The sequence below is a fragment of the Rhodococcus sp. 06-156-4 genome (assembly GCF_002259345.1).
In the GTDB taxonomy this organism is placed as follows: domain Bacteria; phylum Actinomycetota; class Actinomycetes; order Mycobacteriales; family Mycobacteriaceae; genus Rhodococcoides; species Rhodococcoides fascians_E.
The window spans coordinates 1-57,478 of the sequence record NZ_NPGB01000032.1 but is presented as its reverse complement, the minus strand read 5'-3'; the positions used below and the strand labels follow the sequence as shown (position 1 = coordinate 57,478).

The 57,478-nt window shown below is 65.0% G+C and carries 53 protein-coding genes and 1 pseudogene (1 of these 54 cut by a window edge); 34 read left to right on the top strand and 20 right to left on the bottom strand.

All coding sequences use genetic code 11. The features are described 5' to 3' along the window. Together CH290_RS24785 and CH290_RS24780 are read left to right on the top strand one after the other, a co-directional pair. Positions 1 to 658, top strand: the final stretch of a protein-coding gene (locus tag CH290_RS24785) for an ABC-F family ATP-binding cassette domain-containing protein (protein ID WP_033190300.1). 905 nt of this gene lie to the left of the window's left edge; the window shows 658 of its 1,563 coding nt (coding positions 906–1,563); its start codon lies off the left edge, out of view; it ends in the stop codon at positions 656 to 658. A gap of 9 nt (positions 659 to 667) precedes the next feature. Next, the gene (locus tag CH290_RS24780; RefSeq protein ID WP_033190301.1) at positions 668 to 2,353 is read left to right on the top strand and encodes a SulP family inorganic anion transporter; all 1,686 of its coding nucleotides are present in this window, start codon (positions 668 to 670) and stop codon (positions 2,351 to 2,353) included. 1 nt (position 2,354) lies between these two features. Here CH290_RS24780 and CH290_RS24775 read toward each other — a convergent pair whose 3' ends face one another. Then, positions 2,355 to 2,678, bottom strand: coding sequence for a winged helix-turn-helix transcriptional regulator (locus CH290_RS24775; protein ID WP_230621085.1), 324 nt, complete (start codon positions 2,676 to 2,678; stop codon positions 2,355 to 2,357). Positions 2,679 to 2,756: 78 nt separating this feature from the next. Between CH290_RS24775 and CH290_RS24770 the strand changes: the two genes are divergently transcribed. Next, complete coding sequence (locus tag CH290_RS24770) at positions 2,757 to 3,650, top strand: imine reductase family protein (protein WP_033190302.1); 894 nt, start codon at positions 2,757 to 2,759, stop codon at positions 3,648 to 3,650. Between the two features lie 4 nt (positions 3,651 to 3,654). Next, the gene (locus CH290_RS24765; RefSeq protein ID WP_033190303.1) at positions 3,655 to 4,440 is read left to right on the top strand and encodes an alpha/beta fold hydrolase; all 786 of its coding nucleotides are present in this window, start codon (positions 3,655 to 3,657) and stop codon (positions 4,438 to 4,440) included. Positions 4,441 to 4,568: 128 nt separating this feature from the next. Here the strand turns inward: CH290_RS24765 and CH290_RS24760 are convergent, their stop codons facing one another. Continuing rightward, a complete protein-coding gene (locus CH290_RS24760; protein ID WP_033190304.1) occupies positions 4,569 to 5,885 on the bottom strand; it encodes an MFS transporter in 1,317 nt (438 codons plus the stop codon). A gap of 101 nt (positions 5,886 to 5,986) precedes the next feature. On the opposite strand from CH290_RS24760, the gene CH290_RS24755 reads away from it, so the two are divergent. Further along, positions 5,987 to 7,138 (top strand): LLM class flavin-dependent oxidoreductase, encoded by a 1,152-nt coding sequence (locus CH290_RS24755; protein ID WP_033190328.1) that lies wholly within the window; start codon positions 5,987 to 5,989, stop codon positions 7,136 to 7,138. 14 nt (positions 7,139 to 7,152) lie between these two features. On the opposite strand, the gene CH290_RS24750 is transcribed toward CH290_RS24755, so the two are convergent. The 6 genes from CH290_RS24750 to CH290_RS24725 form a co-directional block, all read right to left on the bottom strand. After that, a complete protein-coding gene (locus CH290_RS24750; protein WP_170947495.1) occupies positions 7,153 to 8,835 on the bottom strand; it encodes an AMP-binding protein in 1,683 nt (560 codons plus the stop codon). A 115-nt stretch (positions 8,836 to 8,950) separates the two neighbouring features. Then, on the bottom strand, positions 8,951 to 10,057 hold the full coding sequence (locus CH290_RS24745; RefSeq protein ID WP_019667815.1) for an ABC transporter ATP-binding protein: 1,107 nt from the start codon (positions 10,055 to 10,057) through the stop codon (positions 8,951 to 8,953). An 18-nt stretch (positions 10,058 to 10,075) separates the two neighbouring features. Next, on the bottom strand, positions 10,076 to 10,957 hold the full coding sequence (locus CH290_RS24740) for a carbohydrate ABC transporter permease (RefSeq protein ID WP_019667814.1): 882 nt from the start codon (positions 10,955 to 10,957) through the stop codon (positions 10,076 to 10,078). Next, positions 10,957 to 11,907, bottom strand: a complete 951-nt coding sequence (locus CH290_RS24735) for a carbohydrate ABC transporter permease (protein WP_019667813.1) — start codon at positions 11,905 to 11,907, stop codon at positions 10,957 to 10,959. The genes CH290_RS24740 and CH290_RS24735 overlap by 1 nt, the downstream gene beginning before the upstream one ends. After that, positions 11,904 to 13,256, bottom strand: coding sequence for an ABC transporter substrate-binding protein (locus CH290_RS24730; protein WP_441347093.1), 1,353 nt, complete (start codon positions 13,254 to 13,256; stop codon positions 11,904 to 11,906). The genes CH290_RS24735 and CH290_RS24730 overlap by 4 nt, the downstream gene beginning before the upstream one ends. Next, positions 13,253 to 14,293, bottom strand: a complete 1,041-nt coding sequence (locus CH290_RS24725) for a sugar-binding transcriptional regulator (RefSeq protein WP_080738078.1) — start codon at positions 14,291 to 14,293, stop codon at positions 13,253 to 13,255. The genes CH290_RS24730 and CH290_RS24725 overlap by 4 nt, the downstream gene beginning before the upstream one ends. A 92-nt stretch (positions 14,294 to 14,385) precedes the next feature. Here CH290_RS24725 and CH290_RS24720 point away from each other — a divergent pair, with 92 nt between their 5' ends. Continuing rightward, complete coding sequence (locus CH290_RS24720) at positions 14,386 to 15,408, top strand: NAD(P)-dependent alcohol dehydrogenase (protein WP_033190329.1); 1,023 nt, start codon at positions 14,386 to 14,388, stop codon at positions 15,406 to 15,408. Next, positions 15,405 to 16,877, top strand: coding sequence for a mannitol dehydrogenase family protein (locus CH290_RS24715; protein WP_033190306.1), 1,473 nt, complete (start codon positions 15,405 to 15,407; stop codon positions 16,875 to 16,877). Before CH290_RS24720 ends, CH290_RS24715 begins: the two co-directional genes overlap by 4 nt. 43 nt (positions 16,878 to 16,920) lie before the next feature. Here CH290_RS24715 and CH290_RS24710 read toward each other — a convergent pair whose 3' ends face one another. Then, positions 16,921 to 18,135 (bottom strand): L-talarate/galactarate dehydratase, encoded by a 1,215-nt coding sequence (locus tag CH290_RS24710; RefSeq protein WP_020112357.1) that lies wholly within the window; start codon positions 18,133 to 18,135, stop codon positions 16,921 to 16,923. 161 nt (positions 18,136 to 18,296) lie between these two features. Continuing rightward, a complete protein-coding gene (locus CH290_RS24705) occupies positions 18,297 to 19,376 on the bottom strand; it encodes an ABC transporter ATP-binding protein (protein WP_019667807.1) in 1,080 nt (359 codons plus the stop codon). A 161-nt stretch (positions 19,377 to 19,537) separates the two neighbouring features. Between CH290_RS24705 and CH290_RS24700 the strand changes: the two genes are divergently transcribed. After that, positions 19,538 to 20,350: an NAD-dependent epimerase/dehydratase family protein gene (locus CH290_RS24700; protein ID WP_033190307.1), complete on the top strand. Its 813-nt coding sequence runs from the start codon at positions 19,538 to 19,540 to the stop codon at positions 20,348 to 20,350. An 83-nt stretch (positions 20,351 to 20,433) separates the two neighbouring features. On the opposite strand, the gene CH290_RS24695 is transcribed toward CH290_RS24700, so the two are convergent. Further along, a complete protein-coding gene (locus tag CH290_RS24695; RefSeq protein WP_033190308.1) occupies positions 20,434 to 21,612 on the bottom strand; it encodes a hypothetical protein in 1,179 nt (392 codons plus the stop codon). A 45-nt stretch (positions 21,613 to 21,657) separates the two neighbouring features. On the opposite strand from CH290_RS24695, the gene CH290_RS24690 reads away from it, so the two are divergent. The 6 genes from CH290_RS24690 (at position 21,658) to CH290_RS24665 (ending at position 28,189) form a co-directional block, all read left to right on the top strand. Further along, on the top strand, positions 21,658 to 22,728 hold the full coding sequence (locus CH290_RS24690; RefSeq protein WP_033190309.1) for a dienelactone hydrolase family protein: 1,071 nt from the start codon (positions 21,658 to 21,660) through the stop codon (positions 22,726 to 22,728). A gap of 283 nt (positions 22,729 to 23,011) precedes the next feature. Then, positions 23,012 to 23,953 (top strand): carbohydrate ABC transporter permease, encoded by a 942-nt coding sequence (locus tag CH290_RS24685; RefSeq protein WP_033190310.1) that lies wholly within the window; start codon positions 23,012 to 23,014, stop codon positions 23,951 to 23,953. 4 nt (positions 23,954 to 23,957) lie between these two features. Further along, the gene (locus CH290_RS24680; protein WP_026348247.1) at positions 23,958 to 24,839 is read left to right on the top strand and encodes a carbohydrate ABC transporter permease; all 882 of its coding nucleotides are present in this window, start codon (positions 23,958 to 23,960) and stop codon (positions 24,837 to 24,839) included. A gap of 3 nt (positions 24,840 to 24,842) precedes the next feature. Next, on the top strand, positions 24,843 to 26,168 hold the full coding sequence (locus CH290_RS24675) for an ABC transporter substrate-binding protein (RefSeq protein ID WP_033190311.1): 1,326 nt from the start codon (positions 24,843 to 24,845) through the stop codon (positions 26,166 to 26,168). 12 nt (positions 26,169 to 26,180) lie between these two features. Continuing rightward, positions 26,181 to 27,341 (top strand): enolase C-terminal domain-like protein, encoded by a 1,161-nt coding sequence (locus CH290_RS24670; RefSeq protein ID WP_033190312.1) that lies wholly within the window; start codon positions 26,181 to 26,183, stop codon positions 27,339 to 27,341. Positions 27,342 to 27,385: 44 nt separating this feature from the next. Continuing rightward, positions 27,386 to 28,189 carry an IclR family transcriptional regulator gene (locus tag CH290_RS24665; RefSeq protein ID WP_170947494.1) on the top strand — a complete coding sequence of 268 codons (804 nt, stop codon included), beginning with the start codon at positions 27,386 to 27,388 and terminating at the stop codon, positions 28,187 to 28,189. A 13-nt stretch (positions 28,190 to 28,202) separates the two neighbouring features. Here CH290_RS24665 and CH290_RS24660 read toward each other — a convergent pair whose 3' ends face one another. Next, the gene (locus CH290_RS24660) at positions 28,203 to 29,138 is read right to left on the bottom strand and encodes a 2-hydroxyacid dehydrogenase (protein ID WP_230621088.1); all 936 of its coding nucleotides are present in this window, start codon (positions 29,136 to 29,138) and stop codon (positions 28,203 to 28,205) included. 11 nt (positions 29,139 to 29,149) lie between these two features. Next, positions 29,150 to 30,499 (bottom strand): enolase C-terminal domain-like protein, encoded by a 1,350-nt coding sequence (locus CH290_RS24655; RefSeq protein ID WP_033190314.1) that lies wholly within the window; start codon positions 30,497 to 30,499, stop codon positions 29,150 to 29,152. Between the two features lie 191 nt (positions 30,500 to 30,690). Here CH290_RS24655 and CH290_RS24650 point away from each other — a divergent pair, with 191 nt between their 5' ends. The 6 genes from CH290_RS24650 to CH290_RS24625 all read left to right on the top strand — a co-directional run bounded on the left by CH290_RS24650 (position 30,691) and on the right by CH290_RS24625 (position 37,533). Next, entirely contained in the window at positions 30,691 to 31,515 is an 825-nt protein-coding gene (locus CH290_RS24650) for a siderophore-interacting protein (protein WP_033190315.1), read from the top strand. A 26-nt stretch (positions 31,516 to 31,541) separates the two neighbouring features. After that, positions 31,542 to 32,558, top strand: coding sequence for an ABC transporter substrate-binding protein (locus tag CH290_RS24645; protein WP_033190316.1), 1,017 nt, complete (start codon positions 31,542 to 31,544; stop codon positions 32,556 to 32,558). A gap of 160 nt (positions 32,559 to 32,718) precedes the next feature. Next, positions 32,719 to 34,317, top strand: a complete 1,599-nt coding sequence (locus CH290_RS24640; RefSeq protein WP_020112367.1) for an aldehyde dehydrogenase (NADP(+)) — start codon at positions 32,719 to 32,721, stop codon at positions 34,315 to 34,317. Between the two features lie 31 nt (positions 34,318 to 34,348). After that, the gene (locus CH290_RS24635; protein WP_020112368.1) at positions 34,349 to 35,275 is read left to right on the top strand and encodes a 5-dehydro-4-deoxyglucarate dehydratase; all 927 of its coding nucleotides are present in this window, start codon (positions 34,349 to 34,351) and stop codon (positions 35,273 to 35,275) included. Continuing rightward, complete coding sequence (locus CH290_RS24630; RefSeq protein WP_033190317.1) at positions 35,275 to 36,555, top strand: glucarate dehydratase family protein; 1,281 nt, start codon at positions 35,275 to 35,277, stop codon at positions 36,553 to 36,555. The genes CH290_RS24635 and CH290_RS24630 overlap by 1 nt, the downstream gene beginning before the upstream one ends. Before the next feature lie 84 nt (positions 36,556 to 36,639). Further along, entirely contained in the window at positions 36,640 to 37,533 is an 894-nt protein-coding gene (locus CH290_RS24625; protein WP_019667790.1) for a LysR family transcriptional regulator, read from the top strand. Between the two features lie 67 nt (positions 37,534 to 37,600). On the opposite strand, the gene CH290_RS24620 is transcribed toward CH290_RS24625, so the two are convergent. The 3 genes from CH290_RS24620 to CH290_RS24610 all read right to left on the bottom strand — a co-directional run bounded on the left by CH290_RS24620 (position 37,601) and on the right by CH290_RS24610 (position 40,138). Beyond that, entirely contained in the window at positions 37,601 to 38,446 is an 846-nt protein-coding gene (locus CH290_RS24620; RefSeq protein WP_080748787.1) for an endonuclease domain-containing protein, read from the bottom strand. A 304-nt stretch (positions 38,447 to 38,750) separates the two neighbouring features. Beyond that, the gene (locus CH290_RS24615) at positions 38,751 to 39,146 is read right to left on the bottom strand and encodes a universal stress protein (RefSeq protein WP_020112372.1); all 396 of its coding nucleotides are present in this window, start codon (positions 39,144 to 39,146) and stop codon (positions 38,751 to 38,753) included. Next, positions 39,143 to 40,138 (bottom strand): 2-hydroxyacid dehydrogenase, encoded by a 996-nt coding sequence (locus tag CH290_RS24610; protein WP_230621086.1) that lies wholly within the window; start codon positions 40,136 to 40,138, stop codon positions 39,143 to 39,145. The genes CH290_RS24615 and CH290_RS24610 overlap by 4 nt, the downstream gene beginning before the upstream one ends. A gap of 343 nt (positions 40,139 to 40,481) precedes the next feature. On the opposite strand from CH290_RS24610, the gene CH290_RS24605 reads away from it, so the two are divergent. From CH290_RS24605 to CH290_RS24575, 7 genes are read left to right on the top strand one after another with little or no spacing between them, the layout of a single operon-like run. Beyond that, positions 40,482 to 42,062: an ABC transporter substrate-binding protein gene (locus CH290_RS24605; RefSeq protein WP_033190331.1), complete on the top strand. Its 1,581-nt coding sequence runs from the start codon at positions 40,482 to 40,484 to the stop codon at positions 42,060 to 42,062. A gap of 9 nt (positions 42,063 to 42,071) precedes the next feature. After that, on the top strand, positions 42,072 to 43,001 hold the full coding sequence (locus tag CH290_RS24600) for an ABC transporter permease (protein ID WP_020112376.1): 930 nt from the start codon (positions 42,072 to 42,074) through the stop codon (positions 42,999 to 43,001). Positions 43,002 to 43,009: 8 nt separating this feature from the next. Next, positions 43,010 to 43,993: an ABC transporter permease gene (locus tag CH290_RS24595; protein WP_019666861.1), complete on the top strand. Its 984-nt coding sequence runs from the start codon at positions 43,010 to 43,012 to the stop codon at positions 43,991 to 43,993. After that, positions 43,990 to 45,015 (top strand): ABC transporter ATP-binding protein, encoded by a 1,026-nt coding sequence (locus tag CH290_RS24590; protein ID WP_020112377.1) that lies wholly within the window; start codon positions 43,990 to 43,992, stop codon positions 45,013 to 45,015. The genes CH290_RS24595 and CH290_RS24590 overlap by 4 nt, the downstream gene beginning before the upstream one ends. Beyond that, positions 45,008 to 46,018 (top strand): ABC transporter ATP-binding protein, encoded by a 1,011-nt coding sequence (locus CH290_RS24585; protein ID WP_020112378.1) that lies wholly within the window; start codon positions 45,008 to 45,010, stop codon positions 46,016 to 46,018. Before CH290_RS24590 ends, CH290_RS24585 begins: the two co-directional genes overlap by 8 nt. A 28-nt stretch (positions 46,019 to 46,046) precedes the next feature. Next, on the top strand, positions 46,047 to 46,763 hold the full coding sequence (locus CH290_RS24580) for a sulfite exporter TauE/SafE family protein (protein ID WP_170947496.1): 717 nt from the start codon (positions 46,047 to 46,049) through the stop codon (positions 46,761 to 46,763). 35 nt (positions 46,764 to 46,798) lie between these two features. Continuing rightward, positions 46,799 to 47,872 carry an SDR family oxidoreductase gene (locus CH290_RS24575; protein ID WP_033190320.1) on the top strand — a complete coding sequence of 358 codons (1,074 nt, stop codon included), beginning with the start codon at positions 46,799 to 46,801 and terminating at the stop codon, positions 47,870 to 47,872. 1 nt (position 47,873) lies between these two features. Here the strand turns inward: CH290_RS24575 and xylB are convergent, their stop codons facing one another. After that, positions 47,874 to 49,262, bottom strand: coding sequence for a xylulokinase (gene xylB, locus CH290_RS24570; RefSeq protein WP_033190321.1), 1,389 nt, complete (start codon positions 49,260 to 49,262; stop codon positions 47,874 to 47,876). A gap of 123 nt (positions 49,263 to 49,385) precedes the next feature. On the opposite strand from xylB, the gene CH290_RS24565 reads away from it, so the two are divergent. The 4 genes from CH290_RS24565 (at position 49,386) to CH290_RS24550 (ending at position 53,299) form a co-directional block, all read left to right on the top strand. Then, positions 49,386 to 50,081 carry a TetR family transcriptional regulator gene (locus CH290_RS24565; RefSeq protein ID WP_020112381.1) on the top strand — a complete coding sequence of 232 codons (696 nt, stop codon included), beginning with the start codon at positions 49,386 to 49,388 and terminating at the stop codon, positions 50,079 to 50,081. A 133-nt stretch (positions 50,082 to 50,214) separates the two neighbouring features. Then, positions 50,215 to 51,372 (top strand): acyl-CoA dehydrogenase, encoded by a 1,158-nt coding sequence (locus CH290_RS24560; protein WP_019666868.1) that lies wholly within the window; start codon positions 50,215 to 50,217, stop codon positions 51,370 to 51,372. 5 nt (positions 51,373 to 51,377) lie between these two features. Continuing rightward, complete coding sequence (locus CH290_RS24555; protein ID WP_026348093.1) at positions 51,378 to 52,223, top strand: 3-hydroxybutyryl-CoA dehydrogenase; 846 nt, start codon at positions 51,378 to 51,380, stop codon at positions 52,221 to 52,223. 164 nt (positions 52,224 to 52,387) lie between these two features. Then, the gene (locus CH290_RS24550; RefSeq protein WP_080748788.1) at positions 52,388 to 53,299 is read left to right on the top strand and encodes an SDR family oxidoreductase; all 912 of its coding nucleotides are present in this window, start codon (positions 52,388 to 52,390) and stop codon (positions 53,297 to 53,299) included. Positions 53,300 to 53,342: 43 nt separating this feature from the next. On the opposite strand, the gene fabG is transcribed toward CH290_RS24550, so the two are convergent. From fabG to CH290_RS24535, 3 genes are all read right to left on the bottom strand, one after another. After that, on the bottom strand, positions 53,343 to 54,101 hold the full coding sequence (gene fabG, locus CH290_RS24545; RefSeq protein ID WP_019666871.1) for a 3-oxoacyl-ACP reductase FabG: 759 nt from the start codon (positions 54,099 to 54,101) through the stop codon (positions 53,343 to 53,345). 68 nt (positions 54,102 to 54,169) lie between these two features. Further along, positions 54,170 to 54,904, bottom strand: coding sequence for a 1-acyl-sn-glycerol-3-phosphate acyltransferase (locus CH290_RS24540; protein ID WP_019666872.1), 735 nt, complete (start codon positions 54,902 to 54,904; stop codon positions 54,170 to 54,172). 14 nt (positions 54,905 to 54,918) lie between these two features. Further along, the gene (locus CH290_RS24535; RefSeq protein ID WP_033190333.1) at positions 54,919 to 55,854 is read right to left on the bottom strand and encodes a lysophospholipid acyltransferase family protein; all 936 of its coding nucleotides are present in this window, start codon (positions 55,852 to 55,854) and stop codon (positions 54,919 to 54,921) included. Positions 55,855 to 55,886: 32 nt separating this feature from the next. Here CH290_RS24535 and budC point away from each other — a divergent pair. The 3 genes and pseudogenes from budC to CH290_RS30815 all read left to right on the top strand — a co-directional run. Then, positions 55,887 to 56,703: pseudogene (gene budC / locus CH290_RS24530) on the top strand (meso-2,3-butanediol dehydrogenase). 90 nt (positions 56,704 to 56,793) lie between these two features. Continuing rightward, on the top strand, positions 56,794 to 57,105 hold the full coding sequence (locus CH290_RS24525; RefSeq protein ID WP_230594019.1) for a hypothetical protein: 312 nt from the start codon (positions 56,794 to 56,796) through the stop codon (positions 57,103 to 57,105). Positions 57,106 to 57,337: 232 nt separating this feature from the next. Beyond that, a partial coding sequence (locus tag CH290_RS30815) for an NAD(P)-binding protein (protein WP_170947493.1) occupies positions 57,338 to 57,478 on the top strand: 141 nt, incomplete at its 3' end.

Below are 57,478 nucleotides of genomic sequence, written 5' to 3'. Positions count from 1 at the left end.
CAACCACATCGAGAAGGTCGACGACGCTCAGGAGGTACTTGCCGCTGCCGAGGAACGGCTCCGTGACGACAAGGAGATTCGCGTCGACCTTCCCGACACGGAAGTGTTTGCCGGACAGCAGATCACGGCGGTCGACGAACTCGCCATCGTCGGTCCGGAGCGGATCGCGTTGATCGGGCCGAACGGCAGCGGGAAGACCACCCTGCTGCGTGCGATCGACAAGGCGGGACCATCGGTACCGTGGCGGTACCTGCCGCAGCGCCTCGATGTGTTCGACGAATCACGAACGGTGGCAGAGAATGTCGCCGATGTGGCCGTTCACGCCACCAACGAGCAGATCCGCGCCCAACTCGCGAGATTCCTGTTCCGCGGCAGCGACGCGGACGCCGTGGTGTCGACGTTGTCGGGCGGGGAGCGCCTGCGGGCGGCGATCGCCCGAATCCTGCTTGCCGACCCTGCACCGAAACTGCTCATGCTCGACGAACCGACGAACAATCTGGACCTCGCCAGCAAGAAGCATCTGACCGAGGCGCTGGCGAGCTACCGGGGCGCACTCGTCGTCGTCAGCCATGATCTGCCGTTCCTACGAGACCTCCAGCCGACGAGATGGGTGGAGTTGGGCCCAGACGAGGAGACCGATTTGCCGGAGTCACTGTAGGTTCGAGCGATGACCGTAGCGGGAATCGTCGGCCGACTGCCCGGAGTAGTCACTACCCGCGGTTACCGCCGCGAGTGGCTGCGCAGCGACATCACGGCAGGCCTGGTACTGACAGCTCTTCTCATTCCAGCCGGAATGGGATACGCGCAGGCAGCAGGGTTGCCCGCGTACGCCGGGTTGTACGCCACGATCGTTCCGCTGCTCGCGTACGCGGTCGTCGGTCCGTCGAAGATTCTGGTCCTGGGGCCGGATTCGTCGCTGGCGCCACTCATCGCCGCCGCCGTCATCCCGTTGGCCGTCACCGACGACCCGGCGAGCGCTCTGGCGTTGGCGGGGATCCTCGGCGTGCTCGTCGGCGTGATTTTGATCGCGGGTGGCTATCTTCGGCTCGGGTTCGTCACCCAGCTGCTGTCGAAACCCATCAGGCTCGGTTATCTGAACGCGATAGCGCTCATCGTCATCGTCGGCCAGCTGCCGAAGGTCCTGGGGTTCTCCGTGGATGCAGACGGTGTGACGGGGCAGTTCACGGAGATCGTCCGTTCCGTTCTGGGCGGCGACATCGACCCGGTCGCCGCTGCTGTCGGACTCGGATGTCTCCTCGTCATTCCCGCTTTCCGACGGTGGATCCCGCGCATTCCCGGCGTTCTCGTTGCGGTCGTCGGCGCGATGGTCGCAGCCGCAGTTCTCGATCTCACCGATCGATTGTCGATGGTCGGCGAGCTACCCCGCGGACTGCCTCTCCCCTCGTTCGGAGGGGTCGACTGGGGTGACGTCGTGTCGCTGATCGGGCCCGCCGCCGCGATAGCCCTGCTGGCGTTCGCCGACACGGGCGTTCTGTCCCGCACTTTCGCGGCCCGACACGGCGAAGAGGTGAACGGCAGCACCGAGATGAAAGCCATCGGCGTGGCCAACGTCGCCGGGGGTTTGTTCGGCGGATTCCCGATCTCGGCGAGTGGATCTCGAACACCGGTCGCCGAACAGAACGGTGCTCGAACTCAACTGACCGGCGTCGTGGGAGCCCTCGCGGTCCTCGCGTTCGTCCTCGCCGCACCCGGGGTCACCGCCTACCTCCCCGACGCGGCGCTCGGTGCCGTCGTGATCGTGGCCGCGACGTCGTTGATCGACGTGTCCGGTCTCGTACGGATGTGGCACATGAGCCGGGTCGAATTCGGGCTGGCGGCAGCCGCTTTCCTCGGCGTCGCCCTCGTCGGGGTGCTGCAGGGAATACTCGTCGCGATCGCCCTGTCGTTCTTCGCCGTCGTCGCGCGCGCCTGGCAGCCGTACCGCACCGAGCTGGTCCGAACGTCGGACCGTCCTGGCTTCCACGACATCGACCGGCATCCCGACGGTGAACGGATCCCGGGTCTGCTTCTCGTCCGATTCGACGCGCCGCTCTTCTTCGCCAACGGCGACATCTTCGACCAGTACATTCGCACTGCCGTCGCAGATGCTCCGGTCCCGGTGGAATGGGTGGTCGTGGCCGCCGAACCCATCACCGGGCTCGACACCACAGCCGTCGACGAACTCGTCGAGCTCGATCAATTCCTGGAGGACAAGGGAATTCGCCTTGCCTTCGCCGAGATGAAAGGCCCGATCAAGGATCGGCTCATCCGTTTCGGCGTGGGCAGCAGATTCGACGGATCCAGATTCCACTACACCGTCGAAGCCGCCGTCGATGCCTTCCATCGCCGCTGAACTACTCCCGCGATCTGCGCGCGAACAGGCGATCACCCCATTCCGACAGGGGATCGAGAAGTGAGTTGAGCTCGCTCCCGTCCGTGCTGAGCCGGTAGTCGACGCGCAACGGAAACCCGTCGGCTGCGGTGCGCACCACGAGACCGTCACGAACGAGCTCGCGCAATTGGTCGGCAAGCACCTTCTCGGAAATCCCACCGATCTGTGTGCGCAGCTCCGCGAAACGACGATCGCCCTCCGCGAGCCGCCACAGAATCGTCGGCTTCCACTTCGACCCGATCAAGCCGAAGACCACGTTCACTCCACATGGATTCAGATCGTTCACGACGCACCCCTCCCGCGGCTGTACTTACTTCATTGTGCGTACTCGACGGCAACGCTGCACCCGGGAATCATTCCGATCATGACCAAGTCGATAGCAATTCTGGGCCTCGGCGCGATGGGTGAAGCAATCACACGCGCAGCGGCGGCCAAAGGACATCCCCTTCGCGCATGGAACCGAACCCCGAGGACGATCGATGGAATCGCCGTCGAGATGTCGGCCACGGTGGAGGACTCCACGCGAAATGCCGACATCGTCGTCGTGTGCGTGCGAAACCACGAGATCAGCCGAACCGTCATCGATCGCATTCCAGCAACGAACACCAGCGGAGTGTTGATCAACTTCTCGACAGGTACTCCCACCGACACCGTCGACTCGGCTGCGCTGGCCGCTGCCCGAGGAGTCCGGTACGTGACCGGCGCGATGATGGTGCCGACTTCGATGGTGGGAACCGAACACTGCTCGGCGCTCTACGCCGGCGCGGAGGAGGACTTGACCGCCGCACAGCCGATCCTCGACGCACTGGGAGGAAGCAGCGACATCGTCGGGAACGATCATTCGACGCCACCGGCGCTCGATCTCGCGATGCTCGACATCTACTTCTCCGGCATGTACGCCTACTTGCACGCAGCTGCATTGGCCGCAGCTCACGGTGTCGAGCCTGCAGCGTTTCTGCCCTATGCCCGGGGGATCGTCGACACTCTCGGCGGTTCCCTGCCCGCGTCGACGACGTCGCTTCGACACCGTCGGTACGACCAGGGCGACGCCCGGCTGGACATGTGCTTGTCGTTCCTGACGCACATCGTCGAATCGAGTCACCAAGCGGGAATCGACCCCGGTCTGGCGGAACACGTCAGAGCAGCGTCCGCACGGGCTTTGGACCATTGGCCCGCTGCCACGGATTGGGATGTGGTGGCAGAGAAGTTCCTGGGCGAATCCCGCTCCCGACCACGTATGGCCGATACAGGACAATGATGCGGTGGACTTCGCTACCAACCCCGCCGACGGAACCCGCATCGCCTTCCAGGTCGTGGGATCAGGACCACCGTTGCTGCTGGTGCACGGCAGCCTGCTGACGCACACGATCTGGCGAACCTTCGGATACGTCAAGGCACTTCGACCCAGCCGGACGTTGATCCTCGTCGACATGCGCGGCCACGGGCGAAGCGACAAGCCGCACGAGATCGAGGCGTACACGATGGACTCCATCGTCGGCGACCTCGTGGCAGTCCTCGACGCGGTAGGCGTCCCCAGCGCTGATTACTGGGGCTACTCCTACGGCGCCCGAGCCGGCCTGACCCTGGCAGCGCGCGCACCCGAGAGGGTGACCAAGCTGATCTCCGGCGGCGGTTCGCACGGACCGCAGAAAGGCGCCTTCGACCGGCTGTTCTTCCCCGGTTGCGCCGACGTCCTCGCCGACCGAGGAATGGACGGATTCATCGAGGAGTGGAACAAGCACCGGCTGTTCCCCGTCGACGCCGCTACACGTGCTGTGTTCTCCGCCAACGACTCCGACGCCATGGCGGCCTACTTCCGGGCATCCGACGCAGAACCCGGACTGTCCGACGCCGACCTGCGCGGCCTGAAGATCCCGTCACTGTTCTACGTCGGATCCCAGGACACCACGCGACTCGACGACACCGCATCCGCAGCCGCACTCGTGAAGAACTCCGAACTGCACACCATCCGCGGATTCGACCACTCGACCACCCCCGCCGCAAGCGCCGAAGTCCTCGCCGTCGTCGAACCGTTCCTGAAGCATTAGCGTCGTACCCGCTTTTCGGACACCCGCTTTCGGGCTCCCGTCTTTCGGGCTCCCGCTTTTCAAGACCGAATGTGCCGTTCGGTCACTTGAAGTGACCGAACGCCACGTTCGGTCCGGAAAAGACACGGTCAGAGGTACAGATCCCGCTTACGGACGAGGACTGTGGCGATGACGCTGATGACGGAGGTTCCGACGAGGAAGGTGCAGGCCAGCCAGGGTGATCCGCTGCCTGCTGCGATGAGGGCGGTCAGGATCAACGGTGTGACGCCCGAGGCGTAGATGCCGGAGAACTGGTAGACGATGGACAGTCCGGTGTAGCGGATTTCCGTCGGGTAGAGGCTTGCGTACAGCGTTCCTTGTGCGCCGTAGAACAGGGCGTGGACGAATCCGAAGACCAGGACGAGGCCGAGGCCGAACAGCCACAGGCTTCCGGTATCGAAGAGGGCGAACACCGGGAACACTGCCGCTCCGTAGAGTGCGATGCCGATGACGTAGATCCTCTTGGCGCCGTATCGGTCGACGAGCAGTCCGGACAGCGGGAGCAGCAGTGCCATGACGACGGCTGCGACGGTGACGACGAGCAGCACCGGAACCTTCTCGAAATCCAGTTGTGTCGTTGCGTAGGTGATGGCGAAGACACCCCACGTGTTGAAGGCAGCGCCTTCACCCCACCGCGAGAGAAGACCGAGCACGGTTCCTCGAATGGACTTGCGCGCGAACACCTCACGGACCGGTGCCGACGAGCGTTGCTTCAGGTCGGTGACTTCCTGGAACGCCGGTGTCTCTTCCACTTTCAGGCGTACCACGAGGCCGACTGCCACGAGCACCAAGCTGAGCAGGAACGCGATGCGCCATCCGTAGGCGAGGAAGGCGGCGTCGTCGAACACCGTTTGCAGAAGCGCGAACACCGCTGTGCCGAGCGCCAAGCCGAGTGCCAGTCCGATCTGCGGGATGCTTCCGAACAGGCCGCGCTTCTTCGCCGGACTGTGCTCGACGGCGAGCAGTACGGCGCCGGCCCATTCGCCACCGAGTGCGAAGCCCTGGAGTATCCGAAGAAGGAGCAGAAGGATCGGTGCGAGTACGCCGATCTGTTCGGTCGTCGGCAACGCGCCCATCAGTGCCGTGGCGATGCCCATGATGAACATCGTCAGAGCGAGCGTCTTCTTCCGGCCGATCCGGTCGCCGAAGTGCCCGAACACGACGCCGCCGATGGGTCTGACGACGAATCCGACGGCGAAGGTCGCGAACGACAGCATCGTGCCGACGAACGAGCTCTGATCGGGAAAGAAGAGTCGGTTGAACACCAGGCTTGCGGCGGTGGCGTAGAGGAAGAAGTCGTACCATTCGACTGTCGTTCCGAGGAGGCTCGCCGCGACGACGGTGCGGAGTCGTTTGCGTCTGGCCGGGTCCGATTCGGCCGGTGCGGCCTCGGCGAATGCAGTCATGTGGAGCCAGAGTAAGCCTGCCTCGACAGCAGGTCATGGATTCGAATCAGCCTGATTGCAACCCTGGACACCGTCTGTGGACGTTGCCAGAATCGGACAACATGTCTCTACGCTTCCATTGGTTCCTGCCCACGTACGGCGACTCCCGCAATCTGATGGCGGGCGGACATGGATCGTCGATGTCCGGAGATCGACCCGCGACGCTGAAGTATCTCAACCAGATCGGCGCCGCAGCGGAGAGCAACGGATTCGAGGCGGTCCTGACGCCGACGGGTGCGTGGTGCGAGGACGCGTGGTTGACGACGGCGATGATGATCGACACCACCGACACCCTCAAGTTCCTTGTCGCCCTACGGCCAGGTCTGCTCAGTCCGACGTTGGCCGCTCAGATGGCCGCGACGTTCCAGTGGCAGTCCGGCGGACGTCTCCTGCTGAACGTCGTCACCGGTGGCGAGGACCACGAGCAGCGACGGTTCGGCGATTTTCTGGACAAGAACCAGCGCTACGAGCGCTGCGGTGAATTCCTCGACGTCACCCGTCGCCTCTGGGCGAACGACGGGCCGGTGTCCTTCGACGGCAAATACATCAAGGTGGAAGAAGCTGCGCTGCAGCGTCATCCGGATCCGGTGCCGCCGATCTTCTTCGGTGGTTCGTCGCCGGCCGCGGGAACGGTGGCGTCGCAGTTCGCGGACACCTACCTGACGTGGGGGGAACCAGCAGCGGCGGTCGCATCGAAGATCGCGTGGATCAGGGACCTTGCGGAGGTGCAGGGCCGCACCCTCGATTACGGCATTCGGCTGCACGTCATCTCACGAGACACGTCCGAGCAGGCGTGGGCAGAGGCGGACCGCCTGCTCGGTGCCCTCGATCCCAAGACCATCGAAGCGGCGCAGGAAAGCCTGTCCCGCTCGGTGTCCGAGGGCCAGCGTCGTATGCGTGAACTGCACGGCGGCGGCAGCGCGTACACGGCAGGCGCCGACGCCCGCTCACTGGAGATCGCGCCCAATCTGTGGACGGGAGTCGGCCTGGTCCGCGGAGGGGCGGGCACAGCCTTGGTGGGCTCACACGAGGAAGTGGCCGATCGCATCGCCGAGTACGCGTCGATCGGGCTCGATCACTTCGTTCTCTCCGGTTACCCGCACCTCGAAGAGGCCTACCACTTCGGTGAAGGCGTGCGGCCGATCCTCGAGAAGCGCGGTCTCACACGGGCCCGTGACTCGAGAAATGTTTCGGTCGGAACACCTTTCATGTGATGCTCCTATGAGCATCACATGCGGATGGTGTCGTCTCGATACTCCCCGGACAGGACTTCACCGGAGTTCTCGCGGGCTCGAAGCTCGACGCGTCGAATCTTGCCGGAGATGGTCTTGGGAAGCTCGAAGAACTCGATTCGACGCACCCGCAGGTACGGCGCCAGATGTTCGCGGGCGTACTTCAGGATCTCGATTGCTGTGTCCTCGTTCGGTTCCCAGCCGGCGGCGAGGGCAACGTAGGCCTTCGGCACGGCCAGGCGCGTCTCGTCGGGAGCAGGGACGACGGCCGCTTCGGCCACGGCTGGGTGCTCGATGAGCACGCTTTCGAGCTCGAAGGGCGAGACCTTGTAGTCCGACGCCTTGAACACGTCGTCGGTGCGTCCGACGTAGGTGATGTAGCCGCGTTCGTCACGGGATGCCACATCGCCGGTGTGGTAGTACCCGCCGGACATGACTTCGGCGTTGCGAGCCGGGTTGTCCAGATAGCCGGTCATGAGATTGAACGGATGCTGCTCGAGGTCCAGGCAGATTTCACCCTCGTCCGCGCGCTCACCGGTCACCGGATCGATGATCACGACGGGCACACCGGGGAGCGGTCGACCCATCGAACCGAACTTCAGCTCCGCGCCCGGCGTGTTCGCCACCAGCGCAGTGGTTTCCGTCTGACCGAAACCGTCACGGATGTTCAGGCCCCACTGCTTCTGCACGTGCGAGATGACTTCCGGGTTCAACGGTTCGCCCGCACCGATGGCCTCACGCAGCGCACCCCGGCCACCGGAAATGTCGGCCTGAATCAGCATGCGCCACACCGTCGGCGGGGCGCAGAACGTCGTCACCTCGGCGCGACGGATCTGCGCGAGCAGAGCCTTGGCGTCGAACCGGGTGTAGTTGTAGACGAAGATCGTCGCCTCGGCGATCCACGGTGCGAAGAAGCAGCTCCACGCGTGTTTGGCCCACCCGGGTGAACTGATGTTGAGGTGGACGTCGCCCGGCCTGACACCGAGAAAGTACATCGTGCTGAGGTGGCCGACGGGGTAGGACACCTGGGTGTGCTCGACCAGTTTCGGCTTACTCGTCGTTCCCGAGGTGAAGTACAGCAGAAGGCGATCGTCGGGGGCTGTCACCGTCTCGAACGGTTGCGCGTCCTGGACGTCGTACGCCGAACGGAAGTCTGTCCAACCGTCGTGCGCACCGACCGACAGCTTCAGATACTCACCCGGCACCTCGTCGAACTTCGGTGCGTCGGCGGGGTTGACGATGACGGCCTTGGCTTTCCCGCGCTGCAGGCGGTCGGTCAGGTCCGCGGAGCCGATCGCCGTGGTCGCCGGCATCAGAACGGCGCCGAGCTTCATGACGGCCAGCATCGACTCCCAGAGCTCGACCTGGTTGCCGAGCATCAGGATCACCGAGTCGCCTCGGCCGATGCCCAGAGATTCCAGCCACCGCGCCACCTGGTCGGAACGCCGCGACATGGCGTCGAACGTGTACTTGCCCTCGGACCCGTCCTCCTCGACGATCCACAGGGCGGTGCCGTCGTTGCCTCGTGCGTACGCGTCGAACCAGTCGATGGCCCAGTTGAACTTCTCACCGAAGGCGGGCCACTGGAAGTTCTCCGTCGCAGCGTCGTAATCGCCGTAGGCATCCAGCAGTACGTCGCGGGCCTGCTTGAACGCGGTGTAGGCCGTTCCGTCCGTCATGATCACTCCCTAGCTGTGGCGCACATCTCACTTACTCTTCACGCTATTGAGTCGAGTGGTGAGCGCGCTACCCCCGAACAGGGGTACGGGGGTAGCCGCTTGGTTCCGGGGGTGCTCAGATCCGCTCACCCGATTCCGGGTGGAACAGGTGAATTGCACCGTCCAGCCGTGTGAGGGCGACGCTTTCGCCGATCTTCGCGGGAGCGCGAACGGCCGAGCGTGCGACGAGGGACACCGGTCCACCGTCGAGTCCCTTGACCTTGGGGTCGTCGAGGTGGGCGTAGACGTACGATTCGCTGCCCAGCTCCTCGATGAGGTCGACCTTGCCCTCGAAACCTTCCCCGCTTCCACGCGTGATCCCGAGCTGCTCGGGCCGAAGCCCGACGGTCACGTTGTCCAGTCCGAGCGAGGCGAGCTTGGTCAGTTCGTCGCGTTCGAGAGGCAACAGGAAGTTGCCGATCTGCACTCCGCCGGACCCGATGGGCACCGTCATGAGGTTCATCGCGGGCGAGCCGATGAAGCCGGCGACGAAGGCGTTGACCGGATTGTCGTAGAGGTCGGTGGGCGACGCGAACTGCTGCAGCTTGCCACCGCGCAGCACGGCAACCCGGTCACCCATCGTCATGGCCTCGACCTGATCGTGGGTGACGTACACGGTCGTCGTGCCGAGACGACGCTGCAGGGCCGCGATCTGCGTACGCGTCTGCACGCGCAGTTTGGCGTCGAGGTTGGACAGAGGCTCGTCCATGCAGAACACCTGGGGCTCACGAACGATGGCGCGGCCCATGGCAACTCGCTGACGCTGACCACCGGAGAGCTTGCCCGGCTTGCGGTCGAGGTACTCCGTCAGGTCGAGGATCTTGGCGGCCTCCGCGACCTTCGCCTTGCGCTCCTCCAGCGGGACGCCGCGCATCTTGAGCGCGAAGCCCATGTTCTCCCCGACGGTCTTGTTGGGGTAGAGCGCGTAGTTCTGGAAGACCATGGCGATGTCGCGGTCCTTGGACGGCACGCCCACCATGTTCTTGCCACCGATCTCGATGGCACCGCCGTCGATCTCCTCGAGCCCGGCGAGCATGCGCAGAGCGGTGGACTTGCCGGAACCGGACGGTCCGACGAGGACGACGAACTCACCGTCCTGGATGTCGAGGTCGAGTGAATCGACGGCGAGCTTGTCGGCACCTTCGTAGACGCAGGATGCCTTCTTGTACGTGATTGCAGCCATTTCAGTGAGCTCCTGTACCTATTTGATGGCGCCGAAGGACAGACCGCGCACGAGCTTGTTCTGCGCGAACCATCCGGCAAGGACGACGGGGAGGGCTGCGAAGGTCGCAGCGGCGGACAGCTGTGCCCAGTACAGGCCCTGTCCGGTGATGAAGCCGACGAGGTAGACCGGAATGGTCTGTGCCTGAACGGCGGTGAGGTTGACGGCGAAGAAGAACTCGTTCCACGAGAAGATGACGCAGATGAGCGACGTCGCGGCGATACCGGGAGACACGAGCGGCAGGATCACCTCACGCACCGAGGTCCACAGCGATGCACCGTCCATGCTGGCGGCCTCGAGCAACTCGCTCGGAACTTCCAGGAAGAACGACCGCATCATCCACACCGCGATGGGGAGATTCATTGCGGTGTAGAGGATCACGAGTGTCCAGATGTTGTCCAGCATGCCGATGTCGCCGACGATGACGTACAACGGAACGATTGCCGCGACCACCGGGAGCATCTTGGTGGAGATGAAGAAGAACAGCACGTCCTTCGTCTTCTTCACCGGCCGCAGCGACAGAGCGAACGCGGCCGGAACACCCAGCAGCAGAACGAGAAGCGTCGAGACCACGGTCGCGAACGCCGAGTTGAGCAGGGTGGTGCCGATACCGCTCTCGAGCACTCCGCGGTACTGATCCAGCGTCGGGGTGAAGAACAGCTTCGGTGGGTCCGAGTAGGCGTCGGCCTCCTGCTTGAAACCGGTCAACACCATCCACAGCACGGGGAAGAAGAACGTGATGCCCGCGACCCAGGCGACGAACGACCAGATGGTGCCCGGGCCCCACTTGCTCTTGCGCTTGATGGCGACACCGTCGGATGTCTGCGGTACTGCTTTCTTGTTCGTGGTAGCGGTACTCATCACGCAGCCTCCTCGTTTCCACTGAAGCTCTTGAAGATCAGTCTCAGCGCCAAGGTGCTGACGATGATGGTGGCCACCACCGTGACCACACCCATGGCCGCGGCCTGCCCGATGTCGAATCCGAGGAAGGCGCGCTGGTAGATGTAGAACGGCAGGTTCGCCGAGGCGACACCCGGGCCGCCCGAGGTCATCATGTACACCGCGTCGAAGGTGTTGACCAGGTAGATCGCACCGAGGACGGCACCGAGTTCGATGAACCGCCGCAGGTGCGGGAGGGTGAGCTCCCGGAACAGCTTGAAGGGCCCTGCGCCGTCGACTCGCGCCGCCTCGGAGATGTCCTTGGGCATCGACTGCAGACCGGCGAGAATCAGCAGCATCATGAACGGCGTCCACTGCCAGATCAGGTTGGCCATGACGGCCGGCAGCGGGTAGCGAGAGACCCAGTCGATCTGGTCCACGCCGAACGGGCTGAGCACGAAGTTGATCAGGCCGAAGACCGGATCGAACATCGTGGTCTTCCAGATCAGCGCACCGGCGACCGGAGTGATCAGGAACGGTGTGATCAAGAGCGTACGGATCAGGCTGCGGCCGATGAACTTTCGATCCAGCAGCAACGCCAGGAACAGACCGAGGATCACCGAGATGATGACGGTGCCGACGATCATGATCACCGTGTTCAGTGCGACTTCACGAAACTGACTGTCGCGGAACACGTCGACGTAGTTGTTGAGCCAGTTGAACTCTCGCGAACCAGGTCGGACGAGGTTCCACGACTGAGTCGAGTAGTACAGCGTGAACAGGAAGGGGATCTGGGTGACGACGATAGCGAACACCATCGCGGGCAGGAGCGGGCCTCGTCGACGCCACCCCTCGGCCTTGGAGATGGTTCTCGGTCTCGGTACGAACTTCTCGGAATCGGCTTCCGCCGATCGCGTTTCGGTGGTGGTCATCCCTGGCCCTCCTGGTACGTCTTACCGACCACTTCGGCGTACTGCTGCGCTTGTTCGAGCGCGTCCTGGACGCTGATTCGTCCTGCTACTGCTGCACTGATCTGCTGGCTGACACGAGTTCCGAGGTCCTGGAACTCGGGAATGGTCAGGAACTGCACGCCCGTGTACGGGACGGGGTCGACCGTCGGATTGTTGGGGTCCGCACCGTTGATCGAGTCCAACGTCACCTGGCCGTACGCCGCAGACGCTTCCTTGTACTCGGGAATCTCGTAGGTGGACAGGCGGCTTCCGGGCGGAACGCGCTCCCACCCCAGCTCGTTTCCGACCTTGTTCAGGTACTCCTTGCTGGTCATCCACGACACGAACTTCCATGCGTCGTCGGGATTCTCCGAGGTGGTGGGGATTCCGAGCGCCCAGGAGTACAACCAGCCATTGTCGCCCTTGGCTTCGCTCGGGGCCTTGGCGTATCCGATCTTGCCGACGACGTTGCTGGACGTCGGATCCTCGAGCACCGACACGGCGGAGGTGGCGTCGTACCACATCGCGGTGTTGCCCTGCGAGAGCTGCGTTCCGCACTCGCTGAATCCGCTGGTTGCGGCGCCGGGCTGGCCGTGCTCGCGGACGGTGTCGACGTAGAACTGAACGGCGGCTTCGGTTTCCGGGCTGGTGAGCTGTGCGTTCCAGTCCTCGTCGTACCAGCGTCCACCGAACGAGTTGATGACGGTGTTCAGCGGGGCGAGAACCTCTCCCCAGCCGGGCTTTCCGCGGAGGCAGATTCCCGAGACGTCAGGGCTGTCGAGTTTCGCGGCGGCGTCGGCGACTTCCTGCCACGTCGGCTCCTCCGGCATCGTGATGCCTGCCGCTTCCATCAGATCCTTGCGGTACATCAGGAACGACGACTCACCGTAGAACGGGACGGAGTACATGCTGCCCTCGTAGGACAGTGACTCCTTCAGCGTCGGAATGAAGTCGTCCTCGTCGTAGCCAGGCGTCGCGTCGGCGTACTCGGACAGGTTGGTGAGCCAGCCGTTCTCGGCCCACTGCGGGGTCTCGAAGTTGCTGATCATCACGACGTCGAACTCACCGCCACCGGTGGCGACGGACGCGGTGATCTTGGCACGAGCCTCGTTCTCCGACAGAGACACGAACTTCAGATTGATACCCGGGTTCTCGGCCTCGAACTCGGGCGCCAACGAGATGGCGTCGGACATCTGCGAGTTCGACACGATGGCGACGGTGATCGTCGTGCCGTCACCGTCACCACCGATCGAACCTGCGCCGGCACAGCCGGACAGCGTCAGGGTCGTCGCGAGCGAGGCCGCGACGACCACCTTGGGTAATAACCTCACTGGGACACACCTTCCGTTGTATGCGCCATCAACCAACGCGCACTTTCGATGTCGGTGACGAGTACGGAGGCGAAGCCACCGCGAAGTGCACCGAGTATTGCCTGGTGTTTCTTCACACCACCGGAGATCAGAATTGCCCGGTCGCACGACCGAATGGCGTCGAGTCCGACGGACACCGTTCGGTCCGGAAGCGAACCGCCCGTCGGGGTCCCGTCGGCATCGAAGAATCGTCCACCGATTTCACCGACGGCGCCGAGACTGCGGAGCTCGTCGATGATCTCCAAGTCGATGAAGCTGCCCTCGAACAGCGTGGTCGACGTGGAAACGGGACCGAGGCCGTACATCATCGCTTCGGCCTCGGTCCCGGCTTGTAGGGCGCGGGATATCACCGAATCCTGCTGCAACGCCGTCACTGTCGCCGGATCGGCGTACAGCGGCGCGTTGAGCCGGACGGGCCGCGCCTGCAGATATTCCGCGCAGCGGCCCAGGGTGTACTCCACACCGGTCTGGTAGTCGGCCGAACTCATCGACCCGTCGAGCTGGACCACCTGGGCGCATTTCGCGCCCCTCGACTTCAGCGAGTGTGCGACGGCCACGGTTTCCGGGCCCCACGTGAATCCGAGTGTGTCGGTCGACGCCAACCGCCTTGACAGCACCGCGGCCGCGGCACGCCCCAGCGATCCGTACCCCCGGTCGGTGCCGTCGATGACGTCGGGAACGACGAGAGCTTCCGTCAGCCCGAAGGTTCGCTCGAGATCGCGCTCGATATCGGCGTGCACGGTGCCCTGCAACTCATCGGGCACGTTGATCTCGATGGTGACCAGCCCGAGCGCTCGCGCTTTGGCGACCAGCCGTCCTGCGGTGGGGCGGGAGACCCCGAGCTTGGCGGCAATCTCCGCCTGCGTCGCCCCCTCGACGTGATACATCGACGCCGCACGGAGGGCGAGCCGCAGGTCGTCGGTGGTTTTCGACGAACGCTGCGGTCCCGGAACCTCGGGGACCGAAATTGTCACAACTCTCCTGCGGACGGTGAGCATATGCTCAGGGTGTGTTCTTCTGCTCATTAAGCTAACATTCAGGTGTGATCTACACAACACCAACCCAAGAGGAGTTTCAGGTGCCACAGTCGATGCAGGTCAGCGTTCTCAGCGGACCCCACGAGATTCGACTGGAGGAGCGACCGGTTCCCACCCCGGCGGCCGACGAGGTTCTGGTCCAGGTCACCGCCGTCGGAGTCTGCGGATCCGACGCGCACTACTACCGGGAAGGCCGAATCGGCGACCATGTCGTGAACGGCCCACTGGTACTCGGACACGAAGCAGCAGGCGTGATCGTCGGAGTCGGTTCCGCAGTGGCCGACACCCGAATCGGCCAGCGCGTCTCGATCGAACCTCAGCGCCCGGATCCGACGAGCGCACAGTCGCGCGCCGGCCGATACAACCTGTGCCCGTCCATGGAGTTCTTCGCGACGCCGCCGATCGACGGCGCCCTCGCCGAGTACGTGTTGATCCAGTCGGTCTTCGCGCACACGATTCCCGACGAGATCTCCGACGAAGCCGCTGCCCTCTTCGAACCGTTGTCGGTCGGCATCGCGTCGGCCCAGAAGGCACGGATCACGGCGGGTTCCAGCGTGTTGATCGCAGGCGCGGGCCCGGTAGGCCTCGTCACCGCACAGGTCGCCCGCGCATTCGGCGCCACGACCGTCATCGTCAGCGACATCGACGCGGCTCGTCGGGTCAACGCATCCACCTTCGGCGCGACGCAGGTCCTCGACCCTGCAACGGACGATGTTCGAGAGCTCGAGGTCGACGCGTTCATCGACGCGTCCGGTGCGGCCAGGGCCGTCGTCGACGGCATTCATGCGGTTCGGCCCGCAGGTACCGTGGTGCTGGTGGGTATGGGTGGATCCGACTACGCGTTGCCGATCTCGTTGATCCAGAACCGCGAACTCGTACTGACCGGAGTGTTCCGATACGCCAACACCTGGCCCATCGCTCGTGAACTGGTTCTCGGCGGACTGGTCGACCTCGACGCAATGGTCACCGCACGGTTCGATCTCGCTCACGCCGAGGACGCGTTGAACGCGGACAAGGTCGCCGGAAGCATCAAAGCTGTTGTCATCCCAGGACTCTCGAAGGAGACCGACGTATGAAGCTGAACTCGCGCACACTCGACGACTTCATCGAGGGCGTCGCAGTGCCCACCTACGATCGGTCCGACGTGACGGCCGGGATCGTGCATTTCGGTGTCGGCGGGTTCCACCGCGCCCACCAGGCGATGTACGTCGACCGACTGCTTCAGCAGGGCGAGGCGTCGGAGTGGGGAATCTGCGGTGTCGGCGTCCTCCCCGGTGACCGGAAGATGAAGGACGTCATGGACGCCCAGGACTGCCTGTACACGCTGGCGCTCAAGCACGCGGACGGCACCTGGGACACCCGAGTCATCGGGTCCATCGTCGAGTACCTCTTCGCACCGGACGATCCCGAGGCCGTGATCGAGAAGATGGCCGCGGAGTCGACGCGTATCGTCTCGCTCACCATCACCGAAGGCGGATACAACTTCTCCGCGACGACGGGCGAGTTCGACGCCGAGAATCCGTCCATCCAGGCCGATCTGAAGGACGGGGCCGTTCCGTCGACGACGTTCGGGTTGGTCGTCGCCGCTCTCGCGCGACGCAAGGACCGCGGACTGAAGCCGTTCACCATCATGTCGTGCGACAACATCGAAGGTAACGGGCACATCGCGCAGTCGACGTTCACTGCGTTCGCGCACCTGAAAGATCCCGAGTTGGCGCAGTGGTTGACCGCCGAGGGTGCTTTCCCCAACTCGATGGTCGATCGCATCACGCCGGTGACCACTCCCGAAGTGGTGCAGAGCCTTTCGGAGCGTTACGCGCTGGACGATCAGTGGCCGGTCGCGGGCGAGCCGTTCACGCAGTGGGTCCTCGAGGACAAGTTCACGCTCGGTCGCCCTCCGTTCGAGGACGTCGGAGTACAGGTGGTCGAGGACGTCACGCCGTACGAGCTGATGAAGCTGCGACTGTTGAACGCGAGCCATCAGGCACTCGCGTACTTCGGCTACCTCAGCGGCTACCGGTTGGTGCACGAGGTAGCCCAGGACTCACTGTTCTCCGAGTTCCTGCTGGCCTACATGAACAACGAAGCGACTCCGACGCTGCAGCCGGTCCCCGGCATCGATCTGGGTGACTACAAGAAGACACTGATCGAACGCTTCTCCAACCCGGAGATCCGCGACACCGTCGCGCGGCTGTGCGCGGAGTCGTCGGACCGAATTCCCAAGTGGCTGTTGCCCGTCATCCGCAAGAATCTCGAAACCGGCGGAGACATCCGGTTGTCCACTGCCGTCGTCGCCAGCTGGGCACGGTACGCCGAAGGTGTCGACGAGCAGGGTCAGCCGATCGAGATCGTCGACCAGCTCGCCGACACCCTGATTCCGATTGCCCGGAAGCAGCACGACGATCCCACGGCCTTCATCGCCAACCGCGCAGTCTTCGGCGACCTGATCGACAACGAACGCTTCGTCACCGAATACCGCACGCAGTTGGACTCTCTGCACTCCGAAGGCGCCCGCGCGACCCTGGAACGCCTCCGCCACACGTGAGTGGAGATGTAGGGCAGGGCCTACATCTCCACTCATACAGGGGTTACTTGCCGAACTCCGCCGTTCCGACGGTCCAGGCCTTGGCCTGATCGCTGAGCGTGAAGCCGAGGCCCGGGCGGTCGGAGAGATGCATCCTGCCGTCGCGGGTTTCGAGGTGCTCGTCGAACAGCGGATCGAGCCAGTCGAAGTGCTCCACCCACGTCTGCAACGGGTACACCGCCGCGAGGTGGAGGTGAATCTCCATCGCGAAGTGCGGTGCGAGCTGCAGGTTGTGGTGCTCGGCCAGCGAGGCCAACTTGAGGAACTGCGTGATTCCGCCGATACGCGGGGCGTCGGGCTGAATGATGTCGACCGAACCTGCCTCGATCAAGCGGACGTGCTCTCCGACGCTGGCCAACATCTCACCGGTCGCGATGGACGTGTCGAAGGTGCGCGCGAGCATCGCGTGACCTTCGGCGTCGTAGGCATCGAGCGGTTCTTCGATCCAGACGAGGTCGAACTGTTCGAGAATGCGGCACATACGGTTCGCCGTCGGACGATCCCATTGCTGATTGGCGTCGACCATGAGCGGGACGTCGTCGCCGAGGTGCTCGCGGACAGCTGTGACGCGGGCGATGTCGGTGCGCCAATCCGGCTGACCCACTTTGAGTTTGATGCCGCCGATTCCGGCCGCGAGGGATGCCGTCGCATTGTCCAGGACTTCTTCGATCGGGGTGTGCAGGAACCCGCCGGAGGTGTTGTACGTCTGCACGGAATCGCGTGTCGCACCGATGAGTTTCGCGAGCGGCAGCTGCGCACGCTTGGCCTTGAGGTCCCAGAGTGCGATGTCCACGGCCGCGATGGCCTGTGTGGCAACGCCGCTGCGCCCGACCGACGCCCCTGCCCACTGCAGCTTGGTCCAGATCTTGGCGATGTCGCTGGGATCCTCGCCGATCAACACCGGTGCGATCTCTTTCGCGTGTGCGAACTGGGCCGGTCCACCGGCACGCTTGGAGTAGCTGAAACCGATTCCTTCGTGGCCCTGCTCGGTTCTGATCTCCGCGAACAGGAACGCGACCTCGGTCATGGCCTTCTGCCTGCCGGTCAGAACCTTGGCATCGCTGATGGGGTTCTTCAGCGGCAGCGTGATCGACTTCAGCGTGACGTGTGCGATCCGGTCGATGGTCGCGTCGCCGGCCGCGAGGGCCTTGATCGCCGCGTCGGGTGCGGTGAGGCCGCTGGTGGGCTTCGAGGTTCTTGTCTCTACGTCGATGGACACTGCGACTGATCTCCCTTGAACGGCTGGTGGTGTACCTCACACGCTAGGGGGTCCATTCATTCAAGTCCAAGACTATTTGTGGATACATCGATACTGGTTCAGCATCGCCGACGCGGGATGGAAATACACCGGACTGCATGCATCTCCATCCCGAAAGCCCGTCAGTCGACGAGGCGTTCGCCGGTCACGGTCGAGAACAGATGCGTCCGCTCCGCCGCATAGGACAAGGTGATCTTCTCGCCCCGACGTGGCGGAATGCGACCGTCGGCGCGCACGACGATGGGCTGCTTGGCTCCGTTCACGTCGGCCTGGCCGTAGACGTAGGCGTCGGCGCCGAGTTCTTCGACGACGTCGATGGTGACCTCCAGGCCCTCTCCCGTCGTGATCTCCAGATCCTCGGGACGTACGCCGAGCGTGACCGAGCTTTCCCCGATGCTCGCAACAGCCGAGCGTGGGACCGGCACGATCTCCCCACCGAAGCTGACGCCGCCGTCGACAAGCGGAAGTTCCAGAAGGTTCATCGCGGGCGACCCGATGAACCCGGCGACGAACACGTTGTTCGGGTGCTCGTACATCCGGCGCGGAGTGTCGCATTGCTGCAGCACGCCGTCCTTGAGCACCGCGACGCGGTCGCCCATCGTCATGGCCTCGACCTGGTCGTGGGTGACGTAGACGGTGGTGGTGGCGAGGCGACGCTGGAGCGCCGAGATCTGCGCGCGCGTCTGCACACGCAGCTTGGCATCGAGGTTGGACAGCGGCTCGTCCATGAGGAACACCTGCGGCTTCCGGACGATCGCGCGGCCCATCGCGACACGTTGACGCTGACCGCCGGACAGCGCCTTGGGCTTGCGGTCGAGGAACTTGGTGAGGTCGAGAATCTTGGCCGCATCCTCGACGCGCCGCTTGATCTCGCCCTTGTCCTCACCCGCGATACGCAGGCCGAAGCCCATGTTCTCGCCGACGGTCATGTGCGGGTAGAGCGCGTAGTTCTGGAACACCATCGCGATGTCGCGGTCCTTCGGCTGGAACTCGGTGACGTCGTTGCCGCCGATGGTGATCGCGCCGCGGTCGACGTCCTCGAGCCCCGCGAGCATGCGGAGCGACGTCGACTTTCCGCAGCCGGACGGGCCGACGAGGACGAGGAACTCGCCGTCCTCGATCGCCAGATCGAGCTGATCGACGGCAGGCTTGTCCCCGCCGGGAAAGAACTTGGTGACGTTCTCGAACGCAACTGTTGCCATGATGGGTGTGCTCCTTCACCGGCAGGAACGTGCCGGACGATCCGAGTGGGAGGTGAACGTAGTGTTCATGTATGTGAACTTGAGTCAAGATGGTGACTTCGTTTCGAACTATGCACTAACGTGATGCGCAGCACAAGACTTTTCGACGGAAACGAGGAAACATGACGACGCTGTTGATCACCGGCGCGGCCGGAAACATGGGCAAGATGCTCCGGCCACTGCTACGTCGCCCGGACCGGACACTGCGGTTGTTCGACATCACCGAGATAACCGATATCGACTACGCCACAGAAGAATTCGTCCAAGGATCGGTCACGGATCGCGACGCCGTATCGCGTGCGGTCGACGGCGTCGACGCCATCCTGCATCTCGGCGGCCTCAGCACCGAGGACTCCTGGGCCAACATCCTCTCGGTCAACGTCGACGGCACCCAGGCGATCTTCGACGCTGCCGTGACCCACGGAGCGACCCGGGTGGTGGCAGCGTCGAGCAATCACGCGGTGGGCTTCTGGACGCACGACGAGGCAGGCGGAAAGCCGTTGCCCGGCGACGTCGGCCCGCGTCCCGACGGCTTCTACGGCTGGTCGAAGGCTGCCGTCGAAGCACTCGGACGGCTGTATCACGATCGTTTCGGAATCGACGTGGTGAATCTGCGCATCGGATCGAGCTTCGAGAAGCCACCGAACTACCGCGGCCTGGCCAGCTGGATGTCGCCGGCCGACACCGCCCGCCTCATCGAAGCGTCACTCTCCGACAGCGCCAAGGGATTCCACACCGTCTGGGGAATCTCGAAGAACTCCCGCGCCTGGTGGTCGGGCGAGCAGGGCGCCGCCATCGGATACGAGCCCCAGGACGACGCCGAGCAGTTCGCCGACGAATTCCTCGCCGACCACGAATGGACCTTCGACGACCCGATCCTCCAGCGCGTCGGTGGTGCCTTCTGCGACCACCCACTGGGCACACGCATGCACTAGTGGGCTGCCCTGTTCGCACCGAACGTGGCGTTCGGTCACTTGAAGTGACCGAACGTCACGTTCGGTGCGGCGGGGGTGAGCGGCTAGGAGTAGTCCGCGATGACGGAGCCGAGGGCGTTCAGCTGTGGCTTGTTGACCAGTCCGAGGTGGTAGAGGTGGAGTTCGTTCGCCCCGGCTGCGACGGTGGCGGCGACGTGGGCGCCGGTGTCGTCGAGTTTCTTCGGCGGCAACACGGAGACGTAGGCGCCGACGGCGGTGTTCTCTCCCACCAGGGCGCGGGTGCGCTGCACGACGGAGACGGTTTCGGCGGTTCCGGGCCAGGCCGAGACGAGGACGGCGTCGACGTCGGAGGCGGCGGTGCTGGTCAGGGCAGGCGATGGGCCGGTCTTCCAGGGATCGGGGTGGCCGTGCAGCGTGACGCGGACGTCGGGCGACTCGGTTCGGACGGCGGCGAGTACTGCTCCGCGCAGCCGGTCGGCGTCGGCGTGGCGCACAGTCAACACGGCGTCGGCTTCCACGCCGTCGAGTACGTCCTCGATCGTCGACGACGGCGCCAACGTTCCCGCGGACAATGCGTCGATTCCGTCGCGCAGTTTCGCGACGATCTTGTCCGAGTCGACGCCGTGTTCGGCCCAGGCGGACAGCTCGCGGGGAGTGCAGCTGATCGACATCAGGGTGTCCCCGATTCCGGGGTAGGCCCCGTCGGTCTTCTCGTGCGGCCCGACGTGCGCGATTCCCAGCTGACCTGCGGCTTCGACCGACACGCCGTACACGTCGACACCGCGGATCGCTTCGCTTGCCAGGGTGCGTGCGTACGCGACGATGTCCGGGTGGCCGGGTGCCAGTGCGTACGGGTACCGGTCGCCGAATGCGTTGACGACGGTTGCGCCCGGGTTGGCCTGGCCGATGATCGTGCTGTGGGACAGCACGATCCACGCGTGCACCTTGATTCCGGCTGCCACGAGAAGCGCGGCGGCGTCGCCGAATGCGTCCTCGGAGCCACCCCATGATGCCGTCGGGGCGGCGATCGCAAGGCCGTCCCACGCGTCGCCGCGCACGGGCCGGTACAGAGCCGCGTGGTGGGCGTCGACCACTTTGTGCTGCGGATGCAGGGGGGTGGCTGCGCGGGTCGAGTGGTAGCTCGCGGCGAGCGCGACCTCTCGAACGCCGAGGTCCAGGGCGCGCTGGACGAAGTGCGGGTCGCCCAGCACGTCCCACGGGTAGGCGTGCGCGACGATGCGGTCGACGGTGTGCTCGGACATTCAAACCCCTCAGGATGGATTCAACAGATGGGACGGAGTTCACACATGGGAACACATGACGAGCGCGGCTGTCCACGATCGGACCGTCGAGCAGCGATCCTCCGCGCCCTGGGGTCCACACCCGACCTGCACGAGGGCACTCCCCACGTCGCCTTCGGCCGCACGTGGCACGTCGACACAGCCGCAGACACGGAGAACTCCGGCGTCGACGGCATCGAGTTGACCTGGACGGTCCCCGGGGAGACGGCTCCGACCGAGGCCTGGCTGCTGACGCCTGCGAACCGCACGGACCGTGACCTACCCGCCGTTCTGCTCCTCCACGCGCACGACGGGATCAAGTTCCACGGCAAGGAGAAGGTGGCCGACGGTCCGGACGGACCGATCGCCGCCCTGTCCGACATGCGACGACGCGGGTACGACGGTAGGTCCGTGGCGGCGGGACTCGTCGCCGCCGGCTTTGCCGTCCTGGTGCACGACGTCTTTCCCTGGGGCAGTCGCCGGGTGGCGTGGGAGGACTTTCCCGAGCGAGCGAAGAAGGCAGCCGGCGCATCGGCGCTGGATTCGAGCGCTCGGTACGAGGTCGCGGCTCGCGAGCACGAGCACGGACTGGCGAAGACAGCTGCCTTGACCGGGTCTTCGCTGGCTCGACAGGTTCTCCGGGAGGACCTGGTGGCGCTGGAGGTGCTGCGGGGGATTCCTGGTGTGGATGCGTCGAGAATCGGTGTCACCGGGTTCTCGGGTGGAGGCGCCAGGGTCGCGCATCTGCTCGCCGCGGCGGAGGTGAAGGCAGCGGTGATCACCGCGATGATGAGCACGTTCGCCGACGTCGCGGACGGTCACGCCGACGACACCACCTGGCTGATGATCACCCCAGGCCTTCCGGCCGTGTGCGATTGGCCGGACGTGGCCGCCTCCGGTCTCCCGACGCCGTTGCTGGTTCAATTCGCCCGGCGTGACAGCCATTTCGGACCGAAGGGCATGTCCGACGCAGAAGCTGCACTTCAGCACGCGTACGGAGGATCCGACGCGCTCACCACCCAGTGGTTCGAGGGCGGCCACGTGTTCACCTCGGACATGCAGGACGCCGCAGCTGCGTGGTTGGACAGAATGGTATGACCCGTCACGCTTGACACGGCTTGTGACTGCGGTCATAGTAAGTCACAGCAATTCACATATAAGACGTGAGTTCATATACGTGAACGGATGAGAGCGATCGAGCGACCCTAGAACGACGCCTGAACGACGCGCCCGTACCGCAGCGTCTGCGGCTCGCTCGCCCAGCCCCGTCACCCGGAACCCCGTCACCCGGAACCCCGTCACCCGGACTTACCTGAACCGTTCCTCTTCACGCCCACCGGAACCCATGCCGCACAGGCCCGTCACCCTCGGAGCGTCACCCATGGTCACCACCACCGAACCCAGATCGGGAGGAACGGCTGCGTCCACCGCAGCTGCCCCGATCCGGAAGAAGCGCCGCATCTCGGCGCCCTACATCCTCATCGCACCCGTCGTCGTACTGCTCGTGGTCTTCATCTTCTACCCCGTGGGCAGTGTCTTCTACTACAGCCTGCAGTACTACAACCCGACGACGCCGTGGGACAACGGTTTTGCCGGCCTCGAGAACTTCAAGCTCATGTTCGCCGACGACGCGTTCTGGAACAGCCTCGTCGTCACCGCCAAATGGGTCGGTGTGCAGGTCGTCTTCCAGCTGATTCTCGGACTCGGACTGGCGCTGCTGGTCAACGAGGTCTTCCGCGGTCGCGGACTCGCCCGCGCGCTCGTGTTCTCGCCGTGGGCCGTGTCCGGAGTTCTGACGACCGGCATCTGGCTGCTCATCTACAACCCGTCGACCGGATTGTTCAAGCTACTCGGCGACATGGGCATCGGCGACGGCACGGCCGCGCCCATCGCCGATCCCGACACCGCGTTCTGGGCCACGTCGGTCGCCGAACTGTGGCGTGGTGTCCCGTTCTTCGCGATCCTGATCCTCGCGGAACTGCAGAGCGCACCGAAGGATCTGTACGAGGCTGCGAACGTCGACGGCGCCAACCGCTGGCAGCGGTTCCGTTTCGTCACCCTCCCGCACCTCAAGGCCGTCATCATTCTCTCGACGCTGCTTCGCGGCGTGTGGGAGTTCAACAACGTCGACCTGCTGTACACACTGACCGCCGGTGGACCGGCAGACGTCACGACGACGTTGCCGCTCTACGTCTCGCAACTCGCCACCACTGCCCAGGACTTCGGATACGGCTCGGCACTGACCACCGTGGCATTCGTGATCCTGCTCTTCTGCTCGATCCTCTACTTGCGCCTGAGCAAGTTCAACAGCGACAAGGCCTGAGAACATGACCACTACCGCCGATCGACCGGTGATTACCACCCCGGCACCCGACTCCCACACCGAACTGCGCGTGCACAAGACCAAACCGCGTTTCTTCAGCGTCGGCTTTCCGCTCGCGCTCTACCTTCTGTTCACGCTCGTTCCGTTCTACTGGATGATCGTGTTCGCGTTCCGTCCCGCGGGATCGAACTCGATGCTTCCCTGGCCCATCACGTTCGATCACTTCGACACCGTGTGGAACACACTGGGTTTCAGTTTCTTCTTCAAGAACTCCCTGATCGTCGCCGGATTGTCCTTGGTCCTGACGACCTTCGTGGCCCTGGCAACCGGATACGCGTTGGCTCGCTTCAAGTTCCGCGCCAAGATCCCCCTCGTCATGGCGTTGCTGTGCAGCCAGTTCGTGCCCGGCGCCATGCTGCTCATCCCACTGTTCCAGGTGTTCCGCGAGATGGGACTGGTGAACAACCTGTTCGGCCTCATCGTCGCCGATACGGTGTTCCAACTGCCTTTGGCCGCGATGCTGATGGCAGGCTTCATCTCCCAGATCCCCGTGGAGCTCGAAGAAGCAGCGATGGTCGACGGATGCTCCCGCATGAAAGCGTTCCGTATCATCATGCTGCCACTGCTGCGGCCCGGCCTCATCGCCGTCGGCTCGTTCGCCTTCATCGGCAGCTGGAACAACTTCCTGTTCGGCCTGATGTTCATCAGCAGCCAGGAGAAGTTCACGCTGCCAGTCGGATTGAGCTACACCATCGGTTCCTACAACGTCGACTTCGGCGTCCTCGCGGCCGGCGGTCTCATCGCTGCAGTGCCCGTCGTCGCCGTTTTCGCCGTCATCCAGAAATACCTCGTCCAGGGCCTCAGCGCCGGAGCGGTGAAGGGCTGAACAATGACGACCACACATTTCGCCAGAAGAACGTTCCTCGTCGGCGCCGTCACCGCACTCGTCCTCGCCGGATGCAGTTCGGAAACATCGTTGCCCGACGGCGCACTGGGCGACCCGAACAGCGGCACCCTCACCTTCTGGGACAACAATGCCGGACCGGATCGAACTCCGCTGTACGAGGAGCTGATTCGCCGTTTCGAAGCTGCGAATCCCGGTATCGACATCGAGTACGTCGGTCTGCCGTCGGACAGTGCGCAGCAGAAGTACCAGACGGCACTGGCCGGCGGCTCGGCCCCGGATCTCGGCATCGTATCGACGGCCTACCTGGCTCCGCTCGTCGCTCAGAACGCCGTCATTCCGTTGGACCAGTTCCTCGACGCCTCGCCTCAGAAGGCGGACTACGACCCCAAGATCATCGAATCCGCGCGTGAGTCCGGCGGCGGAGAGGTGCTCTACGGTCTGCCGTTCACCAGTAACAACGCAACGCTGTGGTACCGCGCCGACTGGTTCGACGAGGCAGGCCTGGAACCACCGGACACCTGGGACGAGTTCTACGAGGCGTCGGACGCACTGACCGACAAGGCCGCCGGCCGGTACGGATTCACCATCCGCGGCGGAGCGGGATCGATCTATCCGCTCCTGCAGCACATGTTCGCGACGACCGGTATCGAGAACTTCTTCGACGGCAGCGAATCGACGGTCAACCGCCCCGAGATGGTCGAGGCCATCGAACGATTCGCCGCTCTGTACGACGTCGACACTCCCACCGCCGACGTCAACAACGGATTTCCGCAGATGGTGGCCAGCTTCGGGGGCGGGTCGGTTGCGATGATGCAGCACAACCTCGGCTCGCTCAGCAACCACAGGAAGGCGCTCGGCGACAAGGTCGGCGCAGTGGCACTTCCGCTCGCGGACAACGGCGTCCGCACGGTGATGACCGACCCGTTCCCGTCGTACACGGTCTTCAAGTCCAGTCAGCACCAGGCTGCAGCGTGGAAGTTCCTCGAGTTCATGACGTCTCCGGAGGCGCAGGCGTACTGGAACGAGAACGTCGGCCAGATTCCGGTCAACACCGTTGCGCGATCGGCGCCGTCGTTCCAGGACATGCCGTCCGTACAGGCCGCTCAGGCCGCACTCGACGACCCGAAGACCGTCCTGGTCACGCCGCCGGACTACCTGCCGGACTTCGGCAAGATCGTCCAGGTGCAGATGCTGGGCCAGTGGCAGAAGGTTCTGATCGGGCAGCTCAGCGCCCAGGACTTCGCCGACGACTTCGCCGAGAAGCTCAATCGTTCCAAGGCCAAATACGATGCCCGTCAGGGCAAATAGGGGATAAGCACCATGTCCAGCGTCATCACGGAAGTTGCCGTGCAGGTGTTCAAGACGGAGGCGCGCACGTCGGTCGACTCCTACGGACACCGTCACCCCGGCCCGTCCAGCCAGTCCACCCAGGCGTTGCTGCGCATCACCGACTCCGACGGAGCCAGCGGCTACGTTCTCGGCAAGCCCAACTACCTGCGTCAGGACCAGGTGGAGCAGTACTTCCAGTCGGTCCTGATCGGCACCGATCCGCTCGCCCGCGAGTCCGTCGAGAAGAAGTTCGCGATCCGTCAACGCACCAAGGCCGTCGAACTGCCCGAGCACACCCTCAGCTACGTCGACCAGGCTCTGTGGGATCTGGCGGGCAACAAGTTCGACACACCGGTGTGGAAGTTGCTGGGCGGAGCCCGCTCCGAGGTGAAGGCGTACGCGAGCACCATGTGCGGTGACGACATCGAGGGCGGCCTGTCCTCACCGGAGGACTTCGCGTCCTTCGCTCGCGATCTGAAGGCACGCGGCTACCAGGGCATCAAGCTGCACACCTGGATGCCGCCGCACCCCGGCGCCCCCGACCTCCACCGCGACATCGACGCCTGTGCCGCGGTGCGCGACGCCGTCGGACCCGGCTTCTCACTGATGCTCGACGGCTACCACTGGTACTCGCGCACCGAAGCCCTCACGTTGGGCCGCGAACTCGACCGGTTGAAGTTCGCCTGGTTCGAGGAACCGATGGACGAGTTCTCGTTGCGTTCGTACAAGTGGCTCGCGGACCAGATCGACACCCCCGTCATCGGTCCCGAGACCACTCCGGGACGGCACAAGTCGAGGTCGGAGTGGATCGCCAACGAAGCCTGCGACATCCTGCGGGTCGGCGCGATGAACGGCGGCGGGATCACGCCGGCGATGAAGACGGTGCACATGGCCGACGGGTTCGGGCTCGAGTGCGAGATCCACGGCAACGGTGCCCCCAACCTCGCGCTCGTCGGCGGGGCGCCCAACGTTCACTGGTACGAGCGGGGGCTGCTGCACCCGCACACCGACTACGACTGGGTTCCCCCGCACCTGAAGTCCATCGTCGATCCCATCGACGAGAACGGAATCGTGCACATGCCGGACCGCCCCGGCCTCGGTGAAGAGATCGACCACGAGTACGTCTCGGAAAACCTCGTCGAAGAATACTGATGTCTGTAGGTGAAACTGCGTTCCAGATGAGGGACACTGTCCTCATGGTGAACGATGTCAAGGCTCCCGCACCCGCTGCTTCCGACTCCCAGCCGGTGAAGTCTGCGGAACGGACCATTCACATCCTCGAGACCTTGGCCGCCTCGCCGACCCGGATGAGTCTCGGCGAGCTGCAGGAGGCGTGCAAGTACCCACGGTCGTCCTTGCACGCCCTCCTGCGCACCCTGAAGGAACTGCGGTGGATCGAGGCCGACGAATCCGGTTCGCGCTACGGCATCGGCACTCACGCACTGCTGACCGGCACGTCCTACCTCGACAAGGATTCCGTCGTGGGGCGTGCCGCCGCAGTACTGGAGGCGCTGCGATCGGACGTCCGGCACACCGTTCACTTCGCCCGACGCGACGAGGACCACGTCATCTACCTCGCCAGCCGGGGCTCGAAGCTGGAAGTCCGGCGCATGCACCGCGTCGGACGCAAGCTGCCGTGCCACGTCACCGCTCTGGGCCAGGCGCTGCTGGCGGAGCTGACCACCGACGAGGTGACTCAGCTCCTGCCCCAGCAGCTCGAGCGGTACACCGACAACACCATCGTCGACCGCGACGCACTGATCGCGGAGCTGGCCGAGGTGCGCAAGCGCGGGTGGTCACTGGAGCAGGAACAGGGAACGGTCGGCGTGGTCTGCATCGCGACGGTGGTGCCCTACCGCATTCCCGCAACCGACGCGCTCAGCGTGTCGATGCCCGCGGAGGTGGCGTCGTACCCGGGTGAGCTGGAACGTATTGCAGGCGTCCTGACCAAGCATGCCGACGCCTGGGCTCGTGAGCTCCGCGCCGAGGGCGTGCGCTGACCCGGCCGAGCGTTCACAGGCGAGAGATGTTGGCGGCGATGTCCGCGACTCTCCCGACGAACGTGTGGTGGGTGACGCCGGAGGAATGCGGGGTCATCAGAATGTTGTCCAGATCCGCGAAGGGCAGCGTGCTCGGCTGTCCGACGCCGTCGGAGCCGGGGTATCGGTACCACACATCGATCGCGGCAGCGGCAATCACATTCCGGGACAATGCATCGAACAGTGCCTGCTCCTGAACGAGTGGACCACGGCCGACATTGACGAGGACGCCGCTACTGCCCAGCCCGGACAACTCGTCCGCGCCGATCATGCCGCGCGTCGCGTCGGTCAGCGGCGCCGACACGACGACGACGTCGGACCATTCCATCAGTTTTCCGAGTTCGGCGGTGCTGCCGAACCATTCGAGGCCGACGTCGGCTGCTGTACCGCTACCGGTCACTGCGGCTCCGTGCGCTCCGTAGGCGTCGAACAGCCTCCATGCCTGGCGGCCGATGTGCCCGAAGCCGACGAAGCCGATCCGGGCACCCACGAGCGACAGTGGTTGCGGAATCGACGGGTCGTAGACGGAGGTGCGGAAAACGCCGGTCCGCAGCGCCCGGTCCTGCGCCAGGAAGTTGCGCCGCAACATCACCGTCGCGGAGACGATGTATTCCGCTATCGACCGTTCGTGGTGAAAGGTGGTGCACACCTCCACGTCCGGGCTCAGTCCGGATCGGTCGACGTTGTCGGTTCCAGCACCGACGACGTGAACCATCGTCAACCGGGACCCGGCCGCACCCATCGCTGCGCTGAACTTTCCGCCCACGTACACGTCGGCGTCGGGCAGTTCCTCGAGCACACGAGATTCGTCGAACGGAACCACCCAGACCACTTCGGCCCCGACGGGTAATGCCTTCTCGAACTCCGCCTTGTGCGGCAGTACGTTCCGATCACCGACGACGATTTTCAGCGCGCGTGCAGTCATCGCAGTAGTGCCGGTCGCTTGCTGTCGAAGGCCCATCCGTCGATCAGATATTGCATCCCGATGGAGTCGTCGCGAGCACCGAGGCCTTCACGCTGATACAGCTCGTGCGCGGCATCGACTTGCGCCCAGTCCAGTTCGACGCCGAGACCGGGCTTGTCCGGCACCGTGAGGTATCCGCCGTCGATCTCGAAGGGCTCCTCGGTCACTCGCTGACCGTCCTGCCAGATCCAGTGCGTGTCGATTGCGGTGATGTGACCCGGTGCAGCGGCGGCAACGTGGGTGAACATGGCGAGCGATACGTCGAAGTGGTTGTTGGAGTGCGATCCCCACGTCAGCCCCCAGGCGTCGCACAGCTGCGCGACGCGCACCGAACCGCTCATCGTCCAGAAGTGCGGGTCCGCCAGCGGAATGTCGACGGCGCCGGAGCGGATGGTGTGGCCCATCTCCCGCCAGTCGGTGGCGATCATGTTGGTCGCGGTCGGCAACCCGGTCGCCCGCTTGAACTCCGCCATGACCTCTCGGCCGGAGAATCCGCCCTCGGGGCCGACCGGATCCTCCGCGTAGGCGAGGACGTCGCGCAATCCGCGGCAGGTCTCGATCGCGTCCTTCAGCAACCATCCACCGTTGGGATCCAGCGTGATTCGAGCGTCGGGGAAGCGTCGGTGCAGCGCCGTCACGGCAGCCGCCTCCTCGGCGGCGGGAAGTACGCCACCTTTGAGCTTGAAGTCCTGAAATCCGTAGCGCGCCTGAGCGGCCTCGGCGAGTCGAACGACGGCATCGGGGGTGAGCGCCTCCGAGTGACGGATGCGAGCCCACTCGTCGGCACCTGCCGGCTCGTCGGATGCCGTCCGGTACGCCAGATCCGTTTTGGCGGAGTCGCCGACGAAGAACAGGTAGCCGAGGGCCTGGACCTTCTCTCGCTGTTGTCCCTCGCCGAGCAGCGCGGCGACGGTGACTCCGAGATGCTGTCCGAGCAGGTCCAGCAAGGCCGATTCGACCGCGGTGACTGCGTGGACAGCGATCCTCAGGTCGAACGTCTGCGCGCCTCGACCGCCGGAGTCCCGGTCCGAGAACGCTGTTCGCATCGACTGCAGGATCGCGTTGTACGCACCGATCGACCGGCCTTCGACCAGAGACCGGGCATCCTCGAGGCACCGCCGGATGGGCTCTCCACCAGGGACCTCGCCGACGCCGGTGCGGCCGTCCGAATCGGTGAGCACCACCAGATTCCTCGTGAAATACGGTGCGTGCGCACCGCTGAGGTTGAGCAACATGCCGTCGTGGCCGGCAATGGGGATCACTCGCATCTCGGTGACGACGGGGGTGGCGGTGGTGCGCGCGTTCATCGGTGGAACCTTCCGTGGTCGTGACTCGGCTCACACGAACCCTATGGTTCCGAACCTATGCGTGTCCAAGACGAGATAGGCATGGATCGATACCCCGCGGGTATCGATGCAGGGGCTATGGAAGCGCAAAGTATGGCTACCCTAATATCGAACGGTCAGAGTTGAACAGGTCTCGACAGGAAGCTGCCCGGATGCCCCCGTCCGTTCCCACTGAACGCAGCCCGTCGGAACCGAGGACGTTCGACGCCGTGACCCTGTCGTCGTGGTACGTGACGCCCTCCATGCTCCGCGTACGGCTGGGCGGTGCCGATCTGTCCGGCTTCGCGACCACCGGCGTTCCCGACGAGCGTCTTCGCTTGATCTTCGAGGACGGCACCCTGCGCAGCTACACCGTCCGCCGGTTCGATCCGGCCGGCCCTCACCTCGACATCGACTTCGTGGTGCACGACGGCGGTGTTGCCGCGCAGTGGGCAGTACGGGCGCAGCCGGGCGATCGCATCCGCGTCTCGGAGCCGCACGGATGGTATCGGCCGCCCATCGACACCGAATGGCAGCTGCTGGTTGCCGACATGACCGGATTACCTGCTCTCACCCGTGCCGTCGAACAGCTTCCCCGGGGCGCCACAGCGCACGTCATCGCGTCGGTGCCGAGCCGGGAGGACGAACAGCAGGTGCCGAGCGCAGCCACCGTCACGTACGAGTGGACGACCGACCAGGAGTTGCTCGCGGAAGTTCGATCCTTCGACAGACCCAGCGGCACCGGTTATCTGTGGGCGGCGACCGAAGCGTCCGACGCCCGGGCGATCCGGAAGCTCTTCCACCGCGAACTGGGGTGGACTCCGGACCGATTCGAGATCAAGGGCTACTGGCGACGCGACAAGGAGACCTGGCAGCAACGGTTCACGGAGGTCCGCGAGCACATCGATTCCGTTCGTGACCGCGCACTCGCCGAGGGCCTCAGCGGACACGAACTGACCCAGGTCGTCGACGCCGCCCTCGAAGAATCCGGACTCTGACCACCACACCACCACCAGGAGAAGAAATGACCACCCTCACCGCCCACGCACCCGTCACCGACGATCTCTCGCGTAGACACTTCGGAGCCGCGGCCGGCCTCGCGCTCGCGTCGCTGCTCGCGGCCTGCGCACCCGACAGCGACACCACACCCGCTGCAGACGACGGGACACGGACCCTCTCGACGCCCATGGGTGACGTCGTCGTCCCGGCCGGCCCGACGCGAATCGTCAGCCTCGACGCCTATGTGGGCCTGCAGACGCTCGACGAACTCGACGTTCCCGTCGTCGCCACGGGCACGCTGGGTGGAGGTGTCCGCACGCTGGTCGGCGAGGCATCGCAGCAACTGCCGTCCATCGGCGTCACCGCTCTCGGCGATGTCCAACTCGAGGCCATCGCGGCAGCGAACCCCGATCTGATCGTCGGACGTCAGCCCATCGGCGAGCCGTTCTACTCCGAACTGTCGACCATCGCCCCCACCGTGTTGATTCCGTTCACCTACTGGCGTGACCAGTACATCGACGTCGCCGACGCGGTCGGCCGCAAGGACGACGCCGTCGGTGCATTCGTCGGGCTCGACGATCGCATCGCCGATCTCCGAGCCGATATCGCACAGGCGTGGCCCGACGGACTCAGGTTGTCCGTGGTGCGCGTCTCGGACACGTCGGGCGACGTCCGGTCGTACAACACGCTCGCGGCGTCGTCGACGTTCCTGTACGCGGACATCCTGTCCGGCGCAGGGATCGCTCCGACGGCCGACACCGCGCCCGGTGCAGATCCGACCAAGGTCAACGTCGCCGTCAGCTCGGAGAACCTACCGATGATCGACGCGGACGTGATCCTCTACTACGTCGGCGCGGGGGGTCAGGCCGACGCGGGCGACGAGGTGGAGCAGTCACTGGTGTCCAGTCCACTCTGGTCGACGTTGTCCGCAGTGCAGGCCGGACGCGCCTACAAGGTCGACTCCGCGCCGTGGTTCGACGGGTACAACCTCACGGCCGCAGCTGCGGTCATCGACGATCTTCGACGCACCCTGCTCTCGTAGCTCACCTCTTCGGTAGCCCTCGTCGATCGATGCCGTTCAGGTATCGAAGGTAAGACTTTTTGACTTGGACACGTATCGATCGGACTCCTAACGTTGATGTCGAGTCCGAGCCACACCCTCACGCGGTGTCGCCGATCGAGTCGAGTACAAGGAGTCACCCATGACAGCATCACTGACGCAGTCCACCGAACTCACCGGCAAGTCGATCATTGCGGGCAAGGCGGTGCAGGGTTCCGGAACCGCCATCTACGGCATCGATCCGAGTACGGGCCAGTCGCTCGAACCGGCTTACCACCACGGCGATCTGGGCGACGTCGACGCTGCCGCTGCTGCCGCCTGGGCAGCGTTCGCGGACTACCGCGCCACCTCCTCCGAGACCCGGGCCCAGTTCCTCGACGCGATAGCCGACAACATCGCCGCACTCGGCGACACCCTGATCGAGCGTGCAGTCGCAGAATCGGGACTGCCTGTCGGACGCATCACCGGCGAAGTCGGCCGCACGACGGGCCAGCTACGACTCTTCGCTTCCGTACTCCGCGAGGGCAGCTGGAACGGTGCACGCATCGACCCCGCTCAGCCGGATCGCGCTCCGCTCCCCCGCGCCGACATCCGTCAGCGGAAGATCCCACTCGGACCGGTAGTCGTGTTCGGCGCCAGCAACTTTCCTCTCGCCTTCTCCGTCGCGGGCGGAGACACCGCATCCGCACTCGCCGCCGGCTGCCCCGTCATCGTCAAGGCGCACGACGCGCACCCAGGAACGTCCGAGTTGGTCGGACGCGCGATCTCCGACGCGGTGGCCTCCACCGGAATGCCGTCGGGCACCTTCTCGCTGCTCTACGGCTCCGGTCGCGGGCTCGGTACGGCGCTGGTGACGGACCCCCGCGTCAAGGCAGTCGGATTCACCGGATCACGTTCGGGTGGAACGGCTCTCGTCGCCGCTGCAGCAGGACGCCGCGAACCGATCCCCGTGTACGCCGAGATGAGCTCGATCAACCCGGTGTTCGTTCTGGACCACGCGCTGCAGACCCGCGGCGCCGACCTCGGCCGCGCGTTCGTCGCATCGCTGACACTCGGATCGGGCCAGTTCTGCACCAACCCGGGCCTGGTCATCGCCGTCGACGGCCCCGGCCTCGACTCGTTCGTCGACGCCGCGCGTGCAGCAGTGTCCGAGACCGCCCCGACGACCATGCTCACACCGAACATCGCCGCCAGTTACGCGAGCGGCGTCGAGGAACTCGCACAGTCGGCCACCGAGGTCGCGCGCGGGACGGAAACCGACGCCCCGAACGCCTGCCGCGCAGCGCTGTTCGTGACCGACGCAGATTCCTTCCTCGCGTCCGAGGTGGAGCAGCAGGAGGTCTTCGGTGCATCGAGCCTCGTCGTCAAGTGCACCGACGCGCAGCAGGTTCGGGACGTCGCGGCCCTTCTCGAAGGCCAGTTGACGGCGACGATCCACGCCGACGACACCGACCATGCCGAAGCCGGCAAGCTCCTGTCCGAGCTCGAGCTCAAAGCCGGTCGGATCCTGTTCGACGGATGGCCCACCGGCGTCGAGGTCGGACACGCCATGGTGCACGGCGGCCCGTTCCCCGCGACGTCCAATTCGGCCACCACGTCCGTCGGCTCGCTCGCGATCGAACGCTTCCTCCGGCCCGTTGCGTACCAGGACGTTCCGAACTCGCTGCTCCCCAGCGCTGTCGCGGACGGCAATCCGGACGGAATCTGGCGCCGCATCGACGGCCGACTCACCCAAGACTGACACCTTTCCCTCACCACACAGGAGATACGAAATGCTCGACGGAGTCCTCTTCTTCCCAGTCACCCCGTTCACCGCATCCGGCGAGGTCGACTACGACCTGCTCGCCGCTCACGTCGCCAAGGGCGTCGACGCCGGCCCGGGTGGCGTCTTCATCGCCTGCGGCACCGGCGAATTCCACGCCCTCGAAGCCGAGGAGTTCGGCAAGATCGTCCGCACCGCAGTCGACGTCGTCGCCGGACGCGTCCCCGTCTACGCCGGTGCAGGCGGATCCGTCGCGCAGGCAAAGGCTTTCGCCCGGAGCGCGAAGATCAACGGCGCCGACGGCATTCTCCTCCTCCCGCCCTACCTCGTGACGATGCCGCAGGCAGGGCTCGTCAGCTACACGAAGGCCGTCGCCGAGACCACGGATCTTCCGCTCATCGTCTACAACCGCGGCAACGCGCGCTTCACCGAAGCCTCCGCAGTCGAGGTCGCACAGTTCCCGACAGTCGTGGGATTCAAGGACGGCACCGGCGATCTCGACCAGGTCGGACGCATCGTTCGTGCAGTTCTGGACTCGCTCGAACCGTCGGGCAAGGCTTTTCAGTTCTTCAACGGCCTGCCCACCGCCGAGGTGTCGCAGCAGGCGTACCGCGCGATCGGCGTGACGCTGTACTCCTCCGCGACCTTCGCCTTCGCGCCCGAACTGGCACTGGCCTTCTACCAGTCCATGGAGAGCGGCAACGACAAGCTCACGGCCGCGCTGCTTCGTGAGTTCTTCCACCCGTTGGTGCGCCTGCGTGATCAGGTTCCCGGATACGCCGTCTCCCTCATCAAGGCAGGCGTCACCATGGAAGGCATCGAGGCAGGACCTGTCCGTCCGCCGCTCGTCGACATCAGCGCACCGCATCTGAGCGAGCTCACCGAGATCGTCGCGGCCGGTCGTGCAGTTCTGGCGAACGAGCTCGCGGTCCACTGATGCCCGGCAGTGTTCGCGGACCCGTCCGCATCACCGGCGCACGGATCACGCCCGTCGCGTTCGTCGACCCGCCCCTGCTCAACACCGTGGGTGTGCACCAGCCGTACGCGTTGCGCGCGATCATCCAGTTGGACACCGAGGCCGGCATCGTCGGCCTCGGTGAGACCTACGCCGACACAGCGCACGTCGCCAGGCTCGAAGCAGCCGCCGACGCCATCACCGGCCTGGACGTGTTCGCACTCAACGCGATTCGCACGGCCATCGACACGCAACTGGCAACGTCGACGATCACCGGTGGCGACGGCGTCGCAGGCATGATCACGACCGCGAGCACCACCGATCGCGTCTTCTCACCCTTCGAGGTCGCATGCCTCGATGTGCAGGGCAAGGCCCTCGGGCGTCCCGTGTCGGATCTGCTCGGTGGAAAAGTGCGCGACTCCGTCCCGTTCAGCGCGTACCTGTTCTACAAGTGGGCCGCGCATCCCGGCCGCGAGCCCGACGAGTGGGGCGAAGCGATCGATCCCGACGGCCTGGTTCGTCAGGCACGGAAGATGATCGACGAGTACGGCTTCGGCGCGATCAAGGTCAAGGGAGGCGTCTTCCCGCCCGACGAGGAGATCGCCGGAATCAAGGCGCTGCGGGAAGCGTTCCCCGACCTTCCCCTGCGGCTCGATCCCAACGCCGCGTGGACGGTCGACACGTCGATTCGCGTGGCGTCCGAGCTGGACGGCATCGTCGAGTACCTGGAGGATCCGACACCGGGACTCGACGGCATGGCCGAGGTCGCTCGGGAGGCGAAGATGCCTCTCGCGACCAACATGTGTGTCGTCGCGTTCGACCAGCTCGCACCGTCGGTGTCGAAGGACTCGGTGAAAGTGGTTCTGTCGGACCACCATTACTGGGGAGGGCTGCAGCGGTCTCGGTTGCTCGCCGGGATCTGCGACACGTTCGACCTCGGACTGTCCATGCATTCCAACAGCCATCTGGGGATCAGCCTGGCCGCCATGGTCCATCTCGCCGGCGCGACGGACAACCTCACCTACGCCTGCGACACCCACTGGCCGTGGAAAAACGAGGACGTGATCAAGCCCGGTGTCCTGAAGATCGTCGACGGATCCGTCGCCGTTCCCACCGGTCCCGGGCTCGGCATCGAGATCGACGAGGACGCACTCGCCGCGCTGCATCAGCAGTACCTCGATTGCGGACTCCGCGACCGCGACGACACGGGGTACATGCAGAGCATCGATCCCAGTTTCGTGAACACCAGTCCACGCTGGTAACTACATCGAGCAAGGCCACTCGTGGGTTAGGTTGATACCCGACCTGACCGCGAGTGGCCTTTTTCGATATCGGGAGTGAATGGGTTGTTTTCCCTCAATCGCCTGACCTGCTTCATCGCCGTCGCCGAGGAGCTGCACTTCGGTCGCGCCGCGGAACGCCTACACATGACTCAGCCACCGCTGAGCCGTCAGATCCAGCAGCTCGAGAACGAACTCGGCGTGCAGCTGATCGACCGCACCAGCCGATCGGTGATGCTCACCGCGGCAGGCATCGCCTTCCTCCCCGACGCCCGACGCATCCTCGACCTCGCCGAAGGCGCGGTACTCACCGTCCGGCGCGTGCCCACCGGAGACCTCGGTACCGTCGTCGTCGGTTTCACGGGAGCGTCGGCGCACGCAGTGCTGCCGCAGCTGTTGGAGAAGGCACGCATCGAGCTACCGGACGTCAAAATCGTTCTGCGCGAGATGGTGTCCGCGGTGCAGATGGAATCCCTCGCCATCGGAGACCTGGACCTCGGTCTTGCTCGACCACCGCTCAAACGTCCCGGCATCGCCTCCCGGCCGGTCCTGCACGAGTCACTCGTCGCTGCGCTGCCCGCCGACCATCCCCTCGCTGAACTCGACAAGCTCACCATCGCCGACTTCGACGACCAGCCGACCATCATGTACTCACCCGTCGACGCCCGGTACTTCCACGAACTGCTGATCAGTACGTTCACCGTCGTCGGCGTCACGCCCCGATACGTGCAGTACGTGACACAGGTCCACACGATGCTGGTCCTCGTGCGCTCGGGAATCGGAATGGCACTGGTCCCCGAATCGTCCACGACCATGCAACCGAGCGGCGTCGTCTTCCGTCCCGTCGAGACCACCCCCCGACGCCCCGTCGAACTCAACGCAGCCTGGCGCGTGGACAACGACAACCCCGCCCTGCACCGCTTCATGTCCGACGTCCTTCCGTCGCGGGAATGGACCTAGCTCAGCGGGCGTGATGTAACAGTTCCGCTCTCGGCAGGCGGGATCCCGTCCGAAAAACACGGAATTGTCACACGACACCCGGACGGCGCGACTTCCTGCGTCGTCGAACCACCTCGACGATCCGACGAGCGACCGCTTCCGGGTTCGACAACACATCCACGGCCGAGAACCGAAGGACCAGCCAGCCTTCCAGGACCAAGTCGTTCTGGCGTCGACGGTCCCGGCTGAACACATCCGGTGCACTGTGGAATTCTCGGCCGTCCACCTCGACGATCACCATTGCCCAGACGTCCACGAAGTCGCACAGGTACCGGCCGACCCAGTAGTTGGTCTCGAGGCGCAGGCCCAGGACGATGAGCCGGCGATCCAGCACACGCTCGGGCTCGGATGCGAACCCGGTTGCCGCCGACTCGAGCTGCCGGCGCGCGCGACCGTTACCTTTGCGCCTCGGGAACTCGTCCAACAAGGCGAGCACCTCTTCGGAGGGAACGTCGCCCGTGAGGCGCTCGTCGACGATGCGTGCCACGACCTCCGGCTCCATCACCGAAACGCGGTCGATCAGCGTCCGGGGCCGAGCGACCACCGGGAGCCCCTGGCATTCGGACAGCTCCCCGATCTCCAGCGTGCGTCGATGAACAGTCAGCCAGTCCGGCGTTCGCGCGGTGATTCCGATGGGCACCGTGAAGTCGTGCTGCTCGGGCGCATCGATCCACCCGAACAGCCACGCCGCAGTGCGATGACTGAGCACAGCCCGGGGTTGCCACAGCGTGATGGCATGACACCGGGCAATGACGGTGGGTTCACCGGAACAGTAGATCCGCGGCAGAATCCGTCGAAACCTACGGGAGATGGCGCTACTGGAGATACCCGACGCCAGCAATTGGTCTCTGGTGGCCAGTCCGTGAGGGTGCATGACCCGAAGTGTCGGACACCCGGCTACCCATGATTCGTCGTCGACCTGGTGTCTCGAGAAGCCTGTGGACAACTCGGTGACTGTGGACAACGGGCGTGGTGTAGCAGTTCCGCGCGTCTCGGGCGGGATCCCGCCTGAGATGAGCGGAATTGTGACATCTCACCCACGAGACTCTAAACTGATGTGTCCTCACACAATCTCGGAAAGTGGATCTCACATGCTCGGAATTTTGTTCTCCCTGTTCAGCGACGCGTTCAACATCTTCTCCAACGGACAGAGCCTCGGCTTCTGGTGATCCGTCGGATCAGCGGGGCAGACCTATTGCTGGTTTGACCGCCACCACCGGGCACTGAGCTTCCAGCAGTACTCGCTGAGAGATGCTGCCCAGGAACAGTTTTCCGACCGGTGATCGGCGCCTGATGCCGATCACCACCAGGTCGGTTCCCTCCGCGTAGGACAGGTCTATCAGGTTGTCGGCGTGCGAGCGCCCGGGTTCGTTGTCGTGCACCTTCACCACGACGCCGCCGGCTCCTGCCTCGTCGCGCGCGGATTCGATCGCAGCGCCGAATCCGTCTTCCGAGGCACTGTCCTCCTCGGCGACGACGACGAGGTCGACGCCGCGTTGCACGGCTTCGCCGAACGCGAAGGGCAGTGCGCCTCTACCTTCGACAGTCGGCGAGTAGCCGACCACGACGGTCATCGGGTCACCGGCGTCGTGAGAGTTCCGTTCGCCAGGAACTGGTCCAGGTTCTGCAGCGTCAGCGCTTCCATGGCTGCGCGTGTTTCCACCGTTCCACTGCCGACGTGAGGCAGCAGGACCACGTTGTCGAGGCCGAGAAGCTTCTCCGGTACCGACGGTTCGTCGGCGAAGACGTCGAGCCCGGCGCCTGCCAGCCTGCCGTCGGCGAGCCGTTCCACCAACGCATCCTGGTCGACGACGCTTCCCCGGGCGACGTTGACGAGGTATCCCTGGGGGCCCAGTGCGTCGAGCACGTCACTGTCCACGAGATGCTTGGTGCCCGAACCTCCCGAGGCAGCGACGATCAGGATGTCCACGCTCCCGGCAAGCCCTGCGGCCGTGGGCGAGTACGTGTACTGGGAGTCGGCGATCTCGTTGCGGTTGTGGTAGCCGATGGAGCAGCGGAACCCGGTGAGCCTGTCCGCGATTGCGCTTCCGATGCGGCCGAGACCGATGATTCCCACTCGCTTTCCGGTGACCTGCGACGTCAGCGGCGAGTTGCCCTCGGCGGCCCAGCGGCCTGCGCGGACGTAACGGTCGTTGAACGACACCTGCCGGAGTGCGTCGATCACGAGGCCCACCGCGAGGTCGGCGACGCAGTCGGTCAGGACATCGGGGGTGTTGCTGACCACGACACCGCGCGCGGAGGCAGCGTCGACGTCGGTGGTGTCGTACCCGACGCCGAAGTGCACGATCGCACCCAGGTTCGGAAGCTGCTCGATGAGTGTCGCGTCCACTCCCGTTCGGCCGGACGTGACCGCTGCGGTGATCGACTCGCCGTGCCGAGCCAGGAACTCGTCGCGCTCGGCCACATCGGGAAGGACGAGGGCGTCGTAGTCGCCGGCGAGCGTGTCCATCAGGGACGGCTTGAGCGGCCCGACCCGAAGCACCCGTCCGGTTCTGTTCGAATCACTCTGCACCGCAGATGATTCCGTGGCTCCAACCGTTGCCATAACTCAGCTCCTCACAGGACTCGCCGCGTGCGCGTTTTCCAGTACGCTATGCCGCCTCTCGGATACCTGTCCAACACGTAAATAACATGGATTGATACTCAAACGGCATTGTCGACGTACTTACTACACCCTATCTTCAGCTGAGCAACGCTGTCCGACCAGGTCAGACGCATCGTGATGTGACACAGACCTCGCGATGCGGGTCGATGTGACCCACAAAACCCCCTGGTTAGGGGCGATTGTCGTGTTGACGCCGATATGCGCCACTCCTACCGTGTGTCTACCGTCACAGATATGCGCTGCACCCGGTGCAGTCGCACTCCCCATCCACTTGGAGGTCACCATGAGCCCTGCACGAGCAGTGCAGCAGGGACGGACCACGCGCAGCGCGATCATCATCGCTGGCGCACTGAGCTTTTCGATGATCGCGAGCGGTTGCACGGTGGCGAACTCCGGCAGCGGTACCGCCGCGAGCGCGGACACCCTCCGCATCGTCCTGCAGGAAGAGCCGCCGACCCTCGAAGCGTGCGACGTCTCCCTCACATCGGTCGGAGTCGTCACGCGGTCCAACATCACCGAACCCCTGATGGAACGGAACCCGAGCGAGGGAACACTCGAGCCGAAGCTGGCCGACTCCTGGACCCAGGTGTCGGACCGTGAATGGACCTTCCAGCTGCACCCCGGCGTCACCTTCAGCGACGGCAGCCCGTTCGAGGCGGAGGACGCAGCGCACTCGATCGAGCGAGCCGTGAACTCGGACCTCGGATGCAACGTCGAGGGATACGTCTTCGGCGACGCCGACCTGGACGTGAAGATCATCGATCCACTGACCGTCAGCGTCGCGGCACCGAGTGCGGACCCGATCCTTCCGCTGAAGCTTTCGTTCGTCGAAATGGTGCCGAGGACCTACAGCCTCACCGAACGCGTGCGGGAGCCGATCGGCACCGGACCGTTCGCGATCGACAACTGGGATTACGGTCAGCGGCTGTCGCTCGTCCGCAACGAGACGTACTGGGGCGACAAGCCGGACTACGCCCGCGCGACGTACCAGTGGCGAAGCGAGGGCAGCGTCCGCGCGTCGATGGTGTCCAACGGGGAAGCCGAGATCGCCACCTCGCTCGGACCGGAGGACGGTGCAGGCGACCTCGGAGTCGCCTACCCGAACAACGAGACGACCGCGGTCCGCATCCAGCTCGAGGAGACTCCGCTCGACGACATGCGGGTACGTCAGGCGATCAACTACGCGATCAACCGCGAGGGAATCGTCGACGCCCTGTTCCAGGGGCTCGGAAAGCCTGCGGCACAGCTGGTCTCGGACGGAGTGATCGGATACAACGACGAACTCTCACCGTGGCCGTACGACCCCGCCCGCGCCCAGGAGCTGATCGACGAAGCGCGTGCGGACGGCGTACCCGTCGACACCCCGATCCGGCTCATCGGCCGTACCGGTCAGTTCCCGAAGGTCAACGAAACCCTCGAGGTCGTGCAGTACGCCCTGTCTCAGCTGGGGATGAACGTGTCGATCGAGATGACGGACTCCGCCGGAACAGCGGAGTACCAGGAACGCCCGTTCCCCAAGGTCGGCCCGTACCTCCTGGTCATTCAGCACGGAAATCAAGCAGGCGACGCCGCGTTCACCGCCGACCAGTACCTCATGAGCAAAGGGTTCCAGAGCGCAGGCGGAACACCGGAGTTCGACGAGCGCGTCCGTCAGGCCGCTGTTCTCACCGGCGACGCTCGGCAGGACGCGTACGCACAGCTGTTCGCGGAGGAGCCGAAGGAGATCATGCAGATGGCGTTCATCGCCCACATGGAAGGTGTTCTCGCCAAGGCGGATTCCGTCGACTACACCCCCAACTCGGCCACTGTCGACGAGATGCATCTCGCCGCGATGACCCGCGCCGACTCACCCGAAACGGACTAGAGGCCCATCATGTTCAGATTTCTGCGACGAAGGATCTACACCAGCCTGGTTCCGCTGATCGTCGTGCTTCTCGGTGTATTCCTCCTGGCCCGTCTCACCGGCGACCCGACGAGTCTCTACCTGCCGGAGTCCGCCACCCAGGCCCAGCGTGAGGCGTTCCGGGCGTCGAACGGGCTCGACCAGCCGCTCCTGACGCAGCTGTTCGATTACCTCAGCGGCGTCGTCCACCTCGACTTCGGTGACTCGCTGCGTACCGGTGAAGCCGCGTCGACGATGGCCCTTCGCGCGTTCCCCGCCACGCTGCAGTTGGCGTTCATGACGATGTTCCTGGCGATCGTCGGTGCCATCGTCATCGGGTGCTGGGCGGCGTACCGACCCAACTCCCTCGCCGACCGGATCTCGAGCCTGCTGTCCATGACGGCGGCGAGCATCCCCGATTTCTGGTTCGCGATCATGGGCGTTTGGCTCTTCGCCGTGACCTTCGGAGTGCTCCCGACGTCGGGAACCGGTGCAGGCATGCTGTCGTGGATCCTGCCGATCGCGACACTGCTCATCCGCCCACTGGGTGTACTGACGCAGGTCGTGCGAGGCGCGATGGTGGCCGCGCTGTCCGCGCCGTACGTCAGGCTGGCACGCAGCAAGGGCGCAAGCGACATCCGAGTGGTCACCCACCATGCACTGCGCAACGCAGCGGCACCGGCGCTGACCGTTGCAGGCGACCTCATGGTCGGTCTGGTCAACGGAGCAGTCGTCGTCGAGGCGATCTTCGGATGGCCCGGTATCGGCAAGCTCATGATCGACGCCATCCTGCAGCGTGATTTCGCGGTCCTGCAGGCGGCCGTGCTGTTGACCGCCATCAGCATCTTCGTGCTCAACATCGTCATCGACGCCTGCTACGCACTGCTCGACGCCCGTGTCCGCGACAAGGCGAAGGTCTAGGAGCCACCATGTCACTCGATTTCGAAGCCCCGAAAACGTCCGAGCCGGAGGATGTTCCGGATCCGACGCCGGCGTCGCGCACCAGCTCCGCGCCGCTGTGGAAGCTCCTTCTCCGCGACCGCGTCGCGACCGTCGCAGCAGGCATTCTGGTCCTGGTCTTCCTGACGGCGATCTTCGGGCCGATGCTCGTCGGCGACGCCGCCACCGCGCAGGACCTGAACCGCTCCAACCTGGCACCGTTCTCCCTCGACACCGGCTGGATGAACATCCTCGGGACCGATCCGCTCGGCCGCAGCATGCTCGCTCGTCTGATCGTCGCGTGCCAGACCACACTGTCGGTGGCGATCCCAGCGGTCATCCTGTCCGCCATCATCGGCTCGATCATCGGAATGTGGGCCGGCTACCACCGCGGGTGGCGTGAGACGACGGCGATGCGCGTCGCCGACGTCATCATGAGCTTCCCGTCGCTGCTGATGGCCGTCGTCGTGCTGTACGTCTTCTCCCCGAGCGCCGCGAACATCGTTCTGGTTCTTGCCATCACCCGCATTCCGATCTACCTGCGTACCGCCCGTGCCGAATCCGCGGAACTGCAGAGCCGGTTGTTCGTCGACGCCGCCCGTACCTTCGGTGCGTCGAGCGGGTCGGTCATTCGTCGGCACGTCGCACCGATCCTGTTGCCGACGCTGCTGACCGTCGCCACCTTGGACTTCTGCTTCGTCATGCTGGCGGAATCGTCACTGAGCTTCCTGGGCATCGGAATTCAGCCACCCGACGTCAGCTGGGGTCTCATGGTCGCGCAGGGCCGCACGTACCTGCAGACCGCCTGGTGGCTGTCGTTCTTCCCCGGCCTCGCCATCGTCATCACCACGGTGTCGGCCACCGTGCTCGCAGCCTGGGCACGCATCGCCACCGATCCCGCTCAGCGCTGGCGTCTGACCGTCCCGCGCTCGGCCAAGTCCCGCCTTCTCCCCGTCCGAAAGGTCGTCTCATGAGTGCACCTGCCCCAGCACGCCCGGACACCGACCGCATCGCCATGGACGTGCGAGACCTGACGGTCGATCTACGCACCCCCTCGGGCGTCATTCGCGCGGTCGACCACGTCACGTTCAGTGCGCGGCGTGGTGAAACCCTGGCTCTGCTCGGTGAATCCGGTTGCGGTAAGTCGATGACGGCACAGGCCGTCGTCGGCCTCCTCGAACCGATCGCCGACGTCACCGACGGTTCCGTGGAGATCGACAGCTCGGATCTCGGCAAGGTCGACCTGGTGTCCGCGAAGTCCAAGGTGCGACGCCACATCGCCGCAACGGAGCTGGCGATCGTCTTCCAGGACGCCCTCACCGCACTCAATCCGGTGTACACCGTCGGCACCCAGCTGGCCGAGCCGTTCCGCATCCACCGCGGACTGAGTGCGAAAGAAGCCAAAGTGGAGGCCATCTCGTTGATGCGCCGCGTCGGGATTCCGCAGCCGGAGTCGAGAGCGGACTCCTATCCCCACCAGTTCTCCGGTGGTATGCGTCAGCGTTTGCTCATCGCGATGGCCGTGGCCCTCAGCCCGTCGGTGCTGCTGGCCGACGAGCCGACCACGGCTCTGGACGTGACGGTGCAGGCACAGATCATGACCCTCCTCCGCGAGCTACGGACCGAACACGACATGGCCGTCGTGCTCATCACGCACGACCTCGCACTCGTCGCCGAGGAAGCCGACCGAGTGGCGATCATGTACGCGGGCAACGTCGTCGAGACGGGCCTGGTGTCCGAGGTGTTCGCCGATCCTCGCCACCCGTATACCAAGGGACTTCTCGATTCCGTTCCCGTACACGCGGTGCGCGGAGAGGACCTCAAGTCCATCGGTGGCACTCCGCCGGATCTGCACTCCGTGCCCGACGGATGCGTCTATCAAGCTCGATGCCCGCTCGCCCGGGACATCTGCATCGACCGACGCCCGTCCCTCGAACCCGTCGGAGACGGCCGATTCTCCGCCTGCCACTTTTCGAACGAGGTGTCTCATGTCTGAAACAGCCCGAGCAGAACAGCTTCTGACGGTCCGCGGATTGAACAAGACGTTCAAGGTGAGCGGAGGTGATCTCCGCGCACTCGATGCCATCGATCTGGATCTGCGTCGAGGCGAGACCCTCGGACTCGTCGGCGAATCCGGTTGCGGTAAGTCGACACTCGCCCGCACGCTGATGATGCTGGAGCGGCCGGACTCCGGAACCGTCGACTTCGACGGTGTCGACCCGTTCTCGCTGAAAGGCAAGGATCTCCTGGGGTTTCGCCGACGCGTCCAGATGGTGTTCCAGGACCCGTACGGTTCCCTCAACTCACGAATGACGGCCGCGGACATCATCAGCGAGCCGTGGCGGAGCCACAAGACCCTGTACAAGACTCGCCGGGATCGGTCCGCGAGAGTCCGAGAGCTGCTGCACCTGGTCGGTCTACGCCCGAGCGACGAGCACCGCTTCCCGCAGGAGTTCTCCGGCGGCCAGCGTCAGCGTCTCGGCATCGCTCGCGCACTGGCACTGAACCCCGACGTGATCATCTGCGACGAGCCGGTGTCGGCATTGGACCTCTCGGTGCAGGCACAGGTACTCAATCTGCTCAACGATCTGCAGAAGCAACTCGGGATCTCCTACGTGTTCATCTCGCACGATCTGTCGGTCGTCCGACACGTCGCCGACCGGGTGGCCGTCATGTACCTGGGCCGCATCGTCGAATCCGGGGCCACCGACGCCGTCTTCGACAGGCCGAGCCACCCCTACTCCGCCGCACTGATGTCCGCAGCGCCCAAGCTCGACGCTGCGTCACGCGGAGAGCGCATCCTGCTGAAGGGCGAGGTCCCGTCTCCGCTGAACCCACCGTCCGGATGCCGGTTCCGCACCCGCTGCTGGAAGGCGACCGAACTGTGCAGCTCGGACGCACCACCGGTTGCCCGCGACCGCAACGAAGTCGACCACATGGCCGAATGCCACTACCCACTCGTCGAGAACGATCTGGGCCTCGTCGCGGCCGGAACATGAGAGGTGTGCGGTGATCGGTGATCTGCCGCTGTCCGGGTTCGCCGTGGTGGCGTGCGCGATCCTGTTCGCGTCGTGCATGCAGGCGTCGATCGGATTCGGCATGGGAATGCTCGCGGCGCCGATCGTCGCGATCGTCGACCCGGGCCTCGTGCCCGGGACCCTGATCATGCTGGCGATTCTGGTCAGCACCATGGTGTTGATCAAGGAGGGAACGTCACTGGATCTCTCCGGCGCCAGCTGGGCGCTCGCCGGCCGGGTTCCCGGCACGATTCTCGGGGCGTTGCTGTTGGTGGCACTGCCGGAGCGTGGATTGGCGTTGATGCTCGCGGGTGTTGTTCTCCTCGGAATCGCGCTGACGTCGTTCGGATGGATTCCCCTGCCGCGCAGGCGGAATCTGATGGTGGCGGGAGCTGCTTCGGGCCTGCTGGGCACCGCCACGTCGATCGGCGGTCCGCCCATGGCGCTGGTGTGGCAGCGCAACACGGGTGCCAAGCTCCGCAGCACCATGAGCGCGTTCTTCCTCGTCGGATCCGTCATGTCGTTGGTCGCTCTCGCAGCCGCCGGGGCGGTGGACGGCCACACGGCCTGGCTGTTCGTTCTGCTCGCGCCGGCCACGATCCTCGGCTACGTACTGTCTCGTTTCGTCAACCGACTGATGGACCGGAGGCGGCTGAGACTCACCGCCATCGCGGTGTCGACCATCGGTGCTGTCGTCCTGATCGGACAGCAGCTCGTCACCCTGTGAGTGTCAACTACTCACCAACTGGGTAGTTACGGGACATGAGCGAACCCCGACACCGCGCCCTGATCGTCGGTGCCACCGGAATCTCCGGTCAAGCACTGTGCCGCGAGACCCTCGCGAAAGGCTGGACCACCTACGGGCTCAGCCGCAGCGGAAAGACCCCCGTCGACGGCGTCACGCCCGTGGCGGCCGACCTGCTCGACACCGCAAGCCTGACCGACGCTCTCGCCGAGGTGAACCCCGACATCGTCTTCTTCACGGCATGGATGAAGAAGGACTCCGAGAAAGAGAACATCGAGGTCAACTCGGCCACACTGCGTAACGTCCTCGACGTGCTCGGGCCGTCCGGAACGGTGAAACACGTCGCGCTGATGACCGGCCTCAAGCACTACCTCGGGCCGTTCGACGCCTACGGCGAAGCCGTGATGGCCGAGACCCCGTTCCACGAGTCGGAAGAGCGATTCGACACACCCAACTTCTACTACGCCCAGGAAGACGAATTGTTCGCCGGAGCGGACAAGTACGACTTCACGTGGAGTGTGCACCGTGCGCACACGATCTCCGGCTTCGCCGTCGGCAACGCGATGAACATGGTGCTCACCCTGTCCGTCTACGCCTCGATCTGCGCCGAGTCGGGCACCCCCTTCGTCTTTCCCGGGTCCGACACCCAGTGGAACGGTCTGACCGACCTCACCGACGCGGACCTGCTCGCCGAACAGATGGTGTGGGCATCGTCGAACGACAACGGTAGGAACGAAGCGTTCAACATCGCCAACGGCGACGTGTTCCGCTGGCGCTGGATGTGGCCGCAGTTCGCGGAGATGTTCGGTGTCGAGCCCGAAGGGTACGACGGCGAACCGCGCCCGCTCGAACCTCGGATGGCGGATGCCGCCGAGACGTGGGCACGTATCGCCGCGACGCACGATCTGGTCGAACCCGACGTCACGAAGCTCGCATCCTGGTGGCACACCGACGGCGATCTCGGTCGCGACATGGAATGCCTCACCGACATGAACAAGTCCAAGAAGGCCGGATTCCTCGGCTTCCGATCGACACCCGACGGCATCGCATCGGTGGTGCAGCGCTACCGCGACGCCCGACTGATCCCCTGACCTACACCCCCTCGGTCAGGTCCCTGACCTCTGCGTACCGTGCGCGGATCGACGGCGTCGGATCGGCCTCGTAGGTGCGGGCGGGCGCCGACTCCCATTGCGGCGGCTCGGGAGTCTGCGCCAACGCCCATGCAGCTTGGCGGGCGGCGCCGTCGGCGACGTACTCGCCCGGCTCCGGAACCACGACGGGCATACCGAGAATGGCAGGCGCCAGCTCACGCAGTGCTGCCGACTTGGCACCGCCGCCGACGAGCAGGACTCGCGTGGTCTCGATTCCGGCATCCCGGAGTGCGTCGATGCCGTCGGCGAGCCCGCACAGCAGGCCCTCGACGGCTGCGCGGGCCAGGTGACCCGGCGTCGAATTACCCAGGCGCAGACCGTGAACGGCCCCGGATGCGTCCGGCCGGTTGGGAGTCCGCTCGCCTTCGAGGTACGGAACGAGAACGAGGCCGTCACTCGGCGTCGCCAATGCGAGCCGGGACAGTTCTGCATGGTCGACGCCCAGCAGCGACGCCGTTGCGTCGAGCACTCTGGCTGCGTTCAACGTGCAGACCAACGGCAGCTGACGTCCGGTCGCGTCGGCGAAACCGGCGATGATTCCCGACGGGTCGGCCGCGGCGACGTCGGTCACCGCCGAGACGACACCCGACGTGCCGACCGATACCACCACGTCGCCTGGGCGAGCAGCCAATCCGAGTGCGGCTGCCGCATTGTCACCGGTACCGGGACCGATCACCGCACCGCCTGCCGTCTCGCCGATACGCTCGAACGGCGTTGCAACTCGGGGCAATCGGGGCGTGCGGCCGCGGAATCCCAGTTCCAGCAAATCGTGTCGGTACTGTCCGGTCGCCGCCGAGAAGTACCCGGTACCGCTGGCGTCGCCGCGGTCCGTGCCGAGCGCGTCCAGACCCGGGGCGCCGGCAAGCTGCCAACTCAGCCAGTCGTGCGGAAGACACACCGCTGCAGTGCGATCTGCGTTCTCCGGTTCGTTGTCCGCAAGCCACCGAAGCTTCGTCACCGTGATCGACGCCAGCGGAACCACGCCGACCGCGTCGGCCCACCCCTGCGCGCCCAACTCGTTCACCAGGTCCGCACCCGACGGCGCCGACCGTGTGTCGTTCCACAGGAGGGCAGGCCGAACGACGTCGCCCGACGAGTCCAGACAGACCATCCCGTGCTGCTGAGCGCCGACGGACACGGCGTCGACGTCCTCCAGTCCACCCGCGTCGGCGACAGCGGTGTCGAGCGCCTTCTTCCATTCGGCCGGGTCGATTTCGGTTCCGGACGGGTGCGACGCCCGCCCACTACGAACGAGCTCTCCCGAATCCGCATCGCGTACAAAGACTTTGCACGATTGAGTGGACGAGTCGATACCTGCGACGAGAGCCAAGATCGAAGATCCTTCCAGCGCGAGAAACGGTTCAGTCGACTCTACCGGCCCGGACGAACGACACAGCCGATTCCGTAGGTAGGAGTTCTCGACACTCGCGAAACTGGGATACCTTCGTCAGCTATGCGTGACACCGAGGACTCCGAGGCCTTTCGTCTGACCGTGGCGAAGGCCGCACTCGACCTGTTCTCCGTCCGCGGATACGACGCCACCTCGGTGGACGACATCGCCGAGGCGTCGGGCATCTCGCGTCGTACGTTCTTCCGTCAATTCAAAGGCAAGGACGACGTCATCTTCGTCGACCACGAGATCCTCCTCGCTCAGGCCGCCGCGTTCCTCGACGCCGAACACGACGATCCCTGGGTTGCCGTGTGCGACGCCGCCCAGCTCGTCTTCGATCGTTTCACCGACTGGAAGGAGTACGCCCGACTCCGCTACCAGGTGGTGCACCAGAATCCGGCGCTCCGCGACCGAGAGATCGTGACCGTGTTCAAGTACGAGCGATTGTTCGTCGACTACCTGCGCAGCGCCGCCCCCGACCACTCGCACCTCGAAACGATCCAGTTCTGCGCGACGGTCACAGCCACCCACAACTACGTACTCCGGCGCATGATTCGCGACGGCATCGACACCGCGCCCGGCGACCTGCGGGCCGCCTTGAGCACGGTGCGCGAGGGATACGGGTCCTCGGCAAGAGGGGCAGGCACCGACTCTGCCGACTCCGAGGGCCGATCCGACGACGTAGTGGTGGCCGTGTTCCGGCGGGGAACATCGACCGAGGCCGTCGTCGACGCACTCGGGGAGCACCTGGACGGGTGACATCTCGGCTTGTCGGGCGAGCGGAGCCTGGCACCCAGTGCCAGGAAACCTTGCTCGAATGTCCAAGTCTGCCGTAGTCTCGACTCATACGTGGCACTGAGTGCCTACCGATCTATGCCGTAGGAGTTGCACCATGGCCGGTAATCCGGACTTCGACCTCTTCCGCCTTCCGGAGGAGCACGACGAGCTGCGCGCAGCCATCCGCGCGCTGTCCGAGAAGGAAATCGCCCCGCACGCGAAGGCGGTCGACGAGGATTCTCGCTTCCCGGAGGAGGCGCTGACGGCTCTCAACAACTCCGGCTTCAACGCCATCCACGTCCCCGAGGAATACGAAGGCCAGGGAGCGGACTCGGTTGCCACCTGCATTGTTATCGAAGAGGTCGCCCGCGTCTGCGGTTCCTCGTCGCTGATCCCCGCAGTGAACAAGCTCGGCACCATGGGCCTGATCCTCAACGGCTCCGACGAGCTGAAGAAGCAGGTCCTGCCGTCGCTCGCCGGCGGCGCCATGGCGTCCTACGCCCTGTCCGAGCGTGAGGCGGGTTCCGACGCCGCCAGCATGCGGACTCGCGCCGCAGCCGACGGTGACGACTGGATCCTCAACGGATCGAAGTGTTGGATCACCAACGGCGGCAAGTCCGACTGGTACACAGTCATGGCCGTCACCGACCCCGACAAGGGTGCCAACGGCATCAGCTCGTTCATCGTGCACAAGGACGACGAGGGCTTCGTCGTCGGCCCGAAGGAGAAGAAGCTCGGCATCAAGGGCTCGCCGACGGCGGAGCTCTACTTCGAGAACTGCAAGATCCCCGGCGACCGCATCATCGGCGAGCCCGGCACCGGCTTCAAGACTGCGCTGCAGACTCTCGATCACACGCGTCCCACGATCGGCGCTCAGGCTGTCGGCCTCGCACAGGGCGCACTCGACGCTGCGATCGAATACACAAAGGACCGCAAGCAGTTCGGCCAGTCCATCTCGAGCTTCCAGGCCGTGCAGTTCATGCTGGCCGACATGGCGATGAAGGTCGAAGCAGCGCGCCTCATGGTCTACACCTCGGCTGCCCGCGCCGAGCGCGGCGAGAAGAACCTCGGATTCATCTCCGCCGCATCGAAGTGCTTCGCGTCCGACGTCGCGATGGAGGTCACCACCGACGCCGTTCAGCTGTTCGGCGGCGCCGGATACACCACCGACTTCCCGGTCGAACGCATGATGCGCGACGCCAAGATCACGCAGATCTACGAGGGCACCAACCAGATCCAGCGTGTCGTCATGTCCCGGGCGCTGCTGAAATGAGCACCATCGAACTGGTAGGAGTCATCGGCGGCGGCACCATGGGTGCCGGTATCGCCGAGGTCGCTGCGCGTGCGGGCTCGTCGGTCATCGTTCTCGAGACCAGCCAGGCAGCCGCCGACGCAGCCGAGGCACGCCTGGACAAGTCCTTCGCTCGCGCAGTCAAATCCGGACGCATCGAGGCCGACGCAGCCGAGAAAGCCCGTGCGGCAATCTCGTTGACGCTGGACATCGAGGACTTCGCGGACCGTGACCTGGTCGTCGAAGCCGCACCGGAGATCGAGTCGCTCAAGCTGGAGCTGTTCGGCAAGCTCGATTCCATCGTCAAGCCCGAGGGCATCCTCGCGACCAACACGTCGTCGATCCCGGTCATCAAGATGGCGAACGCCACGAAGCGGCCGGGCCAGGTCGTCGGCGTGCACTTCTTCAATCCCGTTCCGGTGCTCCCGCTCGTGGAGATCGTCGTGAGCCTGGTGACCAGCGAAGACACCGTCGCCGCCGTGACCGAGTACGCGGGGAACACGCTGGGCAAGAAGACGATCCGCTCCGGAGACCGGGCCGGGTTCATCGTCAACGCTCTGCTCATCCCGTACCTGGTGTCCGCGATCAGGATGTTCGAATCCGGCTTCGCCAGCGCCGAGGACATCGACGAGGGCATGGTCAACGGGTGCGCCCACCCGATGGGACCCTTGCGCCTGACCGATACCGTCGGCCTCGACGTCACCCTGGCCGTCGCGGAATCGCTGTACGCAGAGTTCGGCGAGACCCACTACGCACCGCCTCCGCTGCTTCGACGCAAGGTCGAAGCCGGGCAGCTCGGCCGCAAGACCGGTCAAGGCTTCTACACCTACTGATCCACCGCTCCACCGCAGCATGACTGCGCCACTGTGGCTTTCTGACAGCCCTGCACAACGCTCAGACGGTTGCTGTGGCGCAGTCATGCGTTTGCGACGCATGACTGCAGGGAAAGCAGCGGGAGTACTGAATCGAGACACCGGTTCGCATTCACACTCCACGTTTGGGAGACGCATTCACCGTGACGGACCAATACACATTCACCGATCCTGTGACGCAGTACCGTCAGGAGGGGTACCCCGAGCAGCATCAGGATCCGCCGGGTCTGGCCTCGGATCTGCAACCGAAGGCCGATCACGGCGAGGACACCTACCGTGGCACGAACAGGCTGGCGGGACGCAAAGCCCTTGTCACCGGTGCCGATTCGGGCATCGGACGCGCTGCGGCCATTGCCATCGCGCGTGAGGGCGCGGATGTCGTGCTCAATTATCTGCCGTCCGAGGAGAAGGATGCGCAGGAAGTCGCGCAGCTGATTCGCGACGCCGGACGCACTGCAGTACTCGCGCCTGCCGATCTGACCGACGAGCAGGGTGCCCGCGGGATAGTCCGGACAGCGGTCGAGGAATTGGGTGGGCTGGACCTGCTCGTCACGGTGGCCGGGAAGCAGCAGTTCGTCGAGGATCTGGCCGACCTGACCTCCGAGCAGTTCGATGCGACGTTCAAGACAAACGTCTACGCACTGTTCTGGACCATTCAGGAGGCTGTTCCGCACATGCCGCCGGGATCGACCATCGTCAACACCAGTTCCATCCAGGCGTACACCCCCTCGCCCGGCCTGGTGGATTACGCCACCACCAAGATGGCCATCAACACGATGAGCAAGGCCCTCGCGCAGCAGTTGGCGCCCAAGGGAATTCGAGTGAACGTCGTGGCGCCCGGCCCGTTCTGGACGCCGTTGCAGGCGTCGGGAGGGCAGCCGACGTCGGCTCTGCCGGAGTTCGGCAAGGAGACCCCGATCGACCGCGCCGGTCAGCCCGCCGAACTCGCCGGGGCCTACGTCTACCTGTCGTCCGCGGAATCGGGCTACGTGACGGGTGAGACCCTCAACGTCAACGGCGGAATGCCGACGCCGTAGAGCGGAGGGGAGGTCTGCCGGGTAGGCAGACCTCCCACGGCCGCTAGTCCTTCGGGCCGCCGGCGGCGTAGACGACCTGACCGGAGATGAATCCTGCACCCTCGCTCACGAAGAACGACGCGAGGTGTGCGATGTCGTCGGGGTTGCCGACTCGGTTGACCGGAATCTGTGACGCTGCAGCGGCTTTGAAGTCCTCGAACGGCACGCCGACGCGTTCGGCCGTGGCAGCCGTCATCTCGGTCTCGATGAAACCGGGAGCGATGGCGTTGGCGGTGACGCCGAACTTGCCGAGCTCGATGGCCAGGGTCTTGGTGAACCCTTGCATGCCTGCCTTGGCGGCCGAATAGTTGGCCTGCCCGCGGTTACCGAGAGCGGACGTACTGGACAGGTTGACGATGCGACCCCACTTCGCGTCGATCATGTGCTTCTGAACTGCACGGGTCATCAGGAACGAACCACGCAGGTGCACGCCCAGAACGGAGTCCCAGTCCTCGACGGTCATCTTGAACAGCAGGTTGTCGCGCGTGATTCCGGCGTTGTTGATCAGCACGGTCGGTGCGCCGAACTCGGTGGCGATGCGGTCCACCGCGGTCTTGACCGACTCCTCGTCGGCGACGTTCGCACCGATGGCAACAGCCTGCCCGCCCGCAGACTGGATCGCTCCGACGGTATCGGAACATGCTGCCTCGTCGAGGTCGACGACGGCGACGCCGAATCCGTCCTTGGCCAGGCGTTTCGCTACCGCCGCGCCGATTCCCCGTGCTGCTCCGGTCACCACTGCGGTCTTGACTGCATCACTCACGTGCGTCTCCCTGAAGTTGCGATGGATGAAACCTCTGTCACCTGTTCTACCAACAACCGAGTGACCGCTCAGTAAGCGGCCACCGCGCCGTCGAGGGCCTGCTGCATACCGTCGGACACGGTGCGCGTGATGTGCAACGGCTTCTCCGGCAGATCGGTGATCGGAGTGTCGATGTACACGCTCGCCGATTTGAGCTTCTGCGGGTCGCCGTAGCTCAGCCCGATGCAGATCAGAACCGGCTCGACGCCGAGCGCACGAACGCGCGAGACGATGTGGCCGATGCCGCTGCCCACCTTCTGCACCTTCGTCGGATCCTCGAGGTTGCAGGTTCCTTCGGGGAAGATCGCCAAGTCGTCACCGCGTCGCACCCGCTCGGCACTGACGTCCATCATGCGGTTGCCTGCCGCGCTGACGGCCCGCATTCCGTGATTCTTCCCGCGGAACACCGGTATTCCGCCCATCATGTCGATCCGCCTGCGCTGCTTGGGTTCCTGGAACAGCTCGTCCTTGGCCAGCACCCGTGTCCGTCCGATGACCGGGCGCAGCGGCGACGCCCATGCCGTCGCGGCGACGGTGTACGGGTCCGTCTCCGACAGGTGGTTGACGGCAATGATCAGGCGCGTGTCGTCGTAGACGAGGCGACGCAGTTCCTCCCGTGCGCCCTCGGGGTAGCTCACGCGCGGCTTGAAGCGCCTGGCCAGCGTTGCGTAGGCCAATCTCGCGACCTGACGGTTCTGCTGGTGGCGCAGATAGAAGTCGTAAACAGTGGTGTCGTTCTCCAGAATTACCGCGGGTCGATCCATGGAGGGAAGCTTAGCTACCCGAAGATCGGAAACCGACGCTTCGTCGCGAGGTCGTCCATTCCGCTCTGGATGAGCGCGCGCACTTCCTCGTATTTCGCGTCGACGTAGTCCTCGTCCTCGCAGCGCGTCGGGTCGTGGTCGACGGTGATCGCCGGCATGAACCTGGTGCGGATCTTCGCCGGAAGCGGAATCTGAGGGAGCGCCGCGGGGGCGATGATCCACGGCAGAGACAGTGCAATCGGGAACACCTTGAGCCGTGCGATCCGGTCGAGTCCCAGCACTCGCGCGAGCCTGTCACCTCGAACGAGCACGGGCATCGCGTCGGCCCCGCCGACCGTCGCGACCGGGACGATCGGAACGCCCATGCGGATCGCCATCTTGACGAAACCCGTTCGCCCGCCGAGGGTTGCGACATCGCGTTCGCTCCACGGCCGCAGCGAGTCCACTTCGCCGCCCGGCCAGACGATGACGTCGCGGCCCTCGGCCAGTGCGGTCGCCATGGAGTCCGGGGCGGCCGGAAGCACACCCATCGCGCGAAACACCGTTCCGATGACGGGGAACGCCATCAGCGCGTCGTGCGCTGTGCCGTGCAGAGTCCGCTTCTCGCCGAAGCGTCGCCACCACTGGGCACCGACAGTCCACGCGTCCCACACGAACGGTGCTCCGGTGTGGACTCCGACGACGAGCACCGGAGGGTCGGGGATGTTGTCCCATCCGTCGATCTCCATCCGGAACCATTTGTCGGTGACGAACCGCCAGAACCGCACCTGCCGATCCATCGCGGCCGTGTTCTGATCGTCCAGATCCCAGTCCCCCGCCCGTTCGGCGACGTATCCCCCCAATCCCCCTTCTTGCCGGTCGCGGCGGTGCTTCATCTTCACCCGTGCCGCCGCGGCCTGCCGCTGAGCTTGCTCCTGCAGTTCCTCACTCCGGTGATCTGCATCACTCATACCCGAACCGTACTCCACCCCGTCAAGAACTAATGTCCATACAAAGCACGGATCGGGAGGTTGTACCAATGGCCATCGCATGGGCGTCGTATCCCTACGCCGAGCACGTGGTCGTCGTGACCGGCGGCGGCTCGGGTATCGGCCGAGCCGTCGCTGTCGCGTTCCTGGAACAGGGTGCGACGGTATGCGTCCTCGGCAGGTCCGACGCCACACTGCGGGAGACCGTCGCCGGCTGGGGAGACCGAGCATCGGCGTGGGTCGTCGACGTGACGCAACGCGACGAGGTCGACCGCGTCGTGGCGAACATCGTTGCGCGACACGGCCGAATCGACGTCGTCGTCAACAACGCGGGACTCAGCGAACCCACGGTCATCGACGACTTCGACCACTCGGCGTGGGACCGGATGCGCGCGGTCAATCTCGACGCGCTCATCCATCGCGCGAGCCACGGTTCCCCACCTCGAACGATCGGGAGGCAACTTGATCGCGATGTCGTCGGTCGCCGGCCTGGGCGGCGACTGGGGCCAGTTCGCGTACAACGCGACGAAGGGCGGCGTGAACACCTTGGTGCAGAGCCTCGCTCTGGATCTGGGACGACGTGGGATCAGGGTGAACGCCATCGCCCCCGCGTTCACGGCGACCCAACAGACGAAGTCCCGCCTCGACGACCCCACATTCCGCGGCGCACTGATGGACCGCGTCGCCCTCGACCGCGTCGGCGAGCCGGAAGACATTGCGCGCGTGGCACTCTTCCTCGCCTCACCCGACGCCGCCTACATGACGGGCGTGATCGTCCCAGTCGACGGCGGCACCACTGCATCCGTCGGGACTCCCCGGCCGCCGGCCTGACGATCGACTCGTCCGCAATCGAGCACAGGTTGTGTGAACGATCTCCCAGCGGGTATCTCAGGCCCAGGCAACCCGAAGGGACTACTCGTCATGGCCAAGAACAAGACCGCGCCCGGTCCGCGTTGGATCAAGACCGCAGAGAACCGCACCGGAATCATCCTGGTGATGTCCGGCATCGTCGCTGCCGCGTTGTTCATCACCGCACTCGCAGGTGGCTTCGAGGGATGGGTATGGATCGCCGGTATCGCAACGATCGTGCTGGTGGCGTCCGGCGTCCTTCTACTACGCGCCGGCGCGAAGCGCGCCACGGCGGCTCGGCCCGTCCTCTACCATCCCGACTCTCCCGACGTGGTGCTCGACATCGATCCCGACACCGGTGAGCGGACACCGCACAAGGACTGATTCACCCGAACGATCCACAGCGCCGTCCGCGAACCGCGGATGGCGTTGTGTGCTGTGTGCTGTGTGCTGTGTCCGGATGTCCCATCCACCGCCTCGACGAAACGGTCGAAAGTGTCGGCGAAATTGTCTTAACATTCGCACATGGACTGGTGTAGTCTTCAAGCACCATAGTGACACAGCACACACGACGGCCTCGCACCCGACCGTCCCGAACCGAAGAAGGACACAACCAATGTCCGCATCCACCACGCCTGACCTGACTCCCGCACTCGCCCAGCGAGTACATCGGCATCACGTCGTCATCATCGGCTCCGGGTTCGGCGGTCTCTTCGCGGCGAAACAACTGCGCAAGGCCAACGTCGACGTCACGCTG

Excerpts from the sequence above, each read along its gene's own strand:
- CH290_RS24715 (WP_033190306.1), top strand. The coding sequence starts at position 15,405 with ATGAAGCTGAACTCGCGCACACTCGACGACTTCATCGAGGGCGTCGCA.
- CH290_RS24750 (WP_170947495.1), bottom strand. The coding sequence starts at position 8,835 with ATGACGGACGGAACGGCCTACACCGCGTTCAAGCAGGCCCGCGACGTA.
- CH290_RS24605 (WP_033190331.1), top strand. The coding sequence starts at position 40,482 with ATGAGCCCTGCACGAGCAGTGCAGCAGGGACGGACCACGCGCAGCGCG.
- CH290_RS24615 (WP_020112372.1), bottom strand. The coding sequence starts at position 39,146 with ATGACCGTCGTGGTCGGCTACTCGCCGACTGTCGAAGGTAGAGGCGCA.
- CH290_RS24560 (WP_019666868.1), top strand. The coding sequence starts at position 50,215 with ATGGCCGGTAATCCGGACTTCGACCTCTTCCGCCTTCCGGAGGAGCAC.
- CH290_RS24655 (WP_033190314.1), bottom strand. The coding sequence starts at position 30,499 with ATGAACGCGCGCACCACCGCCACCCCCGTCGTCACCGAGATGCGAGTG.
- CH290_RS24740 (WP_019667814.1), bottom strand. The coding sequence starts at position 10,957 with ATGAGTACCGCTACCACGAACAAGAAAGCAGTACCGCAGACATCCGAC.
- CH290_RS24595 (WP_019666861.1), top strand. The coding sequence starts at position 43,010 with ATGTCACTCGATTTCGAAGCCCCGAAAACGTCCGAGCCGGAGGATGTT.
- CH290_RS24695 (WP_033190308.1), bottom strand. The coding sequence starts at position 21,612 with ATGTCCGAGCACACCGTCGACCGCATCGTCGCGCACGCCTACCCGTGG.
- CH290_RS24630 (WP_033190317.1), top strand. The coding sequence starts at position 35,275 with ATGCCCGGCAGTGTTCGCGGACCCGTCCGCATCACCGGCGCACGGATC.
- CH290_RS24620 (WP_080748787.1), bottom strand. The coding sequence starts at position 38,446 with ATGCACCCTCACGGACTGGCCACCAGAGACCAATTGCTGGCGTCGGGT.
- CH290_RS24725 (WP_080738078.1), bottom strand. The coding sequence starts at position 14,293 with ATGCTCACCGTCCGCAGGAGAGTTGTGACAATTTCGGTCCCCGAGGTT.
- CH290_RS24685 (WP_033190310.1), top strand. The coding sequence starts at position 23,012 with ATGGTCACCACCACCGAACCCAGATCGGGAGGAACGGCTGCGTCCACC.
- CH290_RS24670 (WP_033190312.1), top strand. The coding sequence starts at position 26,181 with ATGTCCAGCGTCATCACGGAAGTTGCCGTGCAGGTGTTCAAGACGGAG.
- CH290_RS24640 (WP_020112367.1), top strand. The coding sequence starts at position 32,719 with ATGACAGCATCACTGACGCAGTCCACCGAACTCACCGGCAAGTCGATC.
- CH290_RS24600 (WP_020112376.1), top strand. The coding sequence starts at position 42,072 with ATGTTCAGATTTCTGCGACGAAGGATCTACACCAGCCTGGTTCCGCTG.
- CH290_RS24575 (WP_033190320.1), top strand. The coding sequence starts at position 46,799 with ATGAGCGAACCCCGACACCGCGCCCTGATCGTCGGTGCCACCGGAATC.
- CH290_RS24525 (WP_230594019.1), top strand. The coding sequence starts at position 56,794 with ATGGCCAAGAACAAGACCGCGCCCGGTCCGCGTTGGATCAAGACCGCA.
- CH290_RS24680 (WP_026348247.1), top strand. The coding sequence starts at position 23,958 with ATGACCACTACCGCCGATCGACCGGTGATTACCACCCCGGCACCCGAC.
- CH290_RS24540 (WP_019666872.1), bottom strand. The coding sequence starts at position 54,904 with ATGGATCGACCCGCGGTAATTCTGGAGAACGACACCACTGTTTACGAC.
- CH290_RS24755 (WP_033190328.1), top strand. The coding sequence starts at position 5,987 with ATGTCTCTACGCTTCCATTGGTTCCTGCCCACGTACGGCGACTCCCGC.
- CH290_RS24590 (WP_020112377.1), top strand. The coding sequence starts at position 43,990 with ATGAGTGCACCTGCCCCAGCACGCCCGGACACCGACCGCATCGCCATG.
- CH290_RS24585 (WP_020112378.1), top strand. The coding sequence starts at position 45,008 with ATGTCTGAAACAGCCCGAGCAGAACAGCTTCTGACGGTCCGCGGATTG.
- CH290_RS24780 (WP_033190301.1), top strand. The coding sequence starts at position 668 with ATGACCGTAGCGGGAATCGTCGGCCGACTGCCCGGAGTAGTCACTACC.
- CH290_RS24720 (WP_033190329.1), top strand. The coding sequence starts at position 14,386 with ATGCAGGTCAGCGTTCTCAGCGGACCCCACGAGATTCGACTGGAGGAG.
- CH290_RS24770 (WP_033190302.1), top strand. The coding sequence starts at position 2,757 with ATGACCAAGTCGATAGCAATTCTGGGCCTCGGCGCGATGGGTGAAGCA.
- CH290_RS24665 (WP_170947494.1), top strand. The coding sequence starts at position 27,386 with ATGGTGAACGATGTCAAGGCTCCCGCACCCGCTGCTTCCGACTCCCAG.
- CH290_RS24675 (WP_033190311.1), top strand. The coding sequence starts at position 24,843 with ATGACGACCACACATTTCGCCAGAAGAACGTTCCTCGTCGGCGCCGTC.
- CH290_RS24650 (WP_033190315.1), top strand. The coding sequence starts at position 30,691 with ATGCCCCCGTCCGTTCCCACTGAACGCAGCCCGTCGGAACCGAGGACG.
- CH290_RS24735 (WP_019667813.1), bottom strand. The coding sequence starts at position 11,907 with ATGACCACCACCGAAACGCGATCGGCGGAAGCCGATTCCGAGAAGTTC.
- CH290_RS24645 (WP_033190316.1), top strand. The coding sequence starts at position 31,542 with ATGACCACCCTCACCGCCCACGCACCCGTCACCGACGATCTCTCGCGT.
- CH290_RS24760 (WP_033190304.1), bottom strand. The coding sequence starts at position 5,885 with ATGACTGCATTCGCCGAGGCCGCACCGGCCGAATCGGACCCGGCCAGA.
- CH290_RS24635 (WP_020112368.1), top strand. The coding sequence starts at position 34,349 with ATGCTCGACGGAGTCCTCTTCTTCCCAGTCACCCCGTTCACCGCATCC.
- CH290_RS24700 (WP_033190307.1), top strand. The coding sequence starts at position 19,538 with ATGACGACGCTGTTGATCACCGGCGCGGCCGGAAACATGGGCAAGATG.
- CH290_RS24690 (WP_033190309.1), top strand. The coding sequence starts at position 21,658 with ATGGGAACACATGACGAGCGCGGCTGTCCACGATCGGACCGTCGAGCA.
- CH290_RS24610 (WP_230621086.1), bottom strand. The coding sequence starts at position 40,138 with ATGGCAACGGTTGGAGCCACGGAATCATCTGCGGTGCAGAGTGATTCG.
- CH290_RS24745 (WP_019667815.1), bottom strand. The coding sequence starts at position 10,057 with ATGGCTGCAATCACGTACAAGAAGGCATCCTGCGTCTACGAAGGTGCC.
- CH290_RS24705 (WP_019667807.1), bottom strand. The coding sequence starts at position 19,376 with ATGGCAACAGTTGCGTTCGAGAACGTCACCAAGTTCTTTCCCGGCGGG.
- CH290_RS24535 (WP_033190333.1), bottom strand. The coding sequence starts at position 55,854 with ATGAGTGATGCAGATCACCGGAGTGAGGAACTGCAGGAGCAAGCTCAG.
- CH290_RS24565 (WP_020112381.1), top strand. The coding sequence starts at position 49,386 with ATGCGTGACACCGAGGACTCCGAGGCCTTTCGTCTGACCGTGGCGAAG.